53 protein-coding genes and 1 tRNA gene (2 of these 54 running past the window's edge) are annotated in these 56,402 nt (G+C 68.8%); 20 read left to right on the top strand and 34 right to left on the bottom strand.

Annotated features, from left to right (window positions below):
• Both ACT3CF_RS06175 and ACT3CF_RS06170 read right to left on the bottom strand, forming a co-directional pair.
• A protein-coding gene (locus ACT3CF_RS06175; protein WP_478421154.1) for a cysteine desulfurase family protein crosses the window boundary here: on the bottom strand, positions 1-300 show its start. It extends 795 nt beyond the left edge of the window; 300 of the gene's 1,095 nt are visible here — the first part of the coding sequence; its start codon is at positions 298-300; the stop codon falls past the left edge of the window.
• Complete coding sequence (locus ACT3CF_RS06170) at positions 297-1,385, bottom strand: aminotransferase class V-fold PLP-dependent enzyme (RefSeq protein WP_478421152.1); 1,089 nt, start codon at positions 1,383-1,385, stop codon at positions 297-299. Before ACT3CF_RS06170 ends, ACT3CF_RS06175 begins: the two co-directional genes overlap by 4 nt.
• A 94-nt stretch (positions 1,386-1,479) precedes the next feature.
• On the opposite strand from ACT3CF_RS06170, the gene ACT3CF_RS06165 reads away from it, so the two are divergent.
• Entirely contained in the window at positions 1,480-2,136 is a 657-nt protein-coding gene (locus tag ACT3CF_RS06165; protein ID WP_478421150.1) for an alpha/beta hydrolase, read from the top strand.
• Between the two features lie 58 nt (positions 2,137-2,194).
• Here the strand turns inward: ACT3CF_RS06165 and ACT3CF_RS06160 are convergent, their stop codons facing one another.
• Genes ACT3CF_RS06160 through ACT3CF_RS06145 form a run of 4 tightly spaced genes read right to left on the bottom strand, consistent with a single transcriptional unit; the run spans position 2,195 to position 3,762 of the window.
• Positions 2,195-2,404, bottom strand: a complete 210-nt coding sequence (locus tag ACT3CF_RS06160; protein ID WP_478421148.1) for a DUF2093 domain-containing protein — start codon at positions 2,402-2,404, stop codon at positions 2,195-2,197.
• 37 nt (positions 2,405-2,441) lie between these two features.
• Entirely contained in the window at positions 2,442-2,615 is a 174-nt protein-coding gene (locus tag ACT3CF_RS06155) for a hypothetical protein (RefSeq protein WP_478421146.1), read from the bottom strand.
• Complete coding sequence (locus ACT3CF_RS06150; RefSeq protein WP_478421144.1) at positions 2,612-2,794, bottom strand: hypothetical protein; 183 nt, start codon at positions 2,792-2,794, stop codon at positions 2,612-2,614. Before ACT3CF_RS06150 ends, ACT3CF_RS06155 begins: the two co-directional genes overlap by 4 nt.
• Complete coding sequence (locus ACT3CF_RS06145) at positions 2,791-3,762, bottom strand: threonine ammonia-lyase (protein ID WP_478421143.1); 972 nt, start codon at positions 3,760-3,762, stop codon at positions 2,791-2,793. Before ACT3CF_RS06145 ends, ACT3CF_RS06150 begins: the two co-directional genes overlap by 4 nt.
• 152 nt (positions 3,763-3,914) lie before the next feature.
• Here ACT3CF_RS06145 and ACT3CF_RS06140 point away from each other — a divergent pair, with 152 nt between their 5' ends.
• The 4 genes from ACT3CF_RS06140 (at position 3,915) to ACT3CF_RS06125 (ending at position 7,767) form a co-directional block, all read left to right on the top strand.
• Positions 3,915-5,099 carry a type III PLP-dependent enzyme gene (locus ACT3CF_RS06140; protein WP_478421141.1) on the top strand — a complete coding sequence of 395 codons (1,185 nt, stop codon included), beginning with the start codon at positions 3,915-3,917 and terminating at the stop codon, positions 5,097-5,099.
• Positions 5,100-5,271: 172 nt separating this feature from the next.
• Positions 5,272-6,324 carry a 1,9-bis(guanidino)-5-aza-nonane synthase gene (locus ACT3CF_RS06135; protein ID WP_478421139.1) on the top strand — a complete coding sequence of 351 codons (1,053 nt, stop codon included), beginning with the start codon at positions 5,272-5,274 and terminating at the stop codon, positions 6,322-6,324.
• A gap of 373 nt (positions 6,325-6,697) precedes the next feature.
• Positions 6,698-6,997 carry a GIY-YIG nuclease family protein gene (locus ACT3CF_RS06130; protein WP_478421138.1) on the top strand — a complete coding sequence of 100 codons (300 nt, stop codon included), beginning with the start codon at positions 6,698-6,700 and terminating at the stop codon, positions 6,995-6,997.
• A gap of 335 nt (positions 6,998-7,332) precedes the next feature.
• Positions 7,333-7,767, top strand: a complete 435-nt coding sequence (locus tag ACT3CF_RS06125) for an MAPEG family protein (protein ID WP_478421136.1) — start codon at positions 7,333-7,335, stop codon at positions 7,765-7,767.
• Between the two features lie 10 nt (positions 7,768-7,777).
• Here ACT3CF_RS06125 and ACT3CF_RS06120 read toward each other — a convergent pair whose 3' ends face one another.
• The 12 genes from ACT3CF_RS06120 to ACT3CF_RS06065 form a co-directional block, all read right to left on the bottom strand.
• A complete protein-coding gene (locus ACT3CF_RS06120) occupies positions 7,778-9,670 on the bottom strand; it encodes an XrtA/PEP-CTERM system amidotransferase (RefSeq protein ID WP_478421134.1) in 1,893 nt (630 codons plus the stop codon).
• Between the two features lie 2 nt (positions 9,671-9,672).
• Entirely contained in the window at positions 9,673-11,283 is a 1,611-nt protein-coding gene (gene xrtA / locus ACT3CF_RS06115) for an exosortase A (protein ID WP_478421132.1), read from the bottom strand.
• Positions 11,280-12,539 carry a TIGR03087 family PEP-CTERM/XrtA system glycosyltransferase gene (locus tag ACT3CF_RS06110; RefSeq protein ID WP_478421130.1) on the bottom strand — a complete coding sequence of 420 codons (1,260 nt, stop codon included), beginning with the start codon at positions 12,537-12,539 and terminating at the stop codon, positions 11,280-11,282. The genes xrtA and ACT3CF_RS06110 overlap by 4 nt, the downstream gene beginning before the upstream one ends.
• Positions 12,539-13,591, bottom strand: coding sequence for a FemAB family XrtA/PEP-CTERM system-associated protein (locus ACT3CF_RS06105; protein WP_478421128.1), 1,053 nt, complete (start codon positions 13,589-13,591; stop codon positions 12,539-12,541). The genes ACT3CF_RS06110 and ACT3CF_RS06105 overlap by 1 nt, the downstream gene beginning before the upstream one ends.
• Entirely contained in the window at positions 13,588-14,427 is an 840-nt protein-coding gene (locus ACT3CF_RS06100) for an XrtA system polysaccharide deacetylase (RefSeq protein ID WP_478421383.1), read from the bottom strand. Before ACT3CF_RS06100 ends, ACT3CF_RS06105 begins: the two co-directional genes overlap by 4 nt.
• An 8-nt stretch (positions 14,428-14,435) precedes the next feature.
• Positions 14,436-15,707: an ExeA family protein gene (locus ACT3CF_RS06095; RefSeq protein ID WP_478421127.1), complete on the bottom strand. Its 1,272-nt coding sequence runs from the start codon at positions 15,705-15,707 to the stop codon at positions 14,436-14,438.
• A gap of 15 nt (positions 15,708-15,722) precedes the next feature.
• The gene (locus ACT3CF_RS06090) at positions 15,723-17,336 is read right to left on the bottom strand and encodes a TonB-dependent receptor (protein WP_478421125.1); all 1,614 of its coding nucleotides are present in this window, start codon (positions 17,334-17,336) and stop codon (positions 15,723-15,725) included.
• Positions 17,333-18,949, bottom strand: coding sequence for an AAA family ATPase (locus ACT3CF_RS06085; RefSeq protein WP_478421123.1), 1,617 nt, complete (start codon positions 18,947-18,949; stop codon positions 17,333-17,335). The genes ACT3CF_RS06090 and ACT3CF_RS06085 overlap by 4 nt, the downstream gene beginning before the upstream one ends.
• Positions 18,950-18,953: 4 nt before the next feature.
• Positions 18,954-20,459, bottom strand: coding sequence for an XrtA system polysaccharide chain length determinant (locus ACT3CF_RS06080; protein ID WP_478421121.1), 1,506 nt, complete (start codon positions 20,457-20,459; stop codon positions 18,954-18,956).
• Between the two features lie 13 nt (positions 20,460-20,472).
• Positions 20,473-21,078, bottom strand: coding sequence for an XrtA/PEP-CTERM system exopolysaccharide export protein (locus tag ACT3CF_RS06075; RefSeq protein WP_478421381.1), 606 nt, complete (start codon positions 21,076-21,078; stop codon positions 20,473-20,475).
• A gap of 251 nt (positions 21,079-21,329) precedes the next feature.
• Positions 21,330-22,553 (bottom strand): pyridoxal-dependent decarboxylase, exosortase A system-associated, encoded by a 1,224-nt coding sequence (locus ACT3CF_RS06070; RefSeq protein WP_478421119.1) that lies wholly within the window; start codon positions 22,551-22,553, stop codon positions 21,330-21,332.
• On the bottom strand, positions 22,550-24,067 hold the full coding sequence (locus ACT3CF_RS06065) for an acyl-CoA ligase (AMP-forming), exosortase A system-associated (protein WP_478421118.1): 1,518 nt from the start codon (positions 24,065-24,067) through the stop codon (positions 22,550-22,552). Before ACT3CF_RS06065 ends, ACT3CF_RS06070 begins: the two co-directional genes overlap by 4 nt.
• Positions 24,068-24,139: 72 nt before the next feature.
• Between ACT3CF_RS06065 and ACT3CF_RS06060 the strand changes: the two genes are divergently transcribed.
• From ACT3CF_RS06060 to ACT3CF_RS06050, 3 genes are read left to right on the top strand one after another with little or no spacing between them, the layout of a single operon-like run.
• Positions 24,140-24,412: an acyl carrier protein gene (locus tag ACT3CF_RS06060; protein ID WP_478421117.1), complete on the top strand. Its 273-nt coding sequence runs from the start codon at positions 24,140-24,142 to the stop codon at positions 24,410-24,412.
• Positions 24,409-25,119, top strand: a complete 711-nt coding sequence (locus tag ACT3CF_RS06055) for an alpha/beta hydrolase family protein (RefSeq protein ID WP_478421116.1) — start codon at positions 24,409-24,411, stop codon at positions 25,117-25,119. The genes ACT3CF_RS06060 and ACT3CF_RS06055 overlap by 4 nt, the downstream gene beginning before the upstream one ends.
• Positions 25,107-25,940, top strand: coding sequence for a hydrolase 1, exosortase A system-associated (locus tag ACT3CF_RS06050; protein ID WP_478421114.1), 834 nt, complete (start codon positions 25,107-25,109; stop codon positions 25,938-25,940). Before ACT3CF_RS06055 ends, ACT3CF_RS06050 begins: the two co-directional genes overlap by 13 nt.
• Before the next feature lie 26 nt (positions 25,941-25,966).
• Here the strand turns inward: ACT3CF_RS06050 and trxB are convergent, their stop codons facing one another.
• Positions 25,967-26,938, bottom strand: coding sequence for a thioredoxin-disulfide reductase (gene trxB, locus ACT3CF_RS06045; RefSeq protein ID WP_478421113.1), 972 nt, complete (start codon positions 26,936-26,938; stop codon positions 25,967-25,969).
• A 193-nt stretch (positions 26,939-27,131) separates the two neighbouring features.
• On the opposite strand from trxB, the gene ACT3CF_RS06040 reads away from it, so the two are divergent.
• Positions 27,132-29,189 (top strand): NAD(+) synthase, encoded by a 2,058-nt coding sequence (locus ACT3CF_RS06040; protein ID WP_478421111.1) that lies wholly within the window; start codon positions 27,132-27,134, stop codon positions 29,187-29,189.
• A 12-nt stretch (positions 29,190-29,201) separates the two neighbouring features.
• Here ACT3CF_RS06040 and ACT3CF_RS06035 read toward each other — a convergent pair whose 3' ends face one another.
• The 3 genes from ACT3CF_RS06035 to ACT3CF_RS06025 form a co-directional block, all read right to left on the bottom strand.
• Positions 29,202-30,749, bottom strand: coding sequence for a response regulator (locus tag ACT3CF_RS06035; RefSeq protein WP_478421380.1), 1,548 nt, complete (start codon positions 30,747-30,749; stop codon positions 29,202-29,204).
• Positions 30,750-31,001: 252 nt separating this feature from the next.
• Positions 31,002-32,036 (bottom strand): oxidoreductase, encoded by a 1,035-nt coding sequence (locus tag ACT3CF_RS06030; RefSeq protein ID WP_478421110.1) that lies wholly within the window; start codon positions 32,034-32,036, stop codon positions 31,002-31,004.
• A gap of 26 nt (positions 32,037-32,062) precedes the next feature.
• On the bottom strand, positions 32,063-32,797 hold the full coding sequence (locus ACT3CF_RS06025) for a GDSL-type esterase/lipase family protein (RefSeq protein ID WP_478421109.1): 735 nt from the start codon (positions 32,795-32,797) through the stop codon (positions 32,063-32,065).
• 291 nt (positions 32,798-33,088) lie between these two features.
• Between ACT3CF_RS06025 and ACT3CF_RS06020 the strand changes: the two genes are divergently transcribed.
• Together ACT3CF_RS06020 and ACT3CF_RS06015 are read left to right on the top strand one after the other, a co-directional pair.
• Complete coding sequence (locus ACT3CF_RS06020) at positions 33,089-34,501, top strand: L,D-transpeptidase family protein (RefSeq protein ID WP_478421108.1); 1,413 nt, start codon at positions 33,089-33,091, stop codon at positions 34,499-34,501.
• A gap of 21 nt (positions 34,502-34,522) precedes the next feature.
• Complete coding sequence (locus tag ACT3CF_RS06015; RefSeq protein ID WP_478421107.1) at positions 34,523-34,870, top strand: hypothetical protein; 348 nt, start codon at positions 34,523-34,525, stop codon at positions 34,868-34,870.
• Positions 34,871-35,144: 274 nt separating this feature from the next.
• Here the strand turns inward: ACT3CF_RS06015 and ACT3CF_RS06010 are convergent, their stop codons facing one another.
• Positions 35,145-35,567, bottom strand: coding sequence for a hypothetical protein (locus tag ACT3CF_RS06010; RefSeq protein WP_478421106.1), 423 nt, complete (start codon positions 35,565-35,567; stop codon positions 35,145-35,147).
• Between the two features lie 359 nt (positions 35,568-35,926).
• On the opposite strand from ACT3CF_RS06010, the gene ACT3CF_RS06005 reads away from it, so the two are divergent.
• The 3 genes from ACT3CF_RS06005 (at position 35,927) to ACT3CF_RS05995 (ending at position 39,461) form a co-directional block, all read left to right on the top strand.
• The gene (locus tag ACT3CF_RS06005) at positions 35,927-36,280 is read left to right on the top strand and encodes a hypothetical protein (protein WP_478421105.1); all 354 of its coding nucleotides are present in this window, start codon (positions 35,927-35,929) and stop codon (positions 36,278-36,280) included.
• Between the two features lie 125 nt (positions 36,281-36,405).
• Positions 36,406-38,250 carry a bifunctional diguanylate cyclase/phosphodiesterase gene (locus tag ACT3CF_RS06000; RefSeq protein WP_478421103.1) on the top strand — a complete coding sequence of 615 codons (1,845 nt, stop codon included), beginning with the start codon at positions 36,406-36,408 and terminating at the stop codon, positions 38,248-38,250.
• 173 nt (positions 38,251-38,423) lie between these two features.
• Positions 38,424-39,461, top strand: a complete 1,038-nt coding sequence (locus ACT3CF_RS05995; RefSeq protein WP_478421101.1) for an NADP-dependent oxidoreductase — start codon at positions 38,424-38,426, stop codon at positions 39,459-39,461.
• Between the two features lie 129 nt (positions 39,462-39,590).
• On the opposite strand, the gene clpX is transcribed toward ACT3CF_RS05995, so the two are convergent.
• Both clpX and clpP read right to left on the bottom strand, forming a co-directional pair.
• The gene (gene clpX / locus ACT3CF_RS05990; protein ID WP_478421099.1) at positions 39,591-40,856 is read right to left on the bottom strand and encodes an ATP-dependent Clp protease ATP-binding subunit ClpX; all 1,266 of its coding nucleotides are present in this window, start codon (positions 40,854-40,856) and stop codon (positions 39,591-39,593) included.
• Positions 40,857-41,001: 145 nt separating this feature from the next.
• Positions 41,002-41,649: an ATP-dependent Clp endopeptidase proteolytic subunit ClpP gene (gene clpP, locus ACT3CF_RS05985; protein WP_478421097.1), complete on the bottom strand. Its 648-nt coding sequence runs from the start codon at positions 41,647-41,649 to the stop codon at positions 41,002-41,004.
• 142 nt (positions 41,650-41,791) lie between these two features.
• On the opposite strand from clpP, the gene ACT3CF_RS05980 reads away from it, so the two are divergent.
• The gene (locus tag ACT3CF_RS05980) at positions 41,792-43,177 is read left to right on the top strand and encodes a hypothetical protein (RefSeq protein ID WP_478421095.1); all 1,386 of its coding nucleotides are present in this window, start codon (positions 41,792-41,794) and stop codon (positions 43,175-43,177) included.
• Here the strand turns inward: ACT3CF_RS05980 and ACT3CF_RS05975 are convergent.
• The 3 genes from ACT3CF_RS05975 to ACT3CF_RS05965 form a co-directional block, all read right to left on the bottom strand.
• Complete coding sequence (locus ACT3CF_RS05975; protein WP_478421093.1) at positions 43,168-44,100, bottom strand: glycosyltransferase family 2 protein; 933 nt, start codon at positions 44,098-44,100, stop codon at positions 43,168-43,170. The two genes, ACT3CF_RS05980 and ACT3CF_RS05975, sit on opposite strands and share 10 nt — an antisense overlap.
• A 178-nt stretch (positions 44,101-44,278) precedes the next feature.
• On the bottom strand, positions 44,279-45,892 hold the full coding sequence (gene tig / locus ACT3CF_RS05970; protein ID WP_478421092.1) for a trigger factor: 1,614 nt from the start codon (positions 45,890-45,892) through the stop codon (positions 44,279-44,281).
• Positions 45,893-45,949: 57 nt separating this feature from the next.
• Positions 45,950-46,034: transfer RNA gene (locus ACT3CF_RS05965), tRNA-Leu, on the bottom strand.
• Between the two features lie 113 nt (positions 46,035-46,147).
• Here ACT3CF_RS05965 and ACT3CF_RS05960 point away from each other — a divergent pair.
• Entirely contained in the window at positions 46,148-46,336 is a 189-nt protein-coding gene (locus ACT3CF_RS05960; protein ID WP_478421090.1) for a hypothetical protein, read from the top strand.
• Positions 46,337-46,388: 52 nt separating this feature from the next.
• Here ACT3CF_RS05960 and ACT3CF_RS05955 read toward each other — a convergent pair whose 3' ends face one another.
• The 4 genes from ACT3CF_RS05955 to gatC all read right to left on the bottom strand — a co-directional run bounded on the left by ACT3CF_RS05955 (position 46,389) and on the right by gatC (position 50,566).
• A complete protein-coding gene (locus tag ACT3CF_RS05955) occupies positions 46,389-47,033 on the bottom strand; it encodes a peptidylprolyl isomerase (RefSeq protein ID WP_478421088.1) in 645 nt (214 codons plus the stop codon).
• 133 nt (positions 47,034-47,166) lie between these two features.
• A complete protein-coding gene (gene gatB / locus ACT3CF_RS05950; RefSeq protein WP_478421086.1) occupies positions 47,167-48,669 on the bottom strand; it encodes an Asp-tRNA(Asn)/Glu-tRNA(Gln) amidotransferase subunit GatB in 1,503 nt (500 codons plus the stop codon).
• A 125-nt stretch (positions 48,670-48,794) separates the two neighbouring features.
• Positions 48,795-50,282: an Asp-tRNA(Asn)/Glu-tRNA(Gln) amidotransferase subunit GatA gene (gene gatA / locus ACT3CF_RS05945; RefSeq protein ID WP_478421084.1), complete on the bottom strand. Its 1,488-nt coding sequence runs from the start codon at positions 50,280-50,282 to the stop codon at positions 48,795-48,797.
• Positions 50,279-50,566 (bottom strand): Asp-tRNA(Asn)/Glu-tRNA(Gln) amidotransferase subunit GatC, encoded by a 288-nt coding sequence (gatC, locus tag ACT3CF_RS05940; protein ID WP_478421082.1) that lies wholly within the window; start codon positions 50,564-50,566, stop codon positions 50,279-50,281. The genes gatA and gatC overlap by 4 nt, the downstream gene beginning before the upstream one ends.
• Before the next feature lie 199 nt (positions 50,567-50,765).
• Between gatC and ACT3CF_RS05935 the strand changes: the two genes are divergently transcribed.
• From ACT3CF_RS05935 to ACT3CF_RS05920, 4 genes are all read left to right on the top strand, one after another.
• Positions 50,766-51,872, top strand: a complete 1,107-nt coding sequence (locus ACT3CF_RS05935) for a DUF3089 domain-containing protein (protein ID WP_478421080.1) — start codon at positions 50,766-50,768, stop codon at positions 51,870-51,872.
• Positions 51,873-51,944: 72 nt separating this feature from the next.
• The gene (gene ruvX / locus ACT3CF_RS05930) at positions 51,945-52,406 is read left to right on the top strand and encodes a Holliday junction resolvase RuvX (protein ID WP_478421078.1); all 462 of its coding nucleotides are present in this window, start codon (positions 51,945-51,947) and stop codon (positions 52,404-52,406) included.
• A 61-nt stretch (positions 52,407-52,467) separates the two neighbouring features.
• Entirely contained in the window at positions 52,468-53,457 is a 990-nt protein-coding gene (locus ACT3CF_RS05925) for an aspartate carbamoyltransferase catalytic subunit (RefSeq protein ID WP_478421076.1), read from the top strand.
• Entirely contained in the window at positions 53,454-54,668 is a 1,215-nt protein-coding gene (locus ACT3CF_RS05920) for a dihydroorotase (protein WP_478421074.1), read from the top strand. The genes ACT3CF_RS05925 and ACT3CF_RS05920 overlap by 4 nt, the downstream gene beginning before the upstream one ends.
• 45 nt (positions 54,669-54,713) lie before the next feature.
• On the opposite strand, the gene ACT3CF_RS05915 is transcribed toward ACT3CF_RS05920, so the two are convergent.
• Both ACT3CF_RS05915 and ACT3CF_RS05910 read right to left on the bottom strand, forming a co-directional pair.
• The gene (locus tag ACT3CF_RS05915; RefSeq protein ID WP_478421072.1) at positions 54,714-56,084 is read right to left on the bottom strand and encodes an SPOR domain-containing protein; all 1,371 of its coding nucleotides are present in this window, start codon (positions 56,082-56,084) and stop codon (positions 54,714-54,716) included.
• On the bottom strand, positions 56,081-56,402 hold the 3' portion of the coding sequence (locus tag ACT3CF_RS05910) for a hypothetical protein (RefSeq protein ID WP_478421070.1). Its footprint extends 233 nt past the window's final position; 322 of the gene's 555 nt are visible here — the last part of the coding sequence; the start codon falls outside the window, past its right edge — the gene reads right to left on this strand; its stop codon occupies positions 56,081-56,083. Before ACT3CF_RS05910 ends, ACT3CF_RS05915 begins: the two co-directional genes overlap by 4 nt.

Here is a 56,402-nt window from a genome sequence, read left to right as displayed (position 1 = left end):
CGCCGCCACGGGATCGAGCACCGCGGCATGTTCGGTCGCCAGCGTCACGATCGCGCCCGGCCCCACGCCCTTGATCGCCCAGTTGAGCGCCTCGGTCGCGCTCGCGGTGAACGTCACCTGCCCGCCGGGCGGCATCAGCGCTGCCACCTGGTCGCGCGCATGCTCCACCGCCGCCCGCGCGCGGCGCCCGGCGGCATGGCTCGAATGCGGGTTGGCGTGCTGGTCGCGCAGCCAGGGCAGCATCGCCTCCAGCGCCTCGGGCGCCAGCGGCGTCGTCGCCTGATAGTCGAGATAGGTCATGCCGCGCGCGCAGCCGCCCCTTGCGCGGTGTCGCGCCACGCCGCGGCGAACCGCGCGACCGCCGCCGCGTCGGTCGTGCGGCCAAAGCTCACGCGCACCACCTCGCGCAGCGCGGGTGCCTCCCACCCCATCGCCGACAGCACATGACTCGGCCGCATCGACCCCGACGAACACGCGCTTCCCGCCGACACCGCGATGCCCGCCAGGTCGAACCGGATCAGCTGCGCCGCCGCGGTGACGCCGGGCATGCGATAGCTGCCGATCAACGGGCTGCGCGGGCTGTCGCCGCCCACCACCTCGCCGCCCGCCGCGACGATCTCCGCCTCCAGCGCGGCCCGCAGCGCGGCATAGGGGGCCAGCGGCTCGGGCACCGCCAGCGCGGCGGCAAAGCCCAGTGCGCCCGGCAGGTTCTCGGTCCCCGCGCGATAGCCCTTTTCCTGCCCGCCCATCGGCGCCAGCGCGGCAAAGTCGCGGATCATCAGCGCGCCCACGCCCGGCGGCCCGCCGCGCTTGTGCGCCGACACCGCGACCAGGTCGGCATGGCGCAGCACCGCCTCGTCGGCGCGCGCGGGCATCTGCGCCGCATCGACGAGCAACAGCCCGCCCGCCGCGTGGATGCGCTCGGCGATCGTCGCGACGGGCTGGCGCACGCCCGTCTCGCTGTTGGCCCATTGCACGCACAGCAGCACGCGCTCGCCCGCGGCCGCCGCCTCGGCCAGCGCGGCGTCGATCGCGTCGGCGCGCACGATCCCGCCCGCGTCGACGGGCAGCACGCGCGCGCCCTCGCCATGGCGCAGCACCGCGTCATGCTCGACCGCGGTGATGATCCGCCGCGCGGCCATCCCGCGCGACAGCGCCAGAAACAGCGATTCGCTCGCGCCGCTCGTGAACACCAGCTCGTGCGCCCAGCCATAGGCGGCCGCCACCTCGGCGCGCGCACGCTCCAGCGCCGCGCGCGCCGCACGACCGTCGGCATGCGGCGACGACGGGTTCGCCCAGTGGCGCATTCCCGCCTCCACCGCGGCGATCGCCTCGGGCAGCATCGGGGTGGTGGCGGCGTGATCGAGATAGAGGCGGTCGGACAAGCGTTTCGTTCCAATTGCGCAAGACGGGGCGGCACCTATATAGCGCCAAGATTCCTGCGCTGCACCGCGCTTACCCATTTCAGCGAGTACGAACTTGCCCGAAGTCATCTTTCCCGGCCCGGAAGGGCGCCTCGAAGGCCGTTTCGCTCCTGCGCCCAAGCCGCGCGCACCCGTGGCGATGATCCTCCACCCGCATCCGCATGCGGGCGGCACGATGAACAACCGCATCGTCCAGGAGCTCTACAAGACGTTCCAGCGTCGCGGCTTCGCCACGCTGCGCTTCAACTTCCGCGGCGTGGGCAAGAGCCAGGGCACCTTCGACAACGGCATCGGCGAGCTGTCCGACGCCGCCGCCGCGCTCGACTGGGTGCAGAGCTTCCATCCCGAAGCCTCGACCACCTGGATCGCGGGCGTCAGCTTCGGCGCGTGGATCGGCATGCAGTTGCTGATGCGCCGTCCGGAAATCCGCGGCTTCATCTCGGTCGCGCCGCCGGCGAACATGTACGACTTCACCTTCCTCGCGCCCTGCCCCTCGTCGGGCATCATCGTCCAGGGCGACTCGGACGAGGTGGTGACGCCGGGCGCCGTGCAGAAGCTCGTCGACAAGCTGCGCACGCAAAAGCACATCACGATCCATCACGACGTGATCCCGGGCGCCAACCATTTCTTCCAGGACGAAATGGACCTGCTGATGGGCTCGGTCGACCGCTATCTCGACATGCGGCTCGATCCCAACTGCCCGATCCGCTGATCGCGGGACTGCGGCGGCCGGGCACCTGCGCCCGCGCCGCCGCCCGCGACGGCCCGGTTCAGTTCGCTGCGGCGACCAGCTTCGCCGCGCCGCCCGCCTTGGCGGCGGCACCGGCCTCGACCGCGCTGCGATAGGCCTCCTGATATTCGACGCTCCAATAGAGCAGCGAATCGAGCGGAATCAGTTCGCCCGACACGGCGCAGCGCACGTGCGTGCCGGCGCGCAGCACCTCGAAATCGGGGGTGTCGTAACGAATCTGGGCGATCATCGGGGGTGTAGCCATCGCCCCCATATGGGCTTCCCGGTCAGATCGTCCAGATCAGGACGTTCATCAGCACCACCGCGGCGCACGCGATCATCAACAGCCCGCGCGTCCGGTCGCCGCGCGCCCAGGTCCGCACGCCGCCCCAGCCGAGCGCGCCGACCGCCAGCACCGCGATCGTCAGCATCAGGTCGTTGAGCTGCGCGCCCGCGATCATTCGGCGCCTCCGATCCCGAATCCCAGCACCAGCCCCGCCGCCACGAGTCCCCCGATCAGCGCGATCATCCGCGGATCGCGGCGATAGACGAGCAGCGCCACGCCGAACAACAGATAGCCGAGCGCGCGCACGCCCAGGCTGAACAGCGTCGCGATCGCCGCCCCCGACCGGCCGCTCATGCCGCCGCCTCGGTCAGCACCGCGGCATAATCGCGCGCGTCGACATTGCCGCCCGACAACAGCACCAGCGTCCCCGGCTGCGGCGCGACCCGACCGGAAAGCAGCGCCGCCAGCGCCACCGCGCCGCCCGGCTCGACGATGACGTGCAGCCGCGCCGCCGCCCAGCGCTGCGCCGCGCGGATCTCGGCCTCGCTCACCGCCACGCCCTCGGCCCCGCGCGACGCCAGCACCTCGAACGTCAGCGGCGAGACGCACGGCGTCTGCAACGCGTCGCACGCGGTCGGCGGCGGGTTGCTCCCCACCGGCTCGATCCATCCGGCCGCCAGGCTGCGGCGCATGTCGTCCCACCCCTCGGGCTCGACGGTGACGATCTCGGCCTCGGGCAGCGCAAGCGCGATTCCCGCCGCCAGCCCGCCGCCGCCGCACGGCACGATCGCGCGCACCGGATCGGGCAGCGCCCCCTCGACGATCTGCGACAGCGCCTCGATGCCCGCGCTCCCCTGCCCCTCGATCACCCACGGGTCGTCGAAGCTCGGCACCAGCACCGCGCCGCGCGCATGCGCCAGGTGCGCGGCGATCTTCTCGCGGCTTTCGCGCGCGCGGTCGTACCGGACGACCTCGGCGCCCAGCGCCAGCGTCGCCTCCAGCTTGGCGCGCGGGGCGTCTTCGGGCATCACGATCACCGCTGGCATCCCCAGCCGCCGCGCCGCCCAGGCGACGCCCTGCGCATGGTTGCCCGATGAAAAGGCGACGACGCCGCGCGCGCGCATCGCCGGGTCGATCGCGGTCAGCCGGTGCCACGCACCGCGGATCTTGAACGCGCCGATCGGCTGCAGCGCCTCGACCTTGAAACACACCTCCACGCCGCGGATTTCCGCGGTCATCAGCGGCGTGCGCGGCAGGATCGCGGCCACCTTGGCGGCGGCGTCGCGCACCCCTGCGCGGGTCGGCTGTCGCAAAATCGTCACGTATTTCCCCTCGCCGTCGATTTCCCGGACTCGAATCACTTTACAGCCGGACTCTCGGACCTTAAATGCGCCCTTCCGCTGCCCCATGGGACTTCCAACCGCAAGGCAGCTTTTGTCACCGTATGCCGCAAGGCAATTGGAGGTCCCTTGAGTTGCACAAGCATCATTGCGCGCTGGGGCTAGCTGCCGCCCTTCGTCCGGTTCAGCCGGTCACGCTCACTCGTCCGCACGCCGCTGCCCGTGCCGCCCGCTTCTTTGTCGAGAAGTTTCCGGGCAAGGCCATGTACGCGGTCAAGGCGAACCCGTCCCCGACGCTGGTTCGGCTGCTGTGGGAAAGTGGCATTACCCATTTCGACGTCGCCTCGATCGGTGAGGTGCGGCTCGTGGCCGGCGTGGCGCCGGAGGCGACGCTGTGCTTCATGCATCCGGTAAAGGCCGAGGAAGCCATCGCCGAGGCTTATTTCGAGCACGGCGTCCGCGTCTTCAGCCTCGACAGCATGGAAGAGCTGGAAAAGATCGTCCGCGCCACCAAGGGCGCGACCGATCTCACGCTGTGCGTGCGGCTGCGCGTGTCGTCGGATCATTCGAAGCTCAGCCTCGCGTCGAAGTTCGGCGCCGGCCCGGGCGAGTCCAAGGCGCTGCTGATCGCGGCCCGCCAGGCGGCCGATGCGCTGGGCATCTGCTTCCATGTCGGCAGCCAGGCGATGTCGCCCGATGCCTATGCCAATGCGATGGAACGCGTCCGCGCGGCCATTGTCGAGGCGGGCGTCACGGTCGACGTGATCGACGTCGGCGGCGGTTTCCCCTCGTCCTATCCGGGCATGGAGCCGCCCCCGCTCGAGCGCTATTTCGCGACGATCCACCGCGCGTTCGAAAGCCTGCCGGTCTCCTATTCGGCCGAACTCTGGGCCGAACCGGGCCGGGCGCTGTGCGCTGAATACAGCTCGCTCATCGTGCGCGTCGAAAAGCGCCGCGGGGCCGAACTCTATATCAACGACGGTGCCTATGGCGCGCTGTTCGATGCGGCGCATGTCGGCTGGCGCTTCCCCGTCCGCCTGCTTCGCGAACCCGATTCGAATGCCAGGGACATGGCGTTCAGCTTCTACGGTCCGACCTGCGACGATCTCGACCATATGGCAGGGCCGTTCCTGCTCCCGGCCGACATCGCGCCGGGCGACTATATCGAAGTCGGCATGCTCGGCGCCTATGGCTGCGCGATGCGTACCGGGTTCAACGGCTTCGGCGCCGCCGATACGGTGGTGATGGAAGACGAGCCGATGGCCTCGATGTACGTCGATGCGGAGCCCGAGGCGGCATCGAACGTCGTCAAGCTGTAACGCACGCCTGCTCAAACGCAGCCCGGTCGGCGGCATGGACCCGGTCCATTGCCTCCCGGCCGGGCGGCGCGCATTTGCCTTTCCGGGCCGCGACGCTCCGGCGCCACGGTCCGACCCACGGGTTTCCGCGTCCCCTTGAATGACGGCGGTTCTTGTGCAGATGGGACACCCCATGACCGACACCAAAATCAACGACACCCGCAAGGCCGAGCTGCTTTCGAAGCAGGTCAAGCACATCGACATCAAGAGCTTCGACGCGCGCCCGATCGTCGACGCGATGGCCGACATGAGCTTCACCAGCCGCGATCTCGGCCGCGCGACCAAGATCTACAACCAGATGCTCGCCGACAAGGACTGCACCGTGGTCCTGGTGATCGCGGGCTCGACCTCGGCCGGCGGCTGCATGGACCTCTATGCCGAGCTGGTGCGCAACAACATGGTCGACGTCGTCGTCGCCACCGGCGCCACCATCGTCGACATGGATTTCTTCGAGGGGCTGGGCCACAAGCACTATCAGGCGCTCGAGGTTCCCGACGACGACACGCTGCGCTCGCTCTACATCGACCGCATCTACGACACCTATATCGACGAGGAGCAGCTCCAGGACTGCGACTTCACGATCAACAAGATCGCGAATTCGCTCGAGCCCAAGGCCTATTCGAGCCGCGCCTTCATCCGCGAGATGGGCAAGTATCTGTCGGAGCACGGCAAGAAGGAAAACAGCCTCGTCAAGCTCGCCTATGAGCATGACGTGCCGGTCTTCTGCCCGGCGTTCGTCGACAGCTCGGCGGGCTTCGGCCTCGTCAAGCACCAGGTCGACCAGATGAAGGCCGGCAAGCCCTATATGATGATCGACGCGGTCGCGGACTTCCGCGAGCTGACCGAGATCAAGATCAAGGCGGGCACCACCGGCCTGCTGATGATCGGCGGCGGCGTGCCCAAGAACTTCATCCAGGACACCGTCGTCTGCGCCGAGATCCTCGGCCACGAGGATGTCGAGGTTCACAAGTACGCGGTGCAGATCACCGTCGCCGACGTGCGCGACGGCGCCTGCTCGTCCTCGACGCTCCAGGAAGCGGCGAGCTGGGGCAAGGTCAACACCGGCATCGAGCAGATGGTCTTCGCCGAAGCCGGCTCGGTGATGCCGCTGCTCGCCAGCGATGCCTATCACCGCGGCCACTGGAAGGACCGCGCCAAGCGCGCCTGGGCCAAGCTCTTCGCCTGAGCCTTTCCGCATCGGAACAAGACAACGGCCGGGGCGCAATCCCCGGCCGTTGCCACATCCGCCCCCCGCGTCGCCCCGCCGCCCCCATCCCACCCCGACACACCCCACCGTCGCAGCCCATCTCACCCCGACCCACCCCACCGTCGCCCCGGGCTCGACCCGGGGCCCAGCTTCTCTCCCCCCTCCCAATCCCACCAAAACCGCCACCCCCGTCCCGCCCCGACACACCCAACCGTCACCCCGGGCTCGACCCGGGGCCCAGCTTCTCTCCCCCGCCCATCCCACCAAAACCGCCGCAACCCATCCCGCCCCGACACACCCAATCGTCGCCCCGGGCTTGACCCGGGGCCCAGCTTCTTCGCATTCTCCCCGAATGGCGCATGCGGAACCGGGCGGCTGGGTCTACATCATGGCCAACCGCTATCGCGGCACGATCTATGTCGGCGTCACGGCCGACCTCGCGCAGCGCGTGCACCAGCACCGCTCCGGCCAGGGCTCCGAATTCTGCCGCCGCTACGGCCTCGACCGCCTCGTCTGGGCCGAAGCCGGTCCGTCGATCACCGAATGCATCGCCCATGAAAAGCGCGTCAAACGATGGCGCCGCGAATGGAAGTTCGCGCTGATCGAACGCGCCAACCCCGAATGGCGCGACCTCTCCGCCGACCTGACCTGACCCGCAACAGCGGGACCCCGGGTCAAGCCCGGGGCGACGAACCGACGGGCGACCGCCCCGCCCCGGCCCTCTCATCCAGGCCGCCCCACCGCCAACCCCGCCCGGCCCGAGCTCCACCCACCACGCACCACCAGCCCCCCACCGTCGCCCCGGGCTCGACCCGGGGCCCAGCTCCCTCGACCGCACCGCCAACCCCGCCCCCCCTAAAAAACCCCCGCCGCTTGCCATCCCCCCGCCGATCGGGCAGCGTCGCGCGACCCGCCCGGCCCACGGCGCGGGCGCCGCGCCGGTGCCGTCCCCGCGCCCGGCCCCACCGGGCGAAGAGGAAAGACCCGATGCACCACCCCATTCTCGCCCCCGTCGTCACGCTCGTCGGCTGGACGCTGGTGATGCTGCTCTGGGTGCTTGCGGTCCGCCTCCCAGCGCTCCGCCGCGCCGGGGTCGACCTGTCAAAGGCGCGCGGCGGCCGCCCCGGCCTGCTCGACACGCTGCTCGACGAAAAGGCGCAATGGCCCGCGCACAATTATATGCACCTGGTCGAGCAGCCGACGCTGTTCTACGCCATCGCGGCGGCGCTCGCGCTGCTCGGGGCCGAAGGGCCGGTCGCGGTCGCGCTCGCCTGGGCCTATGTCGGGCTACGCATCGCGCACAGCATCGTGCAGGCGACGGTCAACCGCATCCTCTTCCGCTTCTCGCTGTTCATCGCGTCGAGCCTCGTGCTGATCCTGCTCACGCTCACCGCCGCGCTCGCGCTGTTCCGCGCGGGCTGACGCGCGCGGTTCAGCCGAACAGCCGCGTCAGGCTGCGTTCGAGCATCATCAGCTGCCACAGCGTGCGGCCATGGTCGGCCCGGCCGCTGCGATGCGCCTCGGCGAGCGCACCGATCACCGGCATCTCGAACCATCCGGTCTGCGCCAGCCGCGGCGATTGCGCCAGCGCCGCCGCCGCCCCCGCCAGCGGCCCGCGAAACCATGCGCTGATCGGCGTCACGAACCCCATTTTGGGGCGATAGAGGATCTCGCGCGGCAACCACGGCTCCAGCGCCTTCTTCATCAGCCACTTGCCCTGGCCGCCATGGATGCGCAGCCGCGGCGGCAGCGTCGCGGCGAACTCGACGAGCCGGTGGTCGAGCAACGGCTCGCGCGCCTCCAGCCCCACCGCCATGCTCGTGCGGTCGATCTTGGTCAGGATGTCGCCGGGCAGCCAGTGGCGGATATCGGCATATTGCGCGCGGTCGATCGCGTCGCGCGCCGGCGCCCCGCGCATCGTGTCGATATAGCGCCATTCGGCGAAATGCCCCGCCAGCATGTGCCGCGCCGCGCTGGTATAGAGCGCGGCGCGCGTTTCGGGCGGCGTCACCCCCACCGCCTTGGCATAGGCGGCCTCGTCGCTCTCGGCGAGCGCGAGCAGCGTCGTCCTGGCGCGCAGCGGCCGCGGCGCCCAGTCGGCCTTGGGGTACAGCGCGCCCAGCGTGCCGAACAGCCGCGCGCGCACCCCCGCGGGCAGCGCGCCGCGCACGCGCGCCTCGGCGGCAAAGAAGCGGTGCCGGCGATATCCCGCCATCGCCTCGTCGGCGCCGTCGCCCGACAGCGCGACCGTCACCCCCTCGCGCGCCAGCGCACAGACGCGCAGCGTCGCCAGCGCCGATGCGTCGGCAAAGGGCTCGTCGAACGCCGTCACCAGCGTGTCGATCGCGGCGAAATCGTCCGCCGCCACCGTCCGCGTGCGGTGGTCGGTCGCGAAACGCCGCGCGACCATCGCCGCCCACCGCGTCTCGTCATGGTCGGCCTCGTCGAAACCGATCGTGCAGGTGCGCACCGCCGCGGGCGTCGCCTCGGCCATCAGCGCGACCACGGCGCTGCTGTCGACGCCGCCCGAAAGAAACGCGCCCAGCGGCACGTCGGCGACCATGCGCGATCGCACCGCGGCGCGCATCCGCTCGATCAGCTCGGCTTCCAGGTCGCGGCGGCTGCCCGTCGCGCGGCGGGTAAAGTCCAGGTCCCACCACCGCACCGGCGCGGGCACCGGCCGCCCGCGCTCGATCAGCAGGTAGTGCGCGGCGGGCAGCTTCTGCACGCCCGCGATCAGGCACGCATCGTCGGGGACATAGCCGAGCCCCAGAAAGTCCTCGACCGCGCGGAAATCGGGGATGCGGCGGAACAGCGGGTGCGCCATCAGCCCCTTGAGCTCGGAGGCAAAGGCGATCGCCCCGTCGGCAAGCTGGGTATAATGGAGCGGCTTCACGCCGAAACGGTCGCGCGCGAGGAACAGGCTCGCCCGCGCCGCGTCGTACAGCGCAAAGGCGAACATGCCGTTCAGCCGTTCGAGCATCGCCGGCCCCCAGGCGCGCCAGCCGTGGAGCAGCACCTCGGTGTCGCTGTTGGTGGCAAAGCGCGCGCCCATCGCCTCCAGCTCGGCGCGCACCTCGCGGAAATTATAGATCTCGCCGTTGAACACGGTGACGACGCCGCCGTCGGGAAGCGCCATCGGCTGCGCGCCGCCGTCGAGGTCGATGATCGACAGCCGGCGATGGCCCAGCCCGATGCCGGGGCCGGTCCAGTGCCCCGCCCCGTCGGGACCGCGATGCGCCTGCGCGTCGCACATCACCGCGATCCGCGCGGGATCGACGGGCTTGGGCGTGGCGGGATAGAACAGGCCGGCGATGCCGCACATGGTCAGCGCCCGCCCGCGAAACGGTCGGCCAGCGCGTCGATCGGCCCGATCGCGGCGGCAAAGGCGGCGACCGTCTCGGCGGCGGGAATCGCCCCGCGCTGCTCGGCCGAAACCAGGATCGCCACCGCCGCCGGGCTCGCGCCCGTCAGCTTCACCTTCAACGTCTCCAGCTTCACCCGGCCTTCATTCCCCGTCGTCATGCCGCCGACCCGGTACCAGCTTGCCGTCGCGCGTTCCACCCGTCCGGGGCCGACCATGCGGATCGTGCGTCCGCCGGCCACCGGCGCCAGGTCGGTCACGCGGACCCAGCGGTCGTTCTCGCGCAGCGCGCCGATCCCGAAGCCGACGATCTCGCGCCCTTCGCGCTGGTTGGCATAGACGGCAATGGCCAGGTCGACGACCCGCCCGCTGCGGTCGATATAGCGCGCCGTCAGCATCCGGTCGGCGCCGGGGAAATGCGGCGACCACGGCGCGGGCTGCGGCTCGGGCACGCGCTGCCACCCCGCGGGTTCGGGCAAGGGCGGCACGGGCGGCAGCACCGCGACGCGGCGCGCCATCGCGTCGGCCCAGCCGATCGCGCCGCTCGCCACCGCCAGCAGCGCCAGCGCGGCGACCGCATGGCCGGTGCGCAGGCGGCGCACCGGGCGGCGCAGCGCCTGCGTCGTCGCGGCGTCGAACCAGCGCGCGTCGGGATCGCGGTCGAACCACGGCCAGCCGATCGCCAGCACCGCCGCCATCACGATCGCAAAGAACACCCAGCCGTAAACGATATGGTCGAACCCCGTCGCCGCCTCGACCGAGGTCCACCACGCGGCATAGATCGTGCCGAACGCGCGCAGCCCGTTGGCGATCACCGGCACCACCAGCGCCATCGCCATGAACGCCGCGCGTCGCCGCCAGCGCCGGTAACACACGGCGGCGACCAGCACGCCATAGGCGATCATCGCGATCAGGAACTTGGCGCCCGAACACGCCTCGGCGATCTCGAAATAGCCGTTGGGCGTCGTCACCAGCACGCCGTCGGCGACCGCGGGCACCCCCGCCAGGTGGAGCAGCGGCATCACCATCGCGATCGTCGCGCGCTGCAACGGCGGCTCCAGGAAATCGCCGAACGGGACCAGGAACGCCATATAGGCGATCGGGAACGCCAGCCCGCGCGCGACGCGCGGCCCCAGCACCGCGATCACCGCGGCCTGCGCCATCCCCACCAGCCCGGCATGGCGCAGCAACGCCACCCCCGCGGCGTCGCCCAGCGTCCACACGAACGCCGCCGCCGCGGCGGGGATCAGCCCGGGCCACCATCCGCACACGGGCAGCGGCGCGATCTCGTGCCGCCGCTGCCACACCAGCCAGCCGACCACCGGCGCGATGAACAGGCAATGGCCGAAGGTCGTGTTGGTCCAATAGATGCGCGCCAGGTCGCCCACGTCGCGCGCGAACATCACCCCCAGCGCGCCCCAGCACGCCGCCAGCACCGCCAGCGGCAACAGCCACCGCCGCATCGTCGCACCGTCGCCGGAGACACCGGCAGCCGCATCAGCGACGTCGCGCGCGTCCGGTGCCGCCGCGGCGTCGGCCGGCCGCCGCTCGCCCTCGCCTGCGGTCGCGGTCATGCGCCGCGGCGGCGGCCCGCCGGTCCCGGATCGACGGCGGTCGCGCGCGCCAGCCGCGCCTGCTTGTCGGGGCGCAGCGGCGCGGCGAGCACCGCGTCGAGCCGCGCGAGCCGCGCGTCCCAGCCATAACGCTCGATCACGCGCGCCCGCGCCCGCGCGCCCAGCAGCCGCGCCGCCTCGGGGTCGGCGAGCAGCCGCCCGATCGTCGCGGCCTGTTCGGCGACGTCGCCTGCGACCGCCAGCGTGCCCTGATGGTCGATCCCTTCGGCCGCGGCGGGCGATGCGACGACGGGCCGCGCCATCGCCATCGCCTCCAGCACCTTGTTCTGGACGCCGCGCGCGAGCTTCAGCGGCGCGACGACCACCGCCGCCGCCGCCAGCCAGCCGCGCACGTCGTCGACCTCGCCCGTCACCGTCACGCCGTCGATCCGGGCCAGCGCGCGCACCGCGTCGGTGGGGCTGCGCCCGACGATCGCGAACCGCAGCTGGGGATCGGCCAGCCGCAGGTGCGGCAGCACCGACTGGGCGAACCAGCGCACCGCGTCGATATTGGGGCGATAGTCCATCTGGCCGGTGAACACGATCAGCCGCCCCGTCGTCTCGATCCGGCGGAACGCGGCGGCGGGGTCGAAAAAGTCGGTGTCGATGCCGTTCTCGACCGCCTCGACGCGGTCGGCGCCGGTGCGGCTGACGAACATCTCGGCCTCGGCGCGGCTGACGAACAGGCTGGCATCGGCGCGCGCCGCGACCGCGCGTTCGTGGCGCATCAGCAGGTGCGCCTCGCGCCGCATCAGCCACGCCATCGGGCCGCGCCCGTCGCGGGCATAGGCTTCGAACTTGGCCGAATCCATGTCGACAAAGTCCATGACGACGCGCTGGCGCGGCGCGGGCGGCAGATACTGCGCCATCTGCCCCGAAAAGACGAAGATCGTGTCGATCGCGTGGCTGTTCAGCGCGGTCTCGACCGCGTCGCGCATCCGCCGGTCGTCGAACGCGGTCAGCGAGATCGGCCGGCGCGTCGCCAACGCCTCGATCGCCGCGCGCGCGCGCGACTTGCCGCGCCACAGGATCGTCTGGCTGCTGACCATCGCCGCCAGCCCGTCGCGCGCCTTCAGGTCGCGCGGATCGTCGGCAAAGGCGATCAGGTGAACGCGCCGCCGCCGCGCCAGGTGGCGCAGCAGGTGGAAACCGCGGATCTTGTCGCCGCGGTCGGGGGGAAAGGGCGCGCGGTGCGCCAGGAACAACAGGTCGCCCATCAGCCCAGCCCGCGCGCGATCCACGGCCCCAGCCGGTTGGCCAGCCACAGCGGCATGTGCTTCCATGCGCGCACCTGCAGGCTGTAGCGCGGGTCGTTGGGGTTGACGCTGCGCGGCGGCCGCCCGTCGGTGGTGCGCTTGGCATAGCGCAGCGGCGTGGGCGTGAACCCCCAGTTCTTCTTGAACGCCGCGGCGCCGGTCCCGGCCTTCGACCGGCCGAAGTCGAACCGCGTGCAGCCGCGCTCGCGTGCGTGGCGCATCAGCGCGAAATACATCGCGTCGTTGGCGCGCAGCCCCCGCGCCGCCGCGGTGCCGCCGCCCCAATAGGGGAACACCGTTCCCTGCCAGTAAAGACTCAGCACGCTCGCCACGGCCGCCCCCCGGTGGCGCACGATCAGGATGTCGGCGGCGTCGCCAAAGGCCGCGATGACGTTTTCGAACAGCGCGCGCGGAAAGACCGGGGTGCCCAGGTTGCGGACCGACTCGGCATAGACGGCGTGATGTTCCAGGATCTGGTGCCGCGCCACGCCGGTCTCGACAACGACGTCCTGTGCCTGCGAACGGCGGATTTCGGCGCGCTGTTTGCGCGGAATCGCCGCAAGTTGCGCCGCATCGTCGGCTTCCAGCACGCGATTGAAGCCCAGATAGGTCGTCTCGTCGACGGTCCAGCCGGGCGCCTCGGGCAGCGCGCCGCCGCGCAGCTCGACCGTCGGGCACCCCCGCGCCTCGGCCAGCGTCAGCGCCGCATCGGTCAGCATCCGCGTCGCCCCGGGGCTGCCCAGGGCGCCGCCGTCGACCGCAAACCCCACGGAAACCAGCGCTTTTCCGAAGATCGGCGAACGGATCTCGGTCATCGGCAACACGCCCGCGATCGCCCCGTCGGCCGCCTCGGCGACCAGATAATGGCTGCGCTGGCCGCATCCGCGCGCCACCGCGCGGCTCCATTCGGGCAGGTGGAACGGGCTCCCCCCCGCCTCGGCCACCCACGCCCGCAACCGACCGGCCTCCGCCGCATCGTCCAGCGCCGCCGCCCGCACCGTCAGCCGCGTCACGCCAGCGTCTCCGCCGCTACGGAAACCGTGCTTTCCACCGTGCCCCAGCGGTGCCGGCGCACCAGCCGCGCCAGCTTGCGCTCCATCGCGCCCAGCCGCGCATAGTGCCGCAGCCGCGACCGCAACGGAGCCCGGTGCACCCGCGGCTGACCCGGATCGACCTCCCACGGATGGAAAAAGAACACCGCCGGCGCGCCGCCCGCATTGGCAAGGTCGATCGCCCGGTCGGTCACGAACGTCGGCAGCAACCGGAAAAATCCCCCGCCCGTCGGCACTTGCCGCCCCAGAAACGACGCCAGCGTGATCGGCAGCTCGATCAGCGCCGCGCCCGCGACCGGCCGGAACGCGTGTCTGGGCGCTTCGGGCCAGCCATAATGGTCGTGGTGGAGCGGCGCGACGCTCGACGAATAGGCATAGCCTTCCTCGGCCAACACCTCGTGCGCCCAGGGCGTCCGCGCATCGATCGAAAAGCTCGGCGCGCGATAGCCGCGCACCGGCTGCCCCGACGCCGCCTCGATCGCCGCCCGCGCGCGCGCCAGGTCGGCGCGGAACGCGGCGGGAGTCATGCGAAACACCCGCCCATGTCCCCAGCCATGGCTCGCCACCTCATGCCCCGCCGCCGCGATCCGCGCGATCAGTTGCGGGCAGCGCTCGGCGATCCAGCCCAGCGTGAAGAACGTCGCCGACACCCCCGCCGCCGCGAACAGCGCCAGGATCCGGTCGGTATTGGCCTCGACGCGAAGCTCGAGCGAATCCCAGTCGGCGCGGTCGATCGTCGTCTCGAACGCGCCCACCTGGAACCAGTCTTCGACGTCAACGGAAAGCGCGTTGACGATGGCCACGGTCAGGCCGCGTTGCCGCGCAGCGCGGAAACATCGGGACGGCGCGCCGTGTCGCCATTTTCCACCCAGTCGACGAGCAGCGTCAGCACGCGGCGCAGCGCCTCGTCCTGCTCGCCAAGCTGGCGCTCGATCGCCGCCAGCCGCACGTCGAGCGCGGCCGGAATGGCGGGCGCCTCGGGCGCGGCAGGCGCTTCGGGGGCCGGCGCCACCTCCGCGACCGCGCGCAACGGCGACACGGCGCGCGGATCGGTCACGATCGTCTGCGGCGCACCCGCCGCTGCCGGGCCGTCGGCCTCGGGCGCGGGGACGGCTTCGGGCGCGGGCATCGGCGCGGCCGCCCGCGATCCGAACGCTTCGGCCAGCGAAACGCGCGCCGGGGCCGCGACCGCCGCCTCTGCCGCCGGCGTGTCATGGGCCGCCGTCATATCGGGCTGCGGCTCGGCTGCCGCGGCGGGCAGCATCCCCGTGTCGCTGTCGAGATCGGCGATCACCGCCTCGACATCGGGACCGCTGAAACTGTCGATCTGTTCGACCGCGCCGAACAGCATCACCCGGCTCGCAAGCTGGTTGACGCGCCGCGGCACGCCGCCCGACCAGCGGTAAAGCGCCAGGATGGCGTCGTTCATGAAGCGCGGGCGGCCGCGCCAGCCGACACAGGCGAGCCGGTGGAGCAGATAGGGTTCGAGCTCCTCGAGCCCCATCGGCGCCAGATGGTGCATCGCGATCACGCGCTGGCGAAGCTGTTCGAGCCGCGCGTCCTGCAACGTCGCGCGGAACTCGGGCTGGCCGAGCAGGAAGATCTGGAGCAGCGGATAGCCGCCGAGCTGGAAGTTGGAGAGCATCCGCAGCTCTTCCAGCGACTCGACCGGCAGCGCCTGCGCCTCGTCGACGATCAGCAGCGTGCGCTGCCCGTCGCGCGCGATCGTCTGGAGCGCGCGCTCGATCGCCGCGAGCATCGTCGCCTTGGGCGCGCCCTCGGCATCGATGTCGAGCCCGGCGCAGACGACGCGCAGCAAGTCATCGGGGCGAAGCTGGGTCGAAACGATCGTCACGACCTTCAGCCGCTCGCGATCGACCTCGCCCAGCAGATGCCCCATCAGCGTGGTCTTGCCGACGCCCGGTTCGCCCGTCACGACGACAAAGCCCTCGCCCTGGCTGAGGCCATAGCCGAGATACGCCATCGCCTTGCGATGCGTCGCGGTATCGAACCAGAAGCGCGGATCGGGGGTCAGCTGAAACGGCCGTCCCGTCAGTCCGTAATGATCGTCGTACATTGGCTGGCCTCGCGCTCAAAATCCGTACCGCAGTCCAAGCAGCGCCTGGATCGCCGCACTTGACTGGTTTTCGTTTTCATAACCGTAAACGCCGACCGAAGCGGTCGCGTCGATCCGCCCGATCCGCCGCGTATAGGCGGCATTCGCCCCCCAGCCCAGGATGCCCTGGGCGCCGGCAAGGTCGGAATCATAATAGTTGCCATAGACGGTGGCGGTCACCGCCGCCTCCGGCCCGGCCGGGGTCGAAGCGAAAAGCTGCGCGAACAGCGTTTCGTCGGCGGTGCCGTTGATCGTCAGCCCCGGCGTGCCGTCGGGCGCCAGGAAGGTGCGGCGCGCATAGCCCGCGCCGATTCCGAACCGCGTCGCACCGTGCGCCATCACCGCCACGCCGCTCACGCCGCGCGTGCGATAGGCACTGGTGACGCTCGACGCGAACAGGCCGTTCAGGCATCCGCCCGCCGCCGCGCCGCTCGTGCCATAGATACAGCCGCTATACTGGTTGCCGAAGGCGTCGCGGCTGGTGACGAAACTGTCCGGCAGCGCGACCAGCGCCCCGCCGAGTTGCTGGCCAAAGGTCGTCACGCTGTCGAACACGTTGATCTGCACGCCGCTTGCCGTGCCGATCTGGTGGCTGAAATTGCCGGTATAGCTGACCGATCCGTAACGCCGCCCGACCCGCGCCTCCAGCCGCGTCCGCCGGCTCGGCTGCCAGATCACGCCGCCGTCCCAGTACATGCCGTCGAAATCATAGGCGATGCGCCGCGGCGACGCCGGGTCGGTCACGAACCGCCCGCGCCCGTCGATCACCGGAATCCCGCCCGCGGTGCGCAGCGGATCGCGCTGGCTGACGGTGATCCGCTCGTAACCGATCCCGGCCGTCAGCGCGACGCTGCGCGCCACCGGCAACAGCACGTCGCCGCGCGCATATTTGCCGGTAAAGCGCTGGTCGAGCTGGCCCGCATCCTCGCGCGTCACCGATCCGCTCAGCGTCACGCCCACCGGCAGCACCGTCCCCGCCTTCACCCCGGTGCTCACCGTCGCGACATGCACGCGCGAATCGTCATACTGGTCCAGCCGCGGCAGCGCGGGCGACAGGCCGTTGTCGCGCGACGCCTCGGCCTTGGTATAGCCGAATCGGTACGCGGCATTGAGGAACGCCGGCCCCACCTGGGTCGCGACATTGGGGCCGACATAGCCCGAAAACATCTGGTTGAGGTTGCGCCCGCTCGCCTGCGCCGCATTGGGCGCCGGACCGCGAATGTCGGAGCGGACCTGGCTCGCGATCGCGCCTGCCTCGATCGTCAGGCTCGGCGCCACCTTCGCGCGCACCGTCGCCAGCCCCGAATGGACATCGTCGCGCGTCAGCTTGCGGTCCCACGGGATCCGCCGCTCATACCGATAGTCGAGCTGGACCTGCACGCGCCGCGTCTGCACCGACGCGTCGACCCCGGCGCCGATCGTCGAATAGGTCAGCACGTCGCCGCCGTTGGACAGGTCGGCGGTGAGCACCTGGCTCGCCTCGATATAGGGCTGGATGCGCGTCCGCTGTGCGGCGGCGGGCGTCGCGCCCAGCATCATCGCCGCAGCCCCGGCGACGATGCCGGCCTCCCGGAAAAGCCGCCCGCTCATGCCTCGACCTCGCCGTAATAGCTGCCGAAACGCTGCCCCGACGGCTGATAGCGCACCGCGTTGAGCAGCAACTGGATATGCTCGCATCCGTCGAGCAGCGCGACGGCATCGCGAAGGTCGCTCTCCGCGGTCCGGTCGGCGCGGACCACCATCAGCACCTGCCCGACATTGAGCGCCAGCACCGACGCCGGCGATGCCGCCAGCGCGGGCGGCGAATCGAAAATGACGATCCGGCGCGGATCGGCCGCGGCCAGCCCCTCCATCAGCGCGCGCGCGCGTTCGCTCGCGACCAGCTCGGTGTCCGAATCGCTCCGCGCGCCCGCGGGCAGCACCGAAAGCTGCGGAACGTCGGTGCGGATGATGCACGATTCGACATCCTCGACCACGCCCGACAGCACGTCGAGCAGCCCCGGCCCCGGGCGCAGCCCCAGCCGCCCCAGCACGTCGGGCTTGGGGAAATCGGCATCGACCAGCAGCACCTCGATATCGCGCTCGGCGGCCATCGAAAGCGCCAGGTTGATCGCGCAAAAGGTCTTGCCCTCGCCCGGCCGCGCCGAACAGACGAGGATCGTGCGCGCCCGCGCCGACGCGTGCGGCTCGGCGCTCGCCGCCATCGCCCGCGCGGCAAGCAGCAACTGGCGTTTGACGAGCCGGAACTCCTCGGCAAGCGGCGTCACCCCGCCGCCGGGTACGATCATTCCCCGCGCGGCAAGTCCGGCGCGATTGATCGTCCCCGGCCGCGGTTGCGCCAGCGGCGCCGCCTCGGCGTCCTCGGGGCTCCAGTCGGCATCGGGCGCAGTCGCTTCCGCCGCCCCGGCGTCATCCGCGGCCGCGTCGCCGCGCGGCTCGGGCTCGGGTGCGGTCTCGGGAACGACGCCCCAGTCGCTCCACGCGACCTCGCCGTCGTCGTCGTGCGCCGGCGCTGCGGCATCGTCCGCCGCCGCTTCGGCTTCGGGTGCTACCGGCTCGGCTTCGATCGGGCACGCCTCGCTGTCCGCCGCCGCTTCGGGTTCGTGCCGGCGGCGTTCGCCGTGCAGCGCGGCAAGCGGCGGCACCTCGGCGTCTGCGGGCGTCGCCACCGCCGCCAGGAAACGCGGCGACAGCACCGGCTCCCACCCGACCGGCGCATCGTCGACCGGTACATCGTCGACCGGCACATCGGCCACCGGCGCGTCGGCGACCGGCGCATCGTCACCCATCTCGACGGCCGTCTCGGCAATCCTCTCGATGGCCGTCTCGTCGCCGGTCGGCTCGTCCGCGTGCAGCGGCTCGACATGCCCCGGATCGTCCGGGCGCGCGTCCGGCATCGCGGCTGCGGCCACATCGGCATCGTCGATGCCGACGCCTGCCGCCGGCACCGCCGCATCCGGCACGATCACCTCGGCCCGGTGCGGCATCGCCCCGGCGTCGAAGCCCGGCACCTCGGAAACCGGCGCGAAACCGGCCGCGAACACCGCTTCGCCGTGCGGCACTTCGCCCTGCGCGACTTCGCCCGTCGGCAGCGCCCGTTCGGGTGCGGCTTCGGCGAGCGGCGGCACCGGCACGAAGTCGAACCGCGCGGCGGCCCGCTCGATCAGCGAACCGCGGGGGCGGCGGGGAGATGGATGGTTCATCGGTTCAGGCCCCCATTCCGCGCTGGATCACGTCGATGCCGAGCAACCCGATGTAAAAGACGACCAGCGCCGCCAGCCCGCCTGCAAAAAGGCTGCCCAACCGGCGCCGGCGCCCGCGTTCGGCGCGCGTCACCACCTCGCCGATCGATCCGATCACCGGCAGCCCGCTCGCGCGTTCGAGCTGCCCCGGCGTCGCAAAGCTCGTGCGCAGTTGCCCGATCGCAAAGGCGGCGGCGACGCCCGCGCCCAGCCCGGCGACCAGCACCGCCGTCAGCAACAGCGCCCGCTTGGGCGATGTCGGCGCGGTCGGCTCGGTCGGCGGATCGGTCACCTTGAACTTGACCGCATCGCTCACATGCTGCGCCTGCGCGGCGATCTTCATCTGCTCGCGGTCGGTGAGCAGCTTGTCATACTGGTCCTTCAGCACCTGATATTCGCGGTCGATCTGGTTCTGCTCGGCGGCGACGCCCGGCTGCTCGGCCATGCGCGCCTGCAGACGCGCCAGATCGGCCTCGATCTGGTCGCGCCGCTGCACCAGCGCGGCGACCTGCGCCGACTTGTCGGCCTGCATCGAACGCAGGCTCATATAGAGCGGGTTGGCGCTGGCGGCCGCCCCCGGCACCATCGGCTCGCTGCGCGCGGCGGCCTGTGCGGCGGCAAGCTGCGCCTTCAGCGCGATCACGTCGGGATGGTTGTCGGTCCACCCCTTTGCGCGCGCGTCGGCAAGCTGTCCCTGGATCGCCTGGAGCCGCGCCCGCGCCGGCCCCAGCGCGGCGGTGCCCCCGCCCGCGGCGGCGGGGGTGCCCGCCATCTGCGCCGAAACGGCGTTGAGGCTGCTCTGCGCGGCGGCAAGGTCCGACTGGATCTGCGCAAGCTGCGCGCGCGCCGCGCCGATGCGGTCGTCGAGCGAGCCCGTCCCCGGCAGACTGCCCAGGAAACGCGCCTGGAAATCGGCGCGCTTGGCGTCCGCATCCTGCAACTGCTTCTGCCGCTCGGCGAGCTGCTGGTCGAGGAACTGGAGCGACTGGCTCGACTGGTCGCGATTGTCCGCCAGGTTGTTCTCGACGAACAGGTCGATCAGCTTCTGCGCGATCTGCCGCGCCAGCTTGCCGCTGCTCGCGGTCACGCTGATCGAAAACTGGTTGGGCTGGTCGGCGGTGATCTTGATCGCGTTCTGCAACGATGCGACGCGCGCCGCGACGTCGCGGTCGCTGGCGACGGTGCGGGCCAGGTCGGTGCCGCGCACGACCTTTTCCAGCGTGACCGCCGCCGTCAGCGTCTGGCGAAGCCGGTCGATATCCTGCTGCTGCTGGCTCGCCGCCCCCGGGTCGGTCGGCAGGATCGGGCGCAACTGGACATAGACGCGGGCGCGCGATTCGTATCGCGTCGGAAGCTGCGACACGACGAACCACCCGGCCAGGCACACCGCCCATGCGACGCACAGCGCCAGCCACCGGCGTTGCCAGATGCCGTGAAGCGCGATGCGTGCCTCGTCGAGCAGGTTCCCCATCCGCCGCGGCTCCTCAGAACATGCTTTCGGGGATGATGATGACGTCGCCGGGCTCCAGCCGCACATTGGCGCTGATGTTGCCGTTCTTCAGCAGGTCGGAAAGGCGGATGCGGTACTCGCGCTGGCGGCCGCTCGCCTTGTCATAGCGGACGAGCCGCGCGCGGTTGCCCGACGCGAATTCGGAAAGCCCGCCGACCGCGATCATCGCGTCGAGCACGGTCATGTTGGCGCGATACGGGATCGACGCGGGCTTTTCGGTCGCGCCGACGATGCGCACCTGCTGGCTGTACGTGCCCGAGAAGTTCTCGACGATCACCGAAACGATCGGGTCCTTGATATACTCGCTCAGCGCGAGCTTCAGGTCGTCGGCCAGCATCGCCGGCGTCTTGCCGACGGCGGGCATGTCGCTGATCAGCGGCGTGGTGATCCGCCCGTCGGGGCGCACCTGGACCTTGGCCGACAGTTCCGGGTTGCGCCACACAAAGATGTTGAGCTGGTCCATCGGGCCGATGACATATTCCTCGCTCGGCGCCTCATGCGCCGCGACGGCCGATGCGGGCGGCAGTTCGGCGCGCCCGCCGGCGCCCGCACAGCCTGCAAGCAGCATCGCCGGCAGCATCGGCGCCGCAACGGTCCAGTTCTTTCGCAACTCCAACCCTCGTCCCATGCGCGCAGCTCCTTCCACGGCACGACCGGGCCGACGGGCGGCCGGAAATGCCGGGATCAGCGCGAGCTATCGCCGGTTCGGGTAAAGATAGCGTTAGTGAAAAGGCACGGATTTCCGCCGATGTTCCACCCCCGTTCCGCAAAGCCGCCCATTTTGGGGCAGCCGGAACAGCGCCGGAAAGAAAGTCGGCGGCCGCCGCGCGGTCAGTCGGTCGGCAGCCCCAGCACCACCTCGCGCACCGGCGGATGGCCCAGGAACATCGACGGGCTCGCCGTCGCGCCATAGGCGCCCGATGCGAACAGCACGACCAGATCGCCCACCTCGGCGCGCGGCATCGCGACGCGATCGGCCAGCCGGTCGAGCGGCGTGCACAGCGGCCCGACGATGCTCACCGTCTCCTCGGGCGCGTCGCCCATCCGCTCGGCGATCGCGACCGGATAGTTGCGGCGCACCACCGTGCCGAAATTGCCCGTGGCGGCCAGATGGTGGTTGAGCCCGCCGTCGACGACCAGGAACCGCTCGCCCTGCGACCATTTGCGATCGACGACGCGCGCGACATAGACGCCCGCCTCGCCGACCAGCCAGCGGCCCAGCTCGATCGCGAAGTGCCAGCCCGTCAGCGGTGCGCACGCCGCGCCCAGCGCCGCGCCGATCGCCTCGATGTCGATGGCCGTGTCGCCGGGGAAATAGGGGATGCCGAATCCGCCGCCCAGATTGACCAGCGGCGGCACGCTGCCCGCCGCGTCGGCCAGCCGCTCGGCCAGCGCGATCGTCGCGGCCTGGGTGTCGATCACCGCCTGCGTGTCGAGCGACTGCGATCCGGCATAGATATGGAATCCCTGCCACGCCGCGCCCGCCGCCAGCAGCCGCCGCACCAGTCCGGGGACGAACGCCGTATCGACGCCGAACGGCGATGCGCGCCCGCCCATTTTCATCCCCGATCCCTTGAGCTCGAAGTCGGGGTTGACCCGCACCGCCAGCCGCGGCGCGCGGCCGACGCGCTCGGCGATCGACAGCGCCCGCTCGGCCTCGCTTTCCGATTCGAGGTTGATCGTCGCGCCGCACGCGATCGCGGCCTGCAATTCGGCGTCGCGCTTGCCCGGCCCGGCAAAGCTGATCGCCGCGGCCGGCTTGACCGCCAGCGCGCGGTCGAGTTCCCCCGCCGATGCGACGTCGAGCCCGTCGACGCGCGGCGCCATCGCGGCGAGCAGCAGCGGATGCGGGTTGGCCTTGATCGCATAGTGCAGCGCGACTCCGGCGGGAAGCGCCGCCCGCAACCGCGCGATCCGTGCGGCGACGATGCCGAAATCATAGGCATAAAAGGGCGTTCCCGCCGCCGCCAGCGCACGCACGGCCTCGCCGCCGACCGTCAGGCTCGACTGGCCGGCGAATTCGGGCGGGATCGGTCCATGGGGTTTGGAAGTCATGCGATGTCGGCCTTCAGGAGCGCGCGGTCGAGCTTGCCGTTCGGCCCGCGCGGCAATGTGTCGCGCCAGATATAGCGCGTCGGCTGCATGAAGCTCGGCAGGTCGCGGCGCAACCGCTGGCGAAGCGCCGCCTCGGCGGCGTCCGCCTCGCCTGCCGCACGCGCGACGACGACGATCGCCTGGCCCAGCCGCTCGTCGGCGACCCCGAACGCGGCCGCCTCGCGCACCTCGTCGCCGCTCAGCACCGCCTCCTCGATCTCGGTCGGGCTGATGCGGTTGCCCGCCGACTTGATCATCTCGTCGTCGCGGCCGACGAAACGCAGCAGCCCGTCGCTATCGGCGACCACCGTGTCGCCCGACCACACCGCCGTCCCGCCATATCGCGAAAAGGCGGGCGCGGGCCGAAAGCGGAGCGCGGTGCGTTCGGCGTCGCGCCAATAGCCCTGCGCGACCAGCGGCCCGGCATGGACCATCTCGCCCGGCTCGCCCGGCCCGGCGCGGCTGCCGTCGGGACGCACGACCATCACCTCGGCAAAGGGGATCTCCCGGCCGATCGAATCGGGGTGCGTGTCGACCAGCGCCGGATCGAGATAGGTCGACCGGAACGCCTCGGTCAGCCCGTACATCGGATAGAGCGCCGCCTGCGGAAAGCGCGCGCGCAGCCCGGCGACGAGGCGCGGCGTCAGCGCGCCGCCCGAATTGGTCAGCCGCCGCAAGCTTGCCGCCGTCGCCTCGGGCCATTCGGCCTCGAGCAGTTGCACCCACAGCGGCGGCACGCCCGCCAGCGTCGTCGCCTCGAAGCGCGCGACCGCCTTCACCACGTCGCGCGCGGTCAGGTAATCGAGCGGGACGACGCACGCCCCCGCCGCCCAGGTCGAGAAGAGCTGGTTCTGGCCATAGTCGAAGCTCAGCGGCAGCACGCCCAGCACGCGATCGGCCGGATCGATCTTCAGATAATGCGCGACGCTGATCGCCCCCAGCCAAAGATTGGCGTGGCTCAGCATCACGCCCTTGGGCCGTCCGGTCGATCCCGAGGTGTACAGGATCGCGGCGAGCGTCTCCGGCGCGGCGCGCGACGGGGCCAGCGGCATCAGCGCGGCGGCGGCCTCGGCGACTTCCGTTTCGGTGGAAACAGCGGTGCGTCGCGGCACGTCTCCGAACGACAGCGAATCGAGCCTGGATTGCTGCGAAACGAGCAGTTCCGCACCGCTATCGGCAAGGATATGGGCCACCTGTGCGCGTTTCAGCACCGGATTGAGAGGCACATGCACATAGCCCGCGCGAACCGCGGCGAGCGGCATCAGGCACGCGACCCGCGTTTTCGGCAGCCATGTCGCCACCCGCGCGCCGGGCGCGAGCCCCTGCGCCGCCAGCCACGCCGCCAGCCGCCCCACCTCGGCCTCCAGCGCGGCATAGGTCAGCGTGCCGTCACGGTCGGCAAGCGCGACGGCGTCGGGTCGGCCACGCAAAGGCAGCGTGTCGAGCGGCTGGGCAAGCGGTTCGAGCGCGATCATCCCCCACCCATTACGCTTGGCAGCCGCGCCGCCAAGTCTTACGGGGACGAAAAAAGTCGCAGGGGACACACATTGCAGCGTCAGGACCAGATTGAGATCGAGGAAGCGGTGCGCGGCGTACTCGCCGACGTGCTTGGGCTGGATGCGGCGCGGGTCGCGGCATTCGACGCCGACACCGCGCTTTTCGGCGCGCTTCCCGAGCTCGATTCGATGGCAGTCGCGGGCGTCTTGACCGAACTCGAGGATCGCCTCGGCATCCTGATCGACGACGACGAGGTCGACGGCGACATGCTCGAAACCTTCGGTGCGCTCACCCGCTTCGTCGCGGCCAAGGTCCGGGGGTGATCGACAGCTACGACTGGGCCGGCGGGCGCGAGGCGATGCTTCGCTTCGGCCCCGCCGCGGGTCCGGTCGTGGCATTGGCGTTGCCGCTGTTCGAAGAAGCGAACCGCACGCGCAGCTTTGCCGTCACGCTGCTCCGCGCGCTGGCCGCTCACGGCATCGCAGGCGCGCTTCCGGACCTTCCCGGCCAGGGGGATAGCCTGGCGGCGACACAGGATGCGCGGCTGGCGCATCTGCGCAGCGCCTTTGCCGCTGCGGTGGCGACGCTCGCGGGCGCCGGCGGCCGGGCGGTCCATGCCGCCGCGATCCGTAGCGGCGCACTCCTCGACAGCGATGCGCGCGTCGCCAGCCGCTGGCATCTGGCGCCCCAGCCGGGCTCGGCGTTATGCCGCGAACTCGATCGTATCGCGCATCACGCCACCCATACCACCCCGCCCGCCGACAGCGACGCGCCGACGCTGCGTTGGATCGCCGGAAACGCGATTGCACCGGCGCTGCTGGCGGCGCTTGCCGATGCCGTGCCCGTTCAGGGCGCACACGACGCCGGGCCGCCGGTCCGGACGCTGCGCCTGACCGGCGACACCCAGTCCGCCGACGCCCACGTCGCCGGCCCGCCGCTCTGGCGCCGCGCCGAACCCGACAATGACGTCGCGTTCGCGACGCTGCTCGCGGCCGATCTCGCCGCGTGGGTCCGGCAATGCGCCAACTGATCGGTTTCGCCTGCTCCGACGCGCCGCTGCTCGGCACGCTCGACATGCCCCCCGGCGCCTCGGCCCGGACAGGCCTGTTGATCGTCTCCGGCGGCAACGAAATCCGGATCGGCGCGCATCGCGGCATGGCCTTGCTGGCGGACCGCATCGCATCGGGCGGCTTTCCCGTGTTTCGCTTCGACCGGCGCGGCATCGGCGACTCCGGCGGCACCAACGGCGGGTTCGAGACGAGCGGCCCGGACATCGCGGCCGCGGCCGCCTGCTTCCGAAATACGGCGCGAGTCGACCGCATTCTGGGCTTCGGCAATTGTGACGCCGCAAGCGCCCTCATGCTGTTCCACCGCGACGCCGGCCTCGACGGGCTGGTCCTCGCAAACCCCTGGGCGGTGATGTCACGCGACGACCTGCCGCCGCCCGCTGCGATCCGGGCGCGATACGCCGCGCGCCTTCGCGACCCAAAGGCGTGGGTACGCCTGCTGCGCGGAGGCGTCGATTTGGGCAAACTGGCGCGCGGCCTCGCCAGGATCAGCCGCGCCCGGACGGGAGGAGCGGACGGCAACCTGCTGGCCGACCGGCTGGCCGCCGCGCTGTCGGCCAGCACCGTGCCGACGACACTGCTCCTCGCCACCCGCGACAACAGCGCGATCGCGTTTGCCGACATTCTCGGCAGCCCGGCCTTTGCGGCGATCCGGGACCGCCTGCGCTGCGAATGCCTCGACAGTGCGAGCCATAGTTTCGCCGGCCCCGAGGACGGCGAATGGCTCCACGCCCGCCTGATCGCCGCACTGGGCGCGCTGGAAGGCACGGCGGTGCGGGGCTGAGCGCTCCCGCACCGGCACCAGAACCGTTACTCGGCGGCTTCGGCCACCTGCTCGAAATCGGCCGCAGCGAGGAAGCGTTCCGCATCGAGCGCGGCCATACAGCCCGTCCCGGCGGCGGTGATCGCCTGGCGATAATGCTTGTCCATCACGTCACCGCACGCAAAGACGCCGGGGACGCTCGTCCGCGTCGTTCCCTTTTCGACGACGATATAGCCATCGTCATCGAGCGCGAGGTGGCCGCGGAACAGCTCGGTCGCCGGATGGTGGCCGATCGCGACGAACCCCCCGTCGACAGCGATTTCGGAACGTTCGCCGGTAACCGTATCTTCGAGCTCGATGCCGACCAGACCTTCGGGTTCGCCGCCGCCGATGAAGCGCACGACCTTCTTGTTCCAAAGCACGTTGATCCGCTCGTTCGCCGTCAGCCGCTGCTGCAGGATCTTTTCGGCACGCAACGAGTCGCGGCGATGGATCAGCGTCACGTCGGGGCTGTGATTGGTGAGGTAAAGCGCTTCCTCGACGGCAGTGTTGCCGCCGCCGATGACCGCAACCTTCTTGCCCCGATAGAAAAAGCCGTCACAGGTCGCACACGCGCTGACGCCCTTGCCCTTCAGCAGATCCTCTGAATCGAGGCCCAGCCAGCGCGCCTGTGCGCCCGTGGCGATGACGAGTACGTCGCCGAAATAGACGGTGCCGCTGTCGCCGACGAGACGGAACGGACGCTGCGAGACGTCGATCTCGACGATCGTGTCCCACATCATCTGGGCACCGACATGCTCGGCCTGGGCCTGCATCTCCTGCATCAGCCACGGCCCCTGGATCACCTCGCGAAAACCGGGGTAATTCTCGACATCGGTGGTCGTGGTGAGCTGGCCGCCGGGCTGGATGCCCTGCACGACGATCGGGGCGAGCCCGGCGCGCGCGCCATAGATGGCGGCCGAAAGCCCCGCCGGGCCCGATCCGAGAATGAGCATGCGGGTCGAATGGGTAGCGGTCATTCCTGTCTTCCGAATAGCGTTCGGGGCGCATCTAGTAAGCGCGCGCCGCGAAAGCGCAACATGGGGATGACCGCCTCGCTTCGCCAGCGGATCGGGTGCCGCCGGATCGAAATCCCCGCGCCAGGGTTGGCACGCCCGTCCACCCCGGACTAGGGAGGCGGACATCGATGTCGACGCCCCTGGAGATGAGCCTGTGACGAGCCCCCATCCCTTCCACGCGCTCCACCATCAGGGGATGATCCGCACCGGCGTCTGCACGCCGCCCGTGCGCGTCGCCGACCCGCATGCCAATGCCGAAGCGACGATCGCGCTTGCCCGCCAGGGCGACCGGGCGGGCGCCGACCTGCTTGTCTTTCCCGAGCTCGGCCTCACCAGCTATGCGATCGACGACCTCCACCTTCAGGACGCCGTGCTCGCCGCGAGCGAAGCGGCAGTGGCGATGGTGGCAGAGGCGAGCCGCACGTTGCGCCCGGTTCTGCTCGTCGGCGCGGCGCTGCGTCGCAATGGCCGCGTCTATAACTGCGCCGTGGCGATCGCACGCGGCAGAATCCTGGGCGTCGTCCCCAAGCAATATCTGCCGAACTATCGCGAATATTATGAAAAGCGCTGGTTCGCATCGGGGATCGGCATGGTTGGGCTGGACATCCGCGTCGCAGGACAGGTCGCCCCGTTCGGCACCGACCTGATCTTCGCGGCCGACACATTGGCCGACTTCACCTTTCACGTCGAGATCTGCGAGGACTACTGGGCGCCGACACCGCCCTCGACCGCAGGTGCGCTCGCCGGCGCCCTGGTGCTGTGCAACCTTTCGGCATCGAACATCGTCGTCGGGAAGGCGCGCGAACGCGCGCTGCTCTGCGCATCGCAATCGGCGCGGACGCTCTCCGCCTATCTGTACTCGGCGGCAGGTGCCGGCGAAAGCACCACCGATCTCGCCTGGGACGGCCAGGGAATGATCTACGAACTGGGCGAGTTGCTCGCCGCGTCCGAACGGTTCGACGCGACGCAGGGCGTGGTACTCGCCGACGTCGATCTTGAGCGCCTGCGCCTCGAACGGTCGCGCAACGGCACCTTCAACGATAGCGACCGTGCCGCCGACTATCCGGAACGCCGCTTCCGCCGGGTCGGTTTCGATCATCCGCTCGACGCGAGCGACCGCGGGCTCATTCGTCCGGTCCGGCGTTTCCCGTTCGTCCCCGACCATGCTGCCGAGCTCGAAGCCGATTGCTACGAGGCGTTCAATATCCAGGTCGAGGGCCTGCGCCAGCGGCTGCTTGCCACCGGCAGCCGCCATCTCGTCGTGGGGATTTCGGGCGGACTCGATTCAACGCATGCGCTGATCGTCGCGTGCAAGGCGATGGACCGGCTGGAACGCCCCCGCGCCGACATTCTCGCCTATACGATGCCGGGTTTCGCCACCGGCGAGGAAACGCGGGCCAATGCCTGGGCGCTGATGCGCGCGCTGGGCGTCACCGCAGCCGAAATCGACATCCGTCCCGCCGCGCGCCAGATGCTTGCCGATATGGGGCACCCCTTTGCGAACGGGGAGCCCGTCTATGACGTGACGTTCGAAAATGTGCAGGCCGGGCTGCGCACCGACTATCTGTTCCGTCTCGCCAATCAGCATCACGGCTTCGTGCTCGGCACCGGCGACCTTTCCGAACTCGCGCTCGGCTGGTGCACCTATGGCGTCGGCGACCAGATGAGCCACTATGCCGTCAACGCGGGCGTGCCCAAGACGCTGATCCAGTATCTGATCCGCTGGACGGTGCAGACCGGTCAGTTCACCGGCGAGGCCGCAGCGGTGCTCGAAGCGATCCTGTCGACCGAGATTTCACCCGAACTCGTCCCGGCGGATGCCGACGGCCGGATGCAAAGCACGCAGGATCGGATCGGCCCCTACGAACTCCACGATTTTTTCCTGCACTATGTCGTCCGCTATGGATTGCGGCCGTCGAAGATCGCGTTTCTCGCCTGGCACGCCTGGCACGACGTCGCGGCTGGCGCATGGCCGATCGGCTTTCCGGCCGAAGCGCGCAACGCCTATGATCTGCCGACGATCGCACGCTGGCTCGAGAGTTTCCTGCACCGCTTCTTCCAGACGAGCCAGTTCAAGCGTTCGGCGCTTCCCAATGGACCCAAAGTATCGGCGGGCGGAGCGCTCAGCCCACGCGGCGACTGGCGCGCACCGTCGGACAGCGTGGCAACCGCATGGATCGCCGAGCTCCGAAACGGGTTGCCGCCCGCCTGATCGGCCGCCGGATCAGTCGCGGACGAGCAGCCGAACCTTGCGCAGCAGTTCGACCGTCTCGAACGGCTTGCGCAGGACCGCAACCTCGGGACTGGCCACCGTGTCGAGCTTGTCGGACTCGGCAAAGCCGGTGACGACCAGCGCCGGGAGTGCGGGCCATTCGGCGCGGGCGGCGCGGATCACATCGGCGCCGCTCATCCCCGGCATCGCGAAGTCGACCACGAGCAGATGCGGTTCCATGCGACGGACCAGTTCCAGCCCGGCATTGCCGCTGTCGGCCTCCTCGACCGTGGCGCCGGCGGAAACCAGCATCTCGGTCAGCGTCGAGCGGACCTGAGGATCGTCGTCGACAAGCGCAATCCGAACCCCCGAAAGGTCGAACCGCGTATCGGCACGCGTATCATCGTCGACCGCGCGGCGGGGCTGCGCTGCGGCGACGCGCAGCAGCAGCGTGACGCGCGTTCCCTCACCCGGCCGGCTTTCGATCTGAAGCGAGCCCCCCGACTGGCGAAGCACGCCGAATGCCATCGAAAGGCCCATGCCGGTGCCCTTCCCGACTTCCTTCGTCGTGAAAAAGGGTTCGGCAGCGCGCGCCAGCACTTCGGGCGACATGCCGACGCCGCTGTCGGCAAGCGTGAGCGCGACATAATCCCCGGCGGGAAGGTCCGGCGCGACGATGCCGCTCCGCCGCTCGGCCGAAATGGTCAGCACCCCGCCATCGGGCATGGCATCGCGGGCGTTGAACGCGAGGTTGAGGATCGCCAGCTCGAGCTGGAGCGAATCGGCCTGGACATTCCAGGTGGGATCGATCGGCAGCACCCGCACCTGTCCCAGCGGCGCGACGGCCCGCTCGACCAGGCTGCGAACGCCGCCCACAAGCTCGCCCAACCGGACCGAGGTGACGTCGAGACGCTGCTTGCGCGAAAAGGCGAGAAGTTGCCCGGTCAGCGTACGTCCGCGCTCCACCGCATCGAGTGCGCTCGCGCTCCACCGCACGACGCGATCGGCGTCGCCGGGCTTGCGCGCGATCAGTTCAAGGTTGCCGGCGACCGCCTGAAGCAGATTATTGAAATCATGCGCGATGCCGCCGGTCAGTTGCCCCACGGCCTCGAGCTTCTGCGACTGCAGCAACGCGGCCTCCGCCGCCTGGCGTTGCGCAACCTGACCACGCAGTTCCTGGAGCGCGTCATCACGTTCGCGAACCAGGGCCGCCAACTGGTCGTTGTCCGCACGGAGCTTTTCCGCCGACGGCAACGCGGCAGCCCTCGGCAGCAAGCGCCACAGCGCAACGGCAGTCGTCAGCCCCGCCCCGGCGACGGCGACCCGAATCACGGCATCGACCCAATTGGCGCCGGCGATCAGGATTCCGATCGTCATCACATGCGTCATGGCGCAAGCGACCAGAAAGGCCGCGAAACACCAGAACATCCAGCCGAAGGCGACATCGCGACGGCTGCGCACCAGCCGAACCAATGCGAGCGCGATCGAGATGAAGGCAGCAGCGGTCAACAAGTCCGCCAGCGCGTCTGTCCAGAATAGGCTGGCGGGAAGCGCCGCCATGTGGCCAAGCGCAGCGCTGCCATCATGAGCGGTGGCGAACAGGTCCGGCATTCCGCGATCCCCTCAACGCGGGGTCAACCCGCGCCAGTGGGGCGTCTTAGTGTAATCCGGTGACAAACGAAACCTAAGGGGAATGCCAGTATTGCTCGTCGCGCGTCGTGGGATCCGCCCGCATCCTTCGGTAATCCGTCACAAATGCTGCGACAGATCCGGCGTTCGTTGCAGCGACGGAACAACCGGCAATCTTGCGGGCTAGTTCCACCGACAGCGCAATCGACGTCCCTCACTTGCGCTTTGACGCGCCCATTCGATCAGTTGCAGTCCGTTCACCGCGTCCAGCGGATCCACCGGCGGCGGGGCACCGTGGCGAAGGCAAGCGCGGACGCCGGCATAAAAGCGGCGATAGTCTCCGCGTTCGGACAGTACGCGCTGCCGGCTTCCGTCGGCGAGCGTCAGCACGCCATGCTGTTCCGGCGCCTCGATTCCGAAGTCGGGCTGGTCAGCGCGATGCTGCGCCCGCAACACCGCCTCCTGCGGGTCGAGTCCCTGCTTGCGAAAGCTTCCACGCAGCCCATGAAGCGCAAAGCGCGGGCGTGGCTCCGCCACGATCGGCGCCGACGCCAGTTCGACGCGGCGCGTGCCATAATGCAGCGTCAGATGAAAATAGTCGTCGACCTGCGAACCTGCCCGCTGGGCACCGATATCGGCGTCGATCGCATCGGGCAGACCGAACATCTGCAACGCCTGGTCGACCAGATGCGGCCCGAGATCGATCAGGACACCCCCGCCCTTGCCCGGCGCCTCGTGCCAATTGTCACGCAGCGCAGGGCGATAACGATCCCAACAGGCACTCGCCAGCAGGATCTCGCCAAGCACTTCCTGATCGAGCAGGCGCTTTACCGTCAGGAAATCGCTGTCCCACCGCCGGTTGTGGAAGATGGTGAGCATTCGCCCGGCGGCACGCGCTGCCGCCGCCAATTCGCGCGCCTCTCCGCTATCAAGGGCGATCGGCTTGTCGATCACCACATGCTTGCCCGCCTCGATCGCGGCACGCGCATAGGCGGCATGGCTGTCGTTCGGGGTGGCGATGATGACCAGTTCGATGTCGGACATCGCCAATACGGCCGCAAGCTCGGGAACCACCAGGGCCCCGGGGGCATCGGCCTCGACTTGCGAGCGCCGCGACGTCACGACGGCACCAAGCGCAAACCCCTCGCTCGCACGGACCAAGGGAGCATGAAATGCGCGTCCCGCCAGACCATAGCCAACCAGCGCCGTTCGAATCATCGCTGTTCGTCCCTTACCTTCGCGACCTACAGGCGTCGCGCCCGCAGCGCGGGTTCGATCGCCGCAATCATTGCGTCGTATCCCGCCTCGTTCGGCTCAACGCCCTCCCCCGCAAATTCGCGCCGTATCCCGCCGTCGGCGTCGGCCAAGGCGTTCCAATAGTCGATCCAGGCCGCGCCGGTGCGCAGCGCCTGGACACGAAGCGCCTCGTTCAGCGCGCGGACCGCGCCTGCTGCATCGACATCGGGCCGCGACGGGAAACCCCGTGCAGGCGGCACGGCGCCGATCATCACCGTCATATGATTGGCCCAGGCGATCTGAGTCATCATGCGCAGATTGTCGACGATGCGTTCGATTCCCGCCGGGCTGGGATCGGATACCAGGTCTTGGGCGCCGCCGAGCAGATGAAGAAAGCGCGGCTTGAGCGCGACGACATCGGCCATCATCCGCAGCAGCATCTGTCCGGTCTGCTGTCCGGCAATACCCCGCGCCACACGGCCGGCACGAAAGAAATCGGGCCGGCACGACATCCAGCTCGCCGTGAGACCGTCGCCCAGAAACACGATGTTGACCGGCGCCTTGGTGGCCAGGACCGTCCGGTTGCTCTCCGAATAGTGGTCGAGCCCTGCCCAATCGCGATCGGCGGGACACCCCGTCCCGACCGGCAACGGCCTTGCGGGCTCCTGAAGCCGTGGGCTGCCATGCGCAGCGATCGGCAAGACCGCGGCGCCCATGAGCAACGTGCGTCGGACGATCAACATGCCACTCCCGTTCCGTGCCGCAGCCCTTCTGGCGGCTGCGCTCCATCGCTCACGCACTATGCGTTGCCGCGGTGACGAGGCAAGCAAGCGCGACGTAACGGCATCTTTGGGCGCATTCGTGTTGGCGGTGCAATCGGCGCTCGCACTTGCACATATTCTTCGCCTATTAGGGATCGGCTGGCTGCCTGGGCTGTTCCCAGCATTAAGGAGTAAGTGCTTGTGAAGTTGCGCGGGAATTGCGTTGGAGCGGGACATTGGTCGATCTGGATGACGGCACTGGCCGCTGTTCCCATGAGCCCAGCCCTTGCCCAGCAGCAGCCCGCGGCGAACAACACGCCGCCCGCCCCGATCGCTCCGGTGCCGGTGCAGACGATGCCCCTGCCGACGCTCAGCGCCGCCCAAGCCGATCAGCTCGCACAGGCCCTTGCGCAAGCCGGCTATTCGCAGGGGCTTCGCCACGACAGCCCGACACCGGCACGCCCCGCGGACAACGATGCACTGGTGCGCGCCGCCCTCGACTATGCCCGCGCGGTGCATTCGGGTCGGCTGGACGCGAGCGATTTCGACACCAATTGGGGGCTGCGCCCGCCGGCATTCGATCCGTTGCCCGGCTTTACCGATGCCGTGCGCCGCGACCGGATCGCGGCTTGGCTACGCTCGTTGCCCCCGCCCTATGCAGGCTATGACGGGCTGCAGAAGGGCCTGATCGCCTATCGGCAGATCGAGGCGAACGGCGGCTGGAACAAGCTTGCCGCGGGTCCCGACCTCGCGCAGGGGGCGAGCGGCGCGCGTGTGGCGGCGCTGCGCAAACGCCTCGCGGTGGAGGATCCCGAGGTATCGCCGACCGGCGACAGCTTCGATGCGGCGCTGAAGGAAGCCGTCGTGCGCGCCCAGCGGCGCTATGGCCTCAACCCCACCGGCGTGGTGTCGACGGGTACGCTCGCGGCATTGAATGTTTCGACGCGAGACCGCATCCGGCAGATCATGGCGAACATGGAGCGGTGGCGCTGGTTGCCGGCGCAGCTGCCCGCCAAGCGAATCCAGGTCAATATCGCCGCAGCCGTTATGACTGTTTTTGAAGGTGATACACCGATCTTTTCAATGAAGGCCGTAACCGGACGCCCCGGCAACGAAACGCCGATGCTCCAGTCGCGTATCCATTCGATCGTGCTCAATCCGCCGTGGAATGTGCCGACGAGCATCGCAACGAAGGAATTGTGGCCCAAGGGCGACGCCTATTTGCTGCGGAACGGCTACAAGATCATCGGCACCGGGCCGAACCGCCGGCTTCAGCAGCAGCCGGGACCGCGCAGCGCGCTGGGATTGTACAAGTTCGATTTTGACAATTCTTTCTCGGTTTATCTGCACGATACGCCGGCGCAGGCCGGATTTTCGCGGTTCAGCCGGCTCGAGAGCCATGGCTGCGTGCGGCTGGAAAAGCCCGCGCAACTGGCACAGCTGCTGCTTCGCAATGACCCCAACTGGCAGCCCGATCGGATTCAATCCGTGATCGTTGAGGGGAAAACCACGCGCGTTTCGCTGCAAGAACAGGATAAAGTCGCGGTGTTCCTGCTCTATTGGACGGCGTTCGCAGGAACGAATGGACAGATGAACTTTCGCGACGACCCCTATGGCTGGGATCGCGCGCTCGCCGAGAAGATCGAGCGCCGATCGGCCATCACCGCAGCCGTCGCGGCGCGCTGACACATTGAGAGGGAGATTGGGATGAAGCGCTTTGCACGGACCGCGCTGGTCGTCGCGGCGGCGGTCGGGCTTGCGGGCGGACTCGCCGGATGCGGGTCCAGCGACGAACAGGCGCCGCCGCCGCCCAACATGGAAGGAATCGACATTGCGCCGGACAATGGCGTCGAGGCCAATGTCATCACCGAGGCGCCGGCAGCCAACCGCATCGACAACCTGACCGCCGAGACCCCGCACCGTAACGAAAGCGAGGCCCACGCAAAGCCGGTCGTATCGGAAACCGAGCAGGTCCAGGACGACGCCGCGGCAACCGGCATGACCGCCCGTGTGGCGCGCGAAGACAGCGCCAACGAGACCGAAGCGGGACATTAACCAACCGCAAGGCAAATATTTCGCTATTGTTTCAGTCGAGATACTTGCTTACATTCGCAACATCCGGTCGAAATCGTCGATCGGGCGGAGCCGGACGGCGTTTAACTCCCTTTTCCGTCGTCCGGCTTTCGCCATAGAGCGAAGCCTCTTCGCGCCAGATTCCACCCAGCCGCCAGCGCATCATCGTCAAAGGATTGCCTGCCGCCGGGCCGATGGGGACCCGCCCGGCAGCAGGCGCGGTGGCGGGCGCAGCGCGCTCCACCACCAAAGGGTTTCAGCGATGCGTTCGGCGCGTCGGGCGCCTACGGTTGACCACGAGCTGCGGGTTGCGCGCCCGGGCAATGCTCGCCATCAGCAGCGAACGCTGCGCGGGCGTAAAGCCCGCTGCCTCGAACGCGTCGCATTCGGCGGGAGCAACGTCGTTACCATCGTGCCATGCCAGCACCGCGAAGCGCCGGAGCGCCTCCAGCCGCGCATCGGCGAGACGCGGATTGGGGCGCTGTCCGCCGAAGATCATGCCCAGCGCAACCGCCAGCCGCCCCGGCGTCGCCAGCGAGCGGCGGCCGTCACGGCGCGCAATCGCGATCACCTGCCATTCGAGCGCGGAGAAGGTCGCCTGTCGGACCGACGGCGCACCACGGCGGCCGCCGTCAAGAAGCGAGCGATCCTGCGCGGGATCGAAGGAAAGATACGCCATCAGCAGCCTCCATCGCCCACCACCGGGCAGGCGAGTTCCGTGCGCGGCCGTCATCGCGCCGCATGAGAATGTCGTTGAAGGGCAAAGCCGCGGGCCCGCCCCGTTTTCGTACCATTCGGTATATAAATGCGGAACGGCACCGTCAAGCCGTTTCCTACCGGCCGATACAAAAAGGTCAACGCGATATTCGTCCCTGGACCAGCGTCGTGAACACGTCGCCGCAGGAGCGCGCGAAAACGTTGCGAAACTGCAACGCCTGGCGAAGATCAGGGTTAAACTGAACTGACCAGTACGCCCACATCTTGACGCGTTCCCGACGTCAGCCTAGCGGAATGTACCCCCCAGTACGGTTATTGCCCATGTTCGTCCCCCCTTCCCTGACCGGCCAGCCGATCGACGCCCCCGCCGATGCAGGCCGCAATCACCTTCCCGCGCCGCTGTCCGAACTCGAACAGATGGCTTTGGCGATCGGTCTTCGCGACGCGGCGGCCGACGCCGGCTGGATCCGCTTCGTGCCGCGAGCCTTGCGCGGGCTGCTGCGCCACCCGACGCTGCCGCTTTCGCGCCCGGCGCTGGAGGCACTGCGCGGCTATGCCCACCATCGCGACGGCCGCAATACTACGGCCGCCGGGAACGCGCGGGCGGCATTGATCGAACATGGCCACGACGTCGATCATGTCGACCAGATGATCGCCCGGTTGCGCGCCGAATAGCTGCTCGCGACGGCGGCGGCCGCATCGCACCCGGTCTACGTATTTTACCGGGAGCCGCGGTTATCCGCACTGCAACGGGCGGAAGGCAGGGATGATTGTCCCCGCCCCAATGCAGGACCTTCCCCGTGCTTCTCCCGCTCCAGAACGTCATTCTCGAGATGGTGGCGAAGGGAGAATCGCTGCAGCGGATCACCGACCGACTCTGTCACGAGGTTGCGGCCCTGTCGCCCGAGGTCGTGGTCAGCGTCCTCACCGTCGACGGTGCCGGGCGGCTGCATCCGCTCGCGGCGCCCACCCTGCCCGACCATTACCAGCAGGCGATCGACGGCATGGCGATCGGTCCGCGCGCGGGGTCGTGCGGCACGGCCGCCTATCTGCGCGCACCGGTGGTCGTTACCGATATCGAGACCGACCTGCGTTGGGCCCGTTACAAGTCGCTGGCTTTGCCGTTGGGATTGCGCGCCTGCTGGTCGACGCCGATCTTCGGCACCCGCGGCCATGTCATCGGCACCTTCGCCTTCTATTACCGGACCTGCCGCGGGCCGACCAAATTCGAAAAGTCGCTGGTCGCCACCTGTGTCCATCTCTGCGCGATCGCGATCGAGCATGATCGGTGGTGCGCCGAGCAGGAGCACCGCGCGCTTCACGACGCGCTGACCGGGCTGCCCAACCGCGCGGCCTTCACCGCCGCGATCGAGGCGCTGTCGTGCGAGGAGCCGGGCAGTTGGGGTGTCATGCTGGTCGATCTCGACAATCTGAAGACCGTCAACGACACGTTCGGCCATGGCGCCGGTGACGAGTTGATCCGCCACGCCGCGACGGCGATCGCGCAGGCGACGCTGCCCGACAAGACGTTCCGTCTGGGCGGCGACGAGTTCGCGGTGGTCGTCCAGACCCCCACCGCGCTGGAGAATATGGAGGCCGCGGCCGCCCATCTCCTCGCCGCGCTCGAACAGCCGACCGCGCACGAGGGACATTTGCTCGTCCCGCGCGGGACGATCGGCGGCGCCACCCTGGGCCGCGAGGATCGCACCCCCGAGTCGGTACGCCGCAATGCCGATTTCGCCCTGTACCACGCCAAGGAAACGCGCCGCGGCGGCTTCATCCGATACTGGCCCGGAATCGGAACGCGGATGCTCCGGCGGCTCGAGTCGGTCCGACGCGTCGAGATGGCGCTCGCCGAGGACCGCGTGATCGCGCATTACCAGCCGCTGTTCGACCTGCTGACCGGACAGATCGTGGGTTTCGAGACGCTGTGCCGGATTCGCGAGGGCGACACGATCGTCGCCGCCGCAGGATTTCAGGACGCATTGCACGACGGCCAGATCGCGACGGCGATCACCGAACGCATCCTGAGCAGCGTGGCGGCGGATCTTGCGCACTGGCGGACGATGGGACTGCCCGCCGTTCCCGTCGCGCTCAATCTCGCCCCTGCCGACTTCCGCGCGGGCCAGTTGCCCGGGCGAATCGCGCAGGCGATGGCCGCACGCGGCGCGCCGCTCGACCAGCTTGTCGTCGAGGTGACCGAGGCCGTCTATCTCGGCCCCGGCGAGGATGCCTTTGCCGAGACGATCCGCGAGCTTCGCGCCTGTGGCATCGGCGTCGCGCTCGACGATTTCGGCACCGGTTTCGCCTCGCTCACGCACCTTCTGACGGTGCCGGTCGACTATCTGAAGATCGACCGATCGTTCGTCGCGCAACTCGTTCACAGCCGCGCGAGCCGCGCGATCGTCGAAGGGGTCATCCACATCTCGCGCGAGCTCGACATCCGCGTCACCGCCGAGGGGATCGAGACCGAGGCGCAGGCCCAGGCACTGCGCGACATCGGCTGCGCGATCGGCCAGGGCTATCTGTTCTCGCCGCCCGTCGACGTCGAGGCGGCCACGACGATGCTGCGCGCCAGCCCGAGCATCGTCGCGCGGACGAGCAAGGGCAGGCGCCGCGAGCCGCAGGTGCCCCTGATCCACTGATCCACTGATCCATTGATCCACTGGCGCCGGCGGCGATCGATGCCGCCGGACGCGCGCGATCGACAGGGTGGCCCTCGGCGACCCGGCTCCCGGAAAGATGCACCTTCGCCACCTCGACAAGCGACGGCGCCATCATATCTTGGCGGCTCCACCAACCAAGATCACAGGATGCCATGCCGCAGAGCCAGACCGTCAACCGCCAGTGGACGCTTGCGCGTCGCCCCGTCGGCGAACCCGATTCCGAAACGCTGCGCCTGGTCGAGAGCGCGGTACCGCAGCCGGCGCCGGGCGAGATGCTGTTGCGCACCGAATATCTGTCGCTCGACCCCTATATGCGCGGCCGGATGAGCGACGCCCCCTCCTATGCCGCACCCGTCGAGATCGGCGGCGTGATGGTCGGCGGCACCGTCGCGCGGGTCGTTGCGGGGGATGTGCCCGGCTTTGCACCGGGCGACTGGGTGCTGAGTTTCAGCGGCTGGCAGGACTATGCGCTGTCGAACGGCCAGGGCGTGATCAACCTCGGCGCGTCGCCCGAACGCCCGTCATGGGCGCTGGGCGTGCTCGGGATGCCCGGGCTGACCGCCTATGCCGGCCTGACGCAGATCGGCGAGCCCAAGCCGGGCGAGACGCTGGTCGTCGCCGCGGCGACCGGCCCGGTGGGCGCGACGGTGGGGCAGATCGGCAAGATCCTCGGTTGCCGGGTCGTCGGCGTGGCCGGTGGCACCGACAAATGCGCCCATGCCGTGGATACGCTGGGTTTCGATGCGTGCATCGACCATCGCGCGGATGATTTTGCCGAACAGCTCAAGGCCGCCTGCCCGGAGGGAATCGACATCTATTTCGAGAATGTCGGCGGCAAGGTGCTCGACGGCGTGCTGCCGCTGCTCAACACGCGTGCGCGCCTGCCGTTGTGCGGATTGATCTCGCAATACAACGCGACGCGGCTGCCCGATGGCCCCGACCGGCTCAACTGGTTGATGGGGCTGGCGCTTCGCAAGCGGCTGACGATCCGCGGCTTCATCGTGTTCGACGACTTCGGGCACCTCTACCCCGAGTTCGTCCAGCGCGTCGGCGGCTGGGTCGCCGAGGGGCGCATTCGGTATCGCGAGGAAGTGATCGACGGGCTCGAGAACGCGCCGGAGGCATTTGTCGGGCTGTTGCGCGGGGAAAACTTCGGCAAGCGCGTGATCCGCGTCGGCACCGACGCCTGAACGCGAGGGGTGCCCGCCTTGCCGGGCGCCCCTCTCCCGCAGGAAAAGGCCTGACAACAGAAACGGCGCTCCGGTTTCCCGAAGCGCCGTTTCGTTTTTCATCGCCTCGATGGGGCCAGGCAGCGCCGGTCAGGCCGCGTCGCCGGTCTTTTCCTTCTTGGCATAGACGCGGACCGGTTCCTTGCGGCCGTCGACCACGTCCTTGTCCACCATCACCTCGTCGACCCCGACCATGCTCGGCAGGTCGAACATCGTGTCGAGCAGGATGCCCTCGAGGATCGAACGCAGGCCGCGCGCGCCGGTCTTGCGTTCGATCGCCTTCTTGGCGATCGCGGTAAGCGCGTCGTCGGTGAAGCCGAGGCGCACGCCCTCCATGTCGAACAGCTTCTGATACTGTTTGACCAGCGCGTTCTTCGGCTCGGTGAGGATCTTGATCAGCGCCTCGACGTCGAGGTCCTCGAGCGTCGCGATCACCGGCAGACGGCCGACGAATTCGGGGATCAGGCCGAACTTGAGCAGATCCTCCGGCTCAGTCTGGCGGAGCAGTTCGCCGGTACGGCGCTCGTCGGGGGCTGCGACATGCGCGCCGAAGCCGATCGACTTGCCCTGCAGACGGTCGCCGATGATCTTCTCGAGGCCCGAGAAGGCACCGCCGCAGATGAACAGGATGTTCGTCGTGTCCACCTGCAGGAATTCCTGCTGCGGGTGCTTGCGGCCGCCCTGCGGCGGAACGCTGGCGGTGGTGCCTTCCATCAGCTTGAGCAGCGCCTGCTGCACGCCTTCGCCCGACACGTCGCGCGTGATCGACGGATTCTCGGCCTTGCGGCTGATCTTGTCGATCTCGTCGATGTAGACGATGCCGCGCTGCGCCCGCTCGACATTATAGTCGGAGGCCTGGAGCAGCTTGAGGATGATGTTCTCCACGTCCTCGCCGACATAGCCGGCTTCGGTAAGCGTGGTGGCATCGGCCATGGTGAACGGCACGTCGAGGATGCGCGCCAGCGTCTGCGCCAGCAGCGTCTTTCCGCAGCCGGTAGGGCCGACGAGCAGGATGTTCGACTTGGCGAGCTCGACATCGGCACCCTTGGCGCCGTGGTTCAGCCGCTTGTAATGGTTATGCACCGCGACCGAGAGAACGCGCTTCGCCTTCTTCTGGCCGATGACGTAATCATCGAGCACGTCGCAGATTTCCTGCGGCGTGGGGACGCCTCCGTCCTTCTTCGACACCAGCGCGGACTTGGTTTCTTCGCGGATAATGTCGTTGCAGAGCTCGACACACTCGTCGCAGATGAAAACGGTCGGGCCGGCGATGAGCTTGCGGACTTCGTGCTGCGACTTTCCACAGAACGAGCAGTAGAGCGTGCTCTTGGAGTCGCCGCCGCTGAGCTTGGTCATTCAATCCATCCTTTACGCGCCGAACGCGTACAATACCCGCCATCCTACACGCGGGAGTCCGTCCGGCAAACCATAATCGGTACCGCGGCCCGCGGTTCCGTCCGTCCGCGGACACAGGGTCCGCGAACGGATATCATAGCAGATTTTACGAAGCGGCCGGGGCGCTGGCGTCGTCGCTCGGCACCGGGCGCTTCTCGTACACCTCGTCAACCAGGCCGAATGCCTTGGCTTCGTCGGCCGAAAGGAAGGTGTCACGGTCCATCGCACGCTCGATCTTTTCGAGCGGCTGGCCGGTATATTTGGCATAGAGATCGTTCATCCGCTGACGGATGCGCAGGATCTCCTTCGCCTGGATCTCGATGTCCGACGCCATGCCCTGCGCACCGCCCGACGGCTGGTGAACCATGATGCGCGCATTGGTGAGCGCGACGCGCATACCCGGCTCGCCGCTCGCCAGCAGGAACGACCCCATCGAGGCGGCCTGCCCGATGCAGACGGTGCCGACCTTGGGGCGGATATACTGCATGGTGTCGTGGATCGCCATGCCGGCCGTCACCACGCCGCCCGGCGAGTTGATGTACATCCAGATGTCCTTCTTCGGATTTTCCGATTCCAGGAACAGCAACTGGGCGGTGATCAGCGAGGCCATGTTATCCTCGACCGGGCCGGTCACGAACACGATCCGCTCACGCAGCAGGCGCGAATAGATGTCAAAGCTGCGCTCGCCGCGGCTCGACTGTTCGATGACGATGGGAACGAGGCCGTCGGTGATCTGACCGGAAAGCGGGTGCATGTAGCGATTTCTCGTGATGTTGTGTTTGCCCGGCCCAACATCGGGCCTCCGGCGCCAAGGCGCAAGGGGGGATGCGGCGAAAGCGGATATCCCCTGCGGCACGCGCGACCTGCCGTTAACCACTTGCCGATATAGCGGGGCCGTGATCGCCACCCTGTCCCATTTCACCAGCGCGGCGCCGACGCCCGGCGGGCGCCGCGGCGTGGCGGCGACCTCGCCCCGCGGCCGCGTCGACGGAGGCGGGAACGGAGACAGGCGCTTTTTCGTCCTCGTCGCGCTGGCGGGCATCGTCATGCGCCTCTTGCCGCTCGTCGGCCTGAACGGCATGGCGGGCTTTCAGGGCGCAGGCGAGGCGACGCTGACGGCACGAACGCTGGCGGCAACCGGCGTGTTCGGCGACCCCTATTTTGCGGGACAAGGGCCGACGGCGCATCTGTTGCCCGTCTCCCCGACGATCGCCGCGCTGTTCTTCGCCGCTTTCGGCTATGCGAAGCCGCTTGCCAATCTGGGGCTGCTCGGCTGGTCGTTGTTGCAGACCTTTGCTGGCTATTGGCTCGTGCAGCGGTTGGCCTCGCCGTTGCGCCTGTCGCCGACCACGCAGCGCTGGGCATTCGCGCTGATGTGCCTGGTGCCGGTCTACCTGCCGCAGGAAGTCGTCGATTTCCGCTATTGGGAGGGCGCGCTGGCGGTATGCCTAGCGATGCTGGGCCTGCACCGCATCCTGCGCCTGACCGAGATGGATGAAGTCGCGCCGAGGCAGTTGGCATATGGCGCGGCGCTTACCGCAGCGACCTTTTTCGTGAGTCCCATCGCCGGGGCCGCGCTCTATCTGTGCTGGGCCTGGTTTGCCGTCACGCGGCTGCCGTGGCGCCGCGCGCTCTTCCTTGCCGCCAGCGCGACCGCGGCGCTGGTGCTTGTCCTCGCGCCTTGGGCGATCCGGAACACAGTCGTTCTCGGCAGCCCGGTGCTGATCCGCAGCAATTTCGGGCTGGAACTCGCCATCGGCAATCACCCCGGCGCCGACGACCCGTCGCGCGCGCCTGCGGACCGCTATGCAACGCGTCTGGCGAGCATACACCCCTATCACAACGCCGAGGCCCGCGCGCAGATGCGCGCCGCAGGCGGCGAGGTCGCCTATTCGCGGCAACTGGGCGCCGTCGCGGCCCAATGGATCGCCCGGCACCCGCTCCGCTTTGCAACGCTGGCGGTCGGACGGGTACGCGATTTCTTCTTCCCCCCGGTGTGGGAAATGTACTTCACCGGCACCGATCACATGATGGTGCCCCGCGCGGTCATCCTGTGCGTCGTCGCGATGCTCGGCCTCGCCCGGCTGGCAATCGGCCTGTCGCGACGGGAGAGCGGCTTTGCGACGGTCGGCCTGTACCTGATCGGCGTCGCCCTGCCCTATGCGCTGGTTCAGCCGATCCCGCGCTATTCGTACCTGGCCTATGGACTGCTGATGCTGCTTGCGGTCGATCTGATCGTCAGAACGACCGCCGGCAAGCGGCCTGTCGCCGATCAGGCCTGAGGACCGCGCAAGGCGAGATAGGCGAGCCGCCGAACCTCCTGCCGGCCCCGCACCACGGTATCGAGGATCAGGCCCGCGAACAGGTTGAGAAAGGCAAGGATCATCAGCCCGGTAACGAGCATCGCCGTCGGAAACCGCGGAACCAGCCCCGTTTCGAACCAGGTGACGAACAACGGCACCGCGAGTCCGAGCCCAACCAGCATGAACAGCGCCGCGATCAGCCCGAAGAAGAGCATCGGTCGTTCGATCCGATACAGCGTCGCGATCGTCCGCGCGATCCGCAACCCGTCCGAATAGGTGCTGAGCTTCGACACCGATCCTTCGGGCCGCGCGAAATAACGCGTCTCGACCTCGCCCACGGGCATCTTGAGTTGCAGTGCGTGGACGCTGATCTCGGTCTCGATCTCGAACCCGGCCGAGAGCACGGGAAAGCTCTTCACGAATCGCCGCGAAAACAGTCGATAGCCCGAAAAGATATCGGTGAAGGTGCGGCCGAACAGCCGGGCGAGAATGCCCGTCAGCGCACGATTGCCGAAACGGTGCCCGCGACGATAGGCCGCCTGTCCCTGCTCGACCCGGCAACCGACGACCATGTCGAGCCCCTCTTCCACCAACCGCGCGATCATCGCCGGGGCAGCGGCAGGGTCGTAGGTCGCGTCGCCGTCCGCCATCAGGTAAAGGTCGGCTTCGACATCGGCGAACATCCGCCGGACGACATGCCCCTTGCCCTGCATCCGTTCGGTGCGGACGACGGCGCCGGCCGCACGCGCCACCTCGACGGTGCGGTCGCGGCTGTTGTTGTCGTAGACATAGATGGTTGCGCCGGGCAGCGCGGCACGGAAGCCGGCAATCGTCTGCGCGATCGCCGCTTCCTCGTTGTAGCAAGGCAGGAGTACCGCAATCCGCGGTTCAGGACTGGTCATGGCGATGCCTTAGCCCCTCGGTGCCCGATCGGCGAGAGGGAAGCGCGTGGCCCGGTGTCTCGTCCAGCGCAGAAATGGCGAAGCGGCGCCGTCCCTAGCCGGCGCCGCTCCTACCTGTCGCCGCACGCGCCCTCGTCGCGTGCGGCCCGTCCCGCCCGGGGCGGTGACGGAAAGAGGATTATTCCTCGGTCTTCTTCTTCTTGGCGGCGGGCTTCTTGGCCGGCTTGGCCTCCTCGCCTTCACCTGCCTCGGCGTCGTCGGCCTTCTTGGCGGCGGCCTTCTTCTTCGGCGCCGGGGCAGCCTCAGCCTCGCCCTCGGCCGGTTCGGCATCAGCCTTCTTCTTCGCCGCAGCCTTCTTCGCCGGCTTGGCCTCTTCGCCTTCGCCCGCCTCGGCCTTCTTCGCCGCCTTCTTGCGCGGCTTGGGGTCGTCGTGGTCGTGCGTGTGCGTGCCCGACGCGAAACCGTCGTCGCTCTCGATCGCCGCTTCGAGTTCCTCGCGCGTCACTTCACGATCGCTGATCTCGGCCTTGTCGAAGAGGAAGTCGACGACCTTGTCCTCGAACAGCGGCGCACGCAGCTGGGCAGCTGCCATCGGCTCCTGCTGGATATACTGGATGAAGCGCTGACGATCCTGCGGGCCGTACTGCTGCGCAGCCTGTGCGATCAGGCGGCTCATCTCGGCCTGCGTCACCTCGACGCCATTGGCGGTGCCGATTTCCGAAAGGAGCAGGCCCAGACGCACGCGGCGCTCGGCGATCGCGCGATAATCGTCGCGCTCGGCTTCCAGTTCGGCCTTGGCCGCCTCGGCATCTTCCTCATGCTCTGCTTCGTGCATGAGCTGGTGCCAGATCTGGTCGAACTCGGCCTCGACCATCGACGGCGGCACCGGGAAGTCGTGCCCGGCCGCGAGCTGGTCGAGAAGCTTGCGCTTCATGTGCGTGCGCGTGAGGCCATTGAGCTGCTGCTCGATCTGGCCCTTGAGCAGACCCTTGAGCTGCTCGAGATCCTGCAGTCCCAGGTTCTTCGCGAACTCGTCGTCGATCACCGTCTCGCCGGCGGTCTTCACCGCCGTGATTTTGAGCTCGAAGGTTGCGGGCTTGCCGGCCAGGTTGGCGGCGCCGTAATCTTCGGGGAAGCTGACCTCGATCGTCTTTTCGTCGCCGGCCTTCACGCCGACGAGCTGGTCCTCGAAGCCCGGGATCAGACGGCCCGAACCGATCTCGACCGACATGTCGGTGCCGGTGCCGCCGTCAAAAGCGACGCCGTCGACCTTGCCGACGAAATCCATCGTCACCTGATCGCCCTGGGCGGCCGCGTGACCTTCCTCGGCGTCGTTCCAGCGCTTCTGCGTGCTCGCGAGCTGCTGAAGCTGTTCATCGAGTTCGGCGTCGCTCACCGGGACGGTGAGGCGCTCGAGCTTCAGCCCCTCGATCGACGGGGTCGGCACATCGGGAAGCACTTCGAGCTCGACAGTCAGCTCGGCATCGGCGCCGGGTGCATAGTCGCCCTCAAGCTTCACCGACGGCTGCATCGCCGGACGCAGCTTGTGCTCGGTGATGAGCTGCTGAATGCCGTCCTGGATCGAGCTGTTGAGCGCGTCCTGCGTCAGCGCCTCGCCGTGCATCTTGCGGATGAGGTTGGTGGGAACCTTGCCGGGACGGAAGCCAGGCATGCGAACCTGGGGCGCCACGCGCTTCACCTCGGCGTCGACCTTGGCGTCGATGTCCGCGGCAGTGATCTTCAGCGTGTAGGCGCGCTTCAGGCCCTCGTTCAACGTCTCGACAGTCTGCATTCTCACGCTTTCTCAAAGAATCGGAATTGCGGCGTTCCCTCATCAGTCGCGGGGGACTGGTGCGGGCGAAGGGACTCGAACCCCCACATCTTTCGATACTGGAACCTAAATCCAGCGCGTCTACCAGTTCCGCCACGCCCGCAGGGGGACACCGCCGGTCGGCGGGCTCTATAGCAGTCATGGGCTTGGGGGCAAGTGCGAAGCAACCTGTCGGGGTTGTACCGCGTTGGGAGCGACAGCAGGAGAATGTCCGCCATGCCCGTCGAACCGCCGATTCCGCCCGTCAGTCCACCGGCACCGCCGCCGGAGAACCCGCCGGCAACGACACCCGGCCCGCCCGATGCGCCGACGCCCGAAATCGAGCCCCCCGCCCCCGACATCGATGTCCCGGCGCCGCAGCCGGACGTTTCGCCCGGCGTGGCGCCGGGAACGCCGATCGCCTGATCCCCCCGGAGTCCCGCGCATGCCTCCCGAATTCCGGCGGATGCGGGGCAAATCAGGGAGCCGGCGCGGCGGGAGGAGCCGGAGGCAGTCGACGCACCGACACGATCCGCACGGGCGCGACCGGCACCTGTCCCTTGAAGCTGCCCTGGATCGCCTTGTCGGGCGCGACCGGCGCGTCGAAGATGCGCATCACCACATCCATTCCTTCGACGACACGGCCGAAGGCCGCATAGCCAAGATTGTCGCCGGGGCGCGCGGGGTCGGCATCGAATGACGGCTGGTCGCCGACGCTGATCGTGAATTCACCCCGCGCCGTCCCCGGCGCGAAGCGGCCGATCGACAGCGTGCCGTCGAGATGGCGCAGCCCGGTGCGCGTCGTCGGCTCGTGCCGGATGGCCGGGTAGATGCGTTTGGGATCGTTCTGGACGCCGAACTGAACGAAGCCGAAATGGTCCGCCACCTTGACGGTGCGATAGAACTGCATGCCGTCGAGGCGACGCGAATCGACATATCGAAGGAAGTTGGCGGCCGTGACGGGCGCCTTCCCGGTTTCCACCTCGACGACGATCCGCCCGAGCGTGGTGGTGATCGCAACACGCGCGGGCGAAGCATTCGGCGTCGGCGCGGTCTGCGCGACTGCCGCCGACGGCAAGAGCGTGGCGACGGCGAGCGCCCCGAGGATAGAACGGCGAAGCAAGGCGGCACCTCCGGCGTGAGTCATCGGGCCAGCCTAGCCAGCACCGTCCGGCACCTCCACCCCTTTTGCCGCGAGGGAGCGAGGGAGCGACGGCGTGCCCGGCCATAGCCACGCACGCCGCCCGCGAACGCGCTTAGCCGAGCGCCTTTTTGAGCAGTTCGTTGACGACGGCAGGATTGGCCTTGCCGCCCATCGCCTTCATCGTCTGACCGACGAAGAAGCCGAACAGCTTGTCCTTGCCGCCGCGATATTCGACGACCTTGTCCTCGTTGGCAGCCATCACGTCTGCGATCACCTTTTCGATCGCGCCGGTATCGCTCGTCTGCTTGAGGCCGCGCTCCTCGACAATCTTGGCCGGGGCGTCGCCCGTTTCCAGCATGATCTCGAACACTTGCTTGCCCAGCGTGTTCGAAAGCGTGCCGTCGGCGACGAGCGCCAGCAGTTCGGCGCCGTCTTCGGGGCTGACGGGGCTCTCGTCGATGCTCTTGCCCAGACGATTGAGGGCGCCGTAAAGGTCCGAAATCAACCAGTTCGACGCCGCGCGAGCCACCTCCGGCTCGCCCTTGCCCTGGATACGCGCACTTTCGGCGAGCAACGCTTCGAACCAGCGCGCCGTCTCGGCCTCGGCCGTCAGCACGGCTGCATTATAGGCCGGAAGACCGAGCGCCGTCTGGTAACGCTCGCGCTTGGCATCGGGCAGTTCGGGAAGGCTGCGACGGCATTCCTCGACGAAACTGTCGTCGAGTTCGAGCGGCAACAGGTCCGGATCGGGGAAGTAGCGATAATCGTGCGCATCTTCCTTCGACCGCATCGAACGCGTCTCGCCGCGATCGGGATCGAACAGCCGCGTTTCCTGGACGATACGGCCACCCGACTCGAGAACCTCGACCTGGCGGCGCGCCTCGAACTCGATCGCCTGCATCACGAAACGGACCGAGTTGACGTTCTTGGTCTCGGTCCGCGTGCCGAACGGGTCGCCGGGCTTGCGCACCGAAACGTTGACGTCGGCGCGCATCGATCCCTGATCCATGTTGCCGTCGCACGATCCGACATAGCGCAGGATCGAACGCAGCTTCGACAGATAGGCGCCGGCCTCTGCCGGCGACCGCATGTCGGGCTTCGAGACGATTTCCATCAGCGCGACGCCGGCGCGATTGAGATCGACATAGGAGCGCGTCGGGTGCTGATCGTGCATCAGCTTGCCGGCGTCCTGCTCGACATGGATCCGCTCGATGCCGATCGTCTTGACCTCGGCGTCCGGGTCCTTCTCGTCGAGGCTGATCGCGATCGCGCCTTCTCCCACCAGCGGGTGGTAGAGCTGGCTGATCTGATAGCCCTGCGGCAGATCGGCGTAGAAATAGTTCTTGCGATCGAACCGCGACCATTTGTTGATGACCGCGCCCAGCGCGATGCCGGTGCGGACCGCCTGGCGGATGCACTCGCGGTTGGGAACGGGAAGCATTCCCGGCATGGCGGCGTCGATCAGCGACACCTGCGTGTTGGGTTCGGCGCCGAAGACGGTCGCCGCACCCGAAAACAGCTTGGCGTTCGACGTGACCTGGGCGTGAACCTCGAGGCCGATCACGACCTCCCATTCGCCGGTGTCGCCTTTGATACGATAGGTGGATTCAGTCATCTCTTCGATCCGTGTGCCTGGCACCGCCGCGATGCGGTGCCGGTGCCTTTGCGTTCCAGCCAGTATCGTCCGGGCCGGGTGGGATCAGGCGCAGATGCATGCCCCTGCCCCACCGGCCCAGGCGTTCACCACCAGGCCTCGGGACGCGCGGTGAAGCCCGCGCGCTGCTCGATTGCCAGCCCGGCATTGAGCACGCCCTGTTCGTCGAGCGCCTTGCCGATGATCTGAAGCCCGAGCGGAAGCCCCTGCGCATCGAGCCCGCCGGGCACGCTCATCGCCGGCAGCCCGGCCAGGCTTGCCGGCACCGTGAAGACGTCGTTGAGGTACATGGCAAGCGGATCGGCCTGCTTTTCGCCCAACGCGAAGGCCGCGCTGGGCGCGGTCGGCGTCAGCAGCAGATCGCACTGCTCCCACGCGCGTTCGAAATCGCGCGCGATCAGCGTCCGCACCTTTTGCGCCTGGGTGTAATAGGCATCGTAGAAGCCGGCCGAGAGCACATAGGTGCCGATCAGGATGCGACGCTTGACCTCGTCGCCAAATCCCGCCGCGCGGGTGGCGGCGTACATTTCCTGAAGGTTCTGGCCATCGGCGAGTTCGCGCAGACCGTAGCGCACGCCGTCATAGCGCGCGAGGTTCGACGACGCTTCGGCCGGCGCGATGATGTAATAGGCGGGCAGCGCATATTTGGTATGCGGCAGGCTGACCTCGACGATCTCGGCACCCGCGTCCTTCATCCAGGCAATGCCGCGCTGCCACAGGGCATCGATCTCGGCGGGCATGCCGTCGACACGATATTCCTTGGGGATGCCGATCCGCTTGCCGCGCAGGTCGGCGTTGAGGCCCGCTTCCCACTGGGGAACCGGCAGATCGAGCGAGGTCGAATCCTTGGGGTCGAAGCCCGCCATGTTCTCGAGGAGGATCGCGCAATCGCGCACATCGCGCGCCATCGGGCCGGCCTGATCGAGCGACGATGCGAATGCGACGACGCCCCAGCGCGAACAGCGGCCATAGGTCGGCTTGATGCCCGAAATACCGGTGAATGCCGCCGGCTGGCGGATCGAACCGCCGGTGTCGGTGCCGGTCGCCCCCGGACAGAGGCGCGCCGAAATCGCAGACGAACTGCCGCCCGAAGAGCCGCCGGGCGCGAGCGGCGCCGTATCGCCGTCGTTGCGCCGCCATGGCGAGATGACGTTGCCGAAATAGCTCGTCTCGTTCGACGAGCCCATCGCGAACTGGTCGAGATTGAGCTTGCCGAGCATCCCCGCACCCGCTTCCCACAGGTGCTGCGACACGGTCGATTCATAGACCGGCTTGAAGCCTTCGAGCATGCGGCTCGCCGCGGTCGTCTGCACGCCCTTGGTCGCGAACAGATCCTTCATGCCGATCGGCACGCCGGCCAGCGGCTTGGGCGCTTCCCCCGCCGCGCGGGCGCGATCGGCGGCGTCGGCAGCAGCCAGCGCATGTTCGGGGGTTTCGACGATGAAGGCATTGAGCGCCTTTGCGCCTGCCACGCGCGCATTGAATGCCTCGGCAACCTCACGCGCCGAGAAATCGCCGTTGCGGAAACCGTCCCGGAGACCGGCAACGCCCAAATCGGTCAGTTCGCTGCTCATTCGACCACCTTCGGCACCGTAAAGAAACCATGCTCGCCCTGCGGCGCATTGGCGAGGACGGCCTCGCGCTGATCGCCTTCGGTTACGACGTCGGCACGCAGGCGCAGCGTGTTGGGGATGACCGCCGTCATCGGCGCGACATCCCGCGTATCCACTTCGCCCAGCTGCTCGATCCAGCCGAGGATGTTGTTGAGTTCGGGCGCCAGCCTTTCGGCATCGGCGTCGCTGATCGCGATGCGCGCGAGGCTCGCGACCTTCTTCACGGTGTTGGTGTCTACGGACATGCCCTGCGGCTAGCATCCCGCACGCGCAGCACGCAACGCTATTCGCAACGATCGTCCGCGACCACGGCGTCCCCGACGGCCGAGGCAAGACGCCTCCCCGGGCGAGCGCATCACACGGTTGCAAACTTGGCACGCAGCAGGCACGGGATCGCAGTTGCGCCTTCATGCGTTTATGCTGCATTGCACAATGGAGACGGGATTGGCCCGGAAGTTCCTTTATGTGGTCGCTGGACTGATCGTGCTCGCGCTTGCCGCCTCCTTTGCCTATCGGTTCTATGGAACCCAGCTGATGCGCCAGTTCCTGGTGCCGGCCGGCGACGTCGCGGCATTGCCGCCGGTCGATACGAATGCCTATGGCCGGGCAGAGATGTGGATTGCGCGACCGGACAAACCGGGCAATCCCGCGCTCTGGACCCCCGATGGCCGGGGCGTTGCGAAACGGTCGACCGCGGCGGTGTTCTTCATCCATCCCACGTCGTTCCTCGACACGCACAGCTGGAACGCGCCGCTCGACAACGCCGATGCCAATCAGCGGGCCGAGCTGTTCCTGCGCGGGCAGGCCAGTGCCTTCAACGGCGTCGGCGCAATCTGGGCGCCGCGCTATCGCCAGGCGACCTTCGGGGCGTTCCTGACCAATCGCCCACAGGCGCAGCGCGCGCTCGACCTCGCCTATGCCGATGTGCTGGCGGCATTCGATCAATTCCTGGCGCAGGCCGGCGACCACCCCATCATCCTGGCGGGCCACAGCCAGGGCGCGCTGCACCTCTCACGCCTGCTGGTCGACCGGATCGCCGGCAAGCCGATCCAGAAACGCATCGTTGCCGCCTATGTCGTGGGCTGGCCGATCTCGATCACCGCCGACCTGCCGCGCATGGGCCTCCCCGCCTGTGCACGCGCCGACCAGGCCGGGTGCCTGTTGTCATGGCAAAGCTTTGCCGAGCCGGCGGACCCGTCGCTGATCCTCGATACCTTCGATGCGACGGCAGGCTTTACCGGCAAGCCGCGCGCCAACACGCCGATGGTCTGCACCAATCCGCTCACGGGAAATGCCGGCGACTCGGCCCCCGCCAGCGCCAACCTCGGCGCGCTCATCCCGAGCATGAACCTTCAATCGGCCCGACTGGAACCGGGCCGGATCGGCGCGCGCTGCGGCGGGCGCGGGATGCTGATGATCGGCAACCCGCCGGCGGACTATGGCCAATATGTCCTGCCCGGCAACAACTATCACGTGTTCGACTACAGCCTGTTCTGGGCGAACGTCCGCCGCGATGCCGAACGGCGCCTCGCGGCATTCTCGCACCACTGAGTCGGCAAGACCCGCCGCCGGAAATCGGCGTTCGGGGCTTTGCCTCCCGGACCGATCGGCTAAGGAGGGCTTGTGATCACCACCCAGCCCTCACAATTCCGCGCCGCGCTTCCTGCCGGCGGCCGCCTCCTCGGCCTCGACGTCGGAACCAAGACGATCGGCACGGCGCTGTGCGATGCGGGATGGAGCTTTGCGAGTCCCGCACAACTCATCCGCCGGTCGAAGTTTCAGAAAGACAAGGCGAGCCTTGTCGCGCTGGCAACCGAACAGCAGGTTGCGGGGCTCGTGATCGGGCTGCCGCTCAATCTCGACGGCACCGACTCGCCCCGGACACAGTCGACGCGCGCCTTCGCTCGCAACGTCGAGGACCTGGGGATGCCGATCCTGATGTGGGACGAACGCTGGTCGACCGTCGCGGTTGAACGGACGCTGATCGAACAGGATGCGAGCCGCGCCAGGCGCGCCGAACTCGTCGACAAGATGGCTGCCGCTTACATTCTGCAAGGCGCGATCGACGCATTGGTCAACGTCTGAACGGCATTGGTGCCGCTCAAAGGTTGCGAAGCCGCGCCGGCGGCGCTACCCGGCGGCTTTAATGCAACCGTCAGACCATCGTCCCGCAGCGCAGCTTCCCGGCCGCGCCGCCTTCCCGCACCGGCACCTCACCGGGATCGCGGGTCTTCAGCCGCACGAGATCACCTTCCTGCTCGACGAAGCCGAGCAGTGGGTCGAGGCGAACCGCCACCGCGCCAAGAGCGACAAGCGGCTGGAAGGCCTTACCCAGATCAACGCCTTTTTCGAAAATTCCACGCGAACGCTGCTGTCGTTCGAAATTGCCGGAAAGCGGCTGGGCGCGGACGTCGTGAACATGCACGCCGCCCAGTCGAGCGTGAAGAAGGGCGAAACGCTGATCGACACGGCCATGACGCTCAACGCGATGCGTGCCGATGTCATCGTGATCCGCCATTCGAGTTCCGGCGCGGTGCAACTGATCGCCGACAAGGTCGACTGCCCGGTGCTCAACGCCGGCGACGGCTGGCACGAGCATCCCACCCAGGCGCTGCTCGATTCGTTGACCATCCGACGCCGCCGAGGACGGGTAAACGGGCAGTGCGTGGTGATTTGCGGCGACATCCTGCACAGCCGCGTCGCGCGCTCGAACATGCTGTCGCTCACGGCGCAGGGTGCCGAGGTACGCGTGGTCGCGCCGTCGACCTTGATGCCGCCCGCAATCGAACGGATGGCGGTGACGCCCTACACCGACTTCGATGCCGCGCTGGAAGGCGCCGATGTGGTGATGATGCTGCGCGTCCAGAACGAGCGGATGGCCGGTGGCTATATCCCTTCGACGCGCGAGTTTCATGCGCGCTATGGCCTGACACCCGAACGGCTTGCCCGCGCCAAGCCCGATGCGCTGGTGATGCACCCCGGACCGATGAACCGGGGCGTCGAGATCGATTCGACCGTAGCCGACGATCCGTCGCGGAGCGCGATTACCGAACAGGTGGAAATGGGCGTTGCGGTGCGCATGGCGTGCCTGGACGTGTTGACGCGCCGCGCGCGCGGCGTGGAGGGCTGGGCATGATTACCGCATTCGTCAACGCACGGATCGTGTGCCCGGTCACCGGCGAGCGTACCGGAACGCTGGTGATCGACGGCGAGACGATCGCCGAATCCGATTCGGCGCCGGCCGGGGCAAAGATCGTCGACCTTCAGGGCCGCATCCTGGCCCCCGCACTGATCGACCTGGGCGTCTTCGCGGTCGACCCCGCCGCCTGTCGCGCCGGCGGCATCGCACGCGTGGGGCTGATGCCCGACCAGTCGCCCGTACTCGATGACCCGGGCATCGTCCGCCGCGCGGCATTGTCGGGCAAGCCGCATCTCTGGGTCCATCCGCTCGCCGCTGCAACGCGCGGGCTGGAAGGAACGGACCTGGCGGAGATGGCGATCAACGCCTCGGCAGGCGCGCGCGCCATCGCGACCGGTCGCCGCTGGATCGCTTCGTCCGGGACGATGCACAAGGTGCTCGCCTATGCGCGCGACAACGGACTTGCCGTGGTGACGCATGCCGAGGACGGCGGCCTTGCCGAGGGCAAGGTTGCCACCGATGGCGAGACTGCGACGCGGCTGGGCCTCCCCTCGGCACCGGCCGTCGCCGAGGCGCTGGCGATCGCTCGGGATCTGATGCTCGCGGAGGAGACGGGCGCCCGACTTCATTTTCGCCAGGTGACCACGGCGGCAGGCTTCGATTTGATCCGCGCCGCCAAACGCCGCGGCGTCGCCGTGACCTGCGGCATCACCCCGGCGCATCTGCTCCTGTCGGATAACGCGGCCAGCGATTTCCGCACCTTCGCGCGATTGTCACCGCCGCTCCGCGACGAAAGCGACCGGCAAGCGGCGCTGGCCGCGGTGGCCGACGGTACAGTCGACGTGATCGGCTCCGGTCACGATCCGCGCGGCCCCGAGGAAAAGCGCCTCCCCTTCGCCGATGCCCATGCCGGCATGTCGGGGGCGGAGACGCTGCTGGCGCTGGCGCTGGGACTGGTGCGCGACGACCGCATCCAGCTGCCCCGGTTGTTCGCGCTGCTCGCGGCAAACCCCGCCAGGGTACTGGGGTTGCGCGCCGGAACACTCGAAGCCGGGATGCCGGCCGACCTGGTCGTGATCGACCCCGATGCGCCGTGGCAGATCGTCGGCGAACGCATGGTCGCCCGCGCCGCGAATACGCCGTTCGACGGTCTCCCGGTTCAGGGCAAGGTGCTGGCGCTGTACAAGGGCGGAACGGCGATCGCCTGAATATCGGCCTGCCGGGGCCATCCCCGGCAGGCATGAACCGAAGCGTCAGCGCGCCGCCAGCTGCGCGCGTCCGACGCGTGCCCAACTCGCGACCGCATCGCCCGCCTGAACACGGACGAAGCACGCACCGCCCGCTGCCTTGACCTGCCGGCACAACATATCGGCGTCGGTTCGCGCGAAGCCGCCCACCGACAGGCGATAGAAATTGCCGGCGCGCGTCGCCACGCGAGCGCCCTGCGGTGTCTGACCGCTCAAGCCCGGCACGCGGCGGAGATGACGAACCCATGCGTCGCGCGCGATGGCAGGCGTCGCATAGGCTCCGAGCTGAACGAAATAGCTGCCACGGGCGATCGAACGGGCGGTGCGCGCTTCGCGCACGGGCGCCGGGGCCGCAATGCGGGCCGAACGCTCGCCATGACGCGATGCCTGCATGGCGCGGGGCGGCAACGTAATCCGCTGAACGATTTCCTGGCGCGGACCGAAGATGATCTGCGGCCCCGTTCCGGCGACCTGCTGGGGCTCGGGCTGGGCCTCGCTCGCGCGTTCGACCGGCGCCACAGGCTCTGCGGCAGCGCGCGCGGCGAGCTGTACCGGCGCCGCCACCGGAGCTTCGGTCGCGGCCGGCGGGGCTGCCGGCGCGGCGGACGAGGCAAGCGCGAGGTTCGGTTGCCGCGCCAGGGCGAGCGCCGCAGGCTGGCCGGGATCCTCGACCGCACGGACCTTCAACAGTGCCGCAACCTGATCGTAGGCGTTGGTGGGCTGGGCAAAGCGCGCCCACTCCATCATCCGCGCCTGCAACGCGTCCGGCGGAACATCCATCGCGGCAAGCTGCCCCGCCTCGCGCCAGCGCCCCGCGAGCGCAAGGCTGAGCGCCAGATTTTGCCGCGTCTTGGCCGTCGCGTCGGGTTCGCGCGCCGCCGGCGTGAGGATGTCGATCGCGGTCGCCGGGTCGCCTGCGAGCGCAAAGGCAAGACCGCGATCGCTTGCCGGGATCCGGTCGGAATAGGACTGCAGCAACGTGCGGGCGCCATCCCAGTCGCCCTGTGCGATCTTCGCGAGCGAGAGGTTGAGCGCCGCGTTGCCGTCGGCGGGGTTGAGGGCGAGCGTGTCGGTAAGCGCCTGCGCCGCAGCGTTGAACCGCCCGGCGAGCAGATAGGCCTGCCCCAACAGCGCACGATATGTCGGATTGGTGGGATCGTTGGCCACGGCCTCCTCGGCATGCCGCACGGCGCGTTCCGCAGCCCGGTCGCGGAGCGCCTTGCGCGCGGCCTGTGCCTCTGCATCGGCCCGCTTGGCATTGGGGCCAAGCGCCGCAATGGCTGCAATCGGCAGCCCCTGCGTCGCCAGTCCTGCCAGCGCGACGCCGCCAAGGGCGAACACGGAAAGGCTCAATTTGATGATCGTGCGGACAGTCATCGTCCCAGTCCTTCGGCGTTGGTCATGGCAGTTCCGGCAGGCCATTCGGAGATGGCAGTGCCGGCCTGCGAATCGAGAAATTGGTCGAGTGCACGGGTGACAAGCTGTTGCGCGGAGCAGCGCATCGCCGCCGCGGTCAGTCGCATCCGTAAATGGCGATCCGGGTCCAGCCGCAGCGTGAAGGCGGTCTTCGGCCGCATTGCCGGCTCAGTCGATGGCGCATCGGCAACCTGTTCCGACGCGTCGGGATCAGCCGCAGCCGGCTCGCACCCTGCGGTCAGCCGCGCGCGCAGCGTATCGCGGACCCGCAGCACTGCA

This window comes from Sphingomonas chlorellae, assembly GCF_056485145.1.
The sequence above is the reverse complement of the archived record's forward strand: the minus strand, read 5'-3'. Positions and strand labels throughout refer to the sequence as shown.

Coding starts and splice junctions, on each gene's coding strand:
- ACT3CF_RS06155 (WP_478421146.1), bottom strand. CDS start 2,615: ATGATCGCGGGCGCGCAGCTCAACGACCTGATGCTGACGATCGCGGTG.
- ACT3CF_RS06015 (WP_478421107.1), top strand. CDS start 34,523: ATGAAGCGCTTTGCACGGACCGCGCTGGTCGTCGCGGCGGCGGTCGGG.
- ACT3CF_RS06020 (WP_478421108.1), top strand. CDS start 33,089: ATGAGCCCAGCCCTTGCCCAGCAGCAGCCCGCGGCGAACAACACGCCG.
- ACT3CF_RS06090 (WP_478421125.1), bottom strand. CDS start 17,336: ATGAGCGGGCGGCTTTTCCGGGAGGCCGGCATCGTCGCCGGGGCTGCG.
- ACT3CF_RS06135 (WP_478421139.1), top strand. CDS start 5,272: ATGACCGACACCAAAATCAACGACACCCGCAAGGCCGAGCTGCTTTCG.
- ACT3CF_RS05975 (WP_478421093.1), bottom strand. CDS start 44,100: ATGACCAGTCCTGAACCGCGGATTGCGGTACTCCTGCCTTGCTACAAC.
- ACT3CF_RS06010 (WP_478421106.1), bottom strand. CDS start 35,567: ATGGCGTATCTTTCCTTCGATCCCGCGCAGGATCGCTCGCTTCTTGAC.
- ACT3CF_RS05915 (WP_478421072.1), bottom strand. CDS start 56,084: ATGACTGTCCGCACGATCATCAAATTGAGCCTTTCCGTGTTCGCCCTT.
- clpX (WP_478421099.1), bottom strand. CDS start 40,856: ATGACCAAGCTCAGCGGCGGCGACTCCAAGAGCACGCTCTACTGCTCG.
- tig (WP_478421092.1), bottom strand. CDS start 45,892: ATGCAGACTGTCGAGACGTTGAACGAGGGCCTGAAGCGCGCCTACACG.
- ACT3CF_RS06160 (WP_478421148.1), bottom strand. CDS start 2,404: ATGATCGCCCAGATTCGTTACGACACCCCCGATTTCGAGGTGCTGCGC.
- ACT3CF_RS06075 (WP_478421381.1), bottom strand. CDS start 21,078: ATGCTGCCGGCGATGCTGCTTGCAGGCTGTGCGGGCGCCGGCGGGCGC.
- ACT3CF_RS06025 (WP_478421109.1), bottom strand. CDS start 32,797: ATGTTGATCGTCCGACGCACGTTGCTCATGGGCGCCGCGGTCTTGCCG.
- gatA (WP_478421084.1), bottom strand. CDS start 50,282: ATGAGCAGCGAACTGACCGATTTGGGCGTTGCCGGTCTCCGGGACGGT.
- ACT3CF_RS06030 (WP_478421110.1), bottom strand. CDS start 32,036: ATGATTCGAACGGCGCTGGTTGGCTATGGTCTGGCGGGACGCGCATTT.
- ACT3CF_RS06095 (WP_478421127.1), bottom strand. CDS start 15,707: ATGTACGACGATCATTACGGACTGACGGGACGGCCGTTTCAGCTGACC.
- ACT3CF_RS05960 (WP_478421090.1), top strand. CDS start 46,148: ATGCCCGTCGAACCGCCGATTCCGCCCGTCAGTCCACCGGCACCGCCG.
- ACT3CF_RS06085 (WP_478421123.1), bottom strand. CDS start 18,949: ATGAACCATCCATCTCCCCGCCGCCCCCGCGGTTCGCTGATCGAGCGG.
- ACT3CF_RS06050 (WP_478421114.1), top strand. CDS start 25,107: ATGCGCCAACTGATCGGTTTCGCCTGCTCCGACGCGCCGCTGCTCGGC.
- ACT3CF_RS06035 (WP_478421380.1), bottom strand. CDS start 30,749: ATGGCGGCGCTTCCCGCCAGCCTATTCTGGACAGACGCGCTGGCGGAC.
- ACT3CF_RS05925 (WP_478421076.1), top strand. CDS start 52,468: ATGCAACCGTCAGACCATCGTCCCGCAGCGCAGCTTCCCGGCCGCGCC.
- clpP (WP_478421097.1), bottom strand. CDS start 41,649: ATGCACCCGCTTTCCGGTCAGATCACCGACGGCCTCGTTCCCATCGTC.
- ACT3CF_RS06125 (WP_478421136.1), top strand. CDS start 7,333: ATGCACCACCCCATTCTCGCCCCCGTCGTCACGCTCGTCGGCTGGACG.
- trxB (WP_478421113.1), bottom strand. CDS start 26,938: ATGACCGCTACCCATTCGACCCGCATGCTCATTCTCGGATCGGGCCCG.
- gatC (WP_478421082.1), bottom strand. CDS start 50,566: ATGTCCGTAGACACCAACACCGTGAAGAAGGTCGCGAGCCTCGCGCGC.
- ACT3CF_RS06130 (WP_478421138.1), top strand. CDS start 6,698: ATGGCGCATGCGGAACCGGGCGGCTGGGTCTACATCATGGCCAACCGC.
- xrtA (WP_478421132.1), bottom strand. CDS start 11,283: ATGACCGCGACCGCAGGCGAGGGCGAGCGGCGGCCGGCCGACGCCGCG.
- ACT3CF_RS06065 (WP_478421118.1), bottom strand. CDS start 24,067: ATGATCGCGCTCGAACCGCTTGCCCAGCCGCTCGACACGCTGCCTTTG.
- ACT3CF_RS06120 (WP_478421134.1), bottom strand. CDS start 9,670: ATGTGCGGCATCGCCGGCCTGTTCTATCCCGCCACGCCCAAGCCCGTC.
- gatB (WP_478421086.1), bottom strand. CDS start 48,669: ATGACTGAATCCACCTATCGTATCAAAGGCGACACCGGCGAATGGGAG.
- ACT3CF_RS06110 (WP_478421130.1), bottom strand. CDS start 12,539: ATGGGCGACCTGTTGTTCCTGGCGCACCGCGCGCCCTTTCCCCCCGAC.
- ACT3CF_RS05920 (WP_478421074.1), top strand. CDS start 53,454: ATGATTACCGCATTCGTCAACGCACGGATCGTGTGCCCGGTCACCGGC.
- ACT3CF_RS06080 (WP_478421121.1), bottom strand. CDS start 20,459: ATGGGGAACCTGCTCGACGAGGCACGCATCGCGCTTCACGGCATCTGG.
- ACT3CF_RS06070 (WP_478421119.1), bottom strand. CDS start 22,553: ATGACTTCCAAACCCCATGGACCGATCCCGCCCGAATTCGCCGGCCAG.
- ACT3CF_RS06005 (WP_478421105.1), top strand. CDS start 35,927: ATGTTCGTCCCCCCTTCCCTGACCGGCCAGCCGATCGACGCCCCCGCC.
- ACT3CF_RS06150 (WP_478421144.1), bottom strand. CDS start 2,794: ATGAGCGGCCGGTCGGGGGCGGCGATCGCGACGCTGTTCAGCCTGGGC.
- ACT3CF_RS05995 (WP_478421101.1), top strand. CDS start 38,424: ATGCCGCAGAGCCAGACCGTCAACCGCCAGTGGACGCTTGCGCGTCGC.